The sequence below is a fragment of the Methylocaldum sp. GT1TLB genome (assembly GCF_051027445.1).
GTDB lineage: Bacteria > Pseudomonadota > Gammaproteobacteria > Methylococcales > Methylococcaceae > Methylocaldum.
In genome coordinates this window covers 749,730-806,315 of the sequence record NZ_CP194898.1, presented here as the reverse complement: position 1 = coordinate 806,315, position 56,586 = coordinate 749,730, and the positions used below count along the sequence as shown (strand labels likewise).

The following is a 56,586-nucleotide window of genomic DNA, read 5'->3' as shown; positions in this document are numbered from 1 at the left end:
CGCGCTTCTCGGGCTATGCAGGGGCCTCCGAACGCGCGTCTCCCGTCTCGCTCGCGGAGGTCGAAGCGGAAGAAATTTTCAGAACGCCGACCGGCATCGAAGAATTCGACAGAGTCTTGGGCGGCGGACTGGTCACAGGTTCCGCCATCCTGATCGGCGGCGATCCCGGTATCGGCAAATCGACCCTCTTGCTGCAAACCCTCGCTACCTTGAGCGAACGCCAGCGGGTGCTCTATGTGACCGGCGAAGAATCCATAAGGCAGGTAAGCCTTCGCGCCAAGCGGCTGCAACTGTCTTGCGCCGGCGTGCAGATCATTGCCGAAACCTCGCTGGAGCGGATCTTGGCCGTTGCATCGGAGGCCCGGCCGGACGTTCTGGTCATCGATTCGATCCAAACCACGTTCAGCGAAATTCTGCAATCGGCGGCGGGCTCCGTGGCTCAGGTGAGGGAGTGTGCTGCACAATTGGTTCGATATGCCAAGCAGACGCCGACGACCGTATTCCTCGTCGGTCATGTCACCAAGGAAGGCGCCCTGGCGGGCCCCCGCGTGCTGGAGCACATGGTGGATACCGTGCTTTATTTCGAGGGCGATTCGAGCAGCCGGTTCCGGGTTATTCGGGCGTTCAAGAACCGCTTCGGGGCGGTCAACGAGCTTGGCGTATTCGCCATGACCGAGACCGGGCTCAGAGAGGTGCGCAATCCGTCGGCGCTATTCTTGTCGCGCGGCGAGGAAGACGCTCCCGGCAGCGTCGTGATGGTGATGCGCGAAGGCAGCCGGCCTCTTCTGGTGGAAGTTCAAGCCTTGGTCGATGAGTCCCATTCGCCGTCACCCCGCCGGGTCGCCGTGGGCATGGAACAAAATCGGCTGGCCATGCTGTTGGCGGTGCTCCATAGGCACGGTGGAATCCCTTTGTTCAACCAGGATGTTTTCGTCAATATGGTGGGCGGGCTGCGCCTTACCGAAACCGCGGGCGATCTGGCGGTGGCCTTGGCGGTCGTGTCCAGCTACCGGGACCGTCCCATTCCGAAGGACTGGGTGGTATTCGGGGAATTGGGACTCAATGGCGAGGTCAGGCCGGTTCAAAACGGCGAGGAAAGGCTCAAGGAGGCCGCAAAACACGGGTTCACCCATGCCTTGGCGCCCGCCAAGAATGTCGCGAAAGGGGGCATCAAGAATTTGGAGATCGTGCCGGTAAGAAGTCTGCGCGATGCCCTGGCCGCATTGTGATCGAGAACGATGCGGCTCGTGCCGGACCATCCCTGTCCGCACACTGGGGGGCTGTTCCGCCGTGCAGATCGGCACAAATCCTCCAGGAGAGAATTGGGACGCGACGCGCCCGGTAGGGTGGAAAACAGGGATACTTTTCATCAATCCTGCCGATTTGTCGTTCCTCACTTCGTCCTACCGGCTGACCTCACCAAGATACTATTAACCCGGCCTATAAATATAGGCCGGGTTAATCCGGGGCAGGGATGCCCCGGCGCGGCGACAAGCCGCGTGAGCCCAGGCCGGGCGTGTACCGGCCTGGGCGGCGGCCCGAAATACCAGGAGGGTATTTACGGGCCTGATTAATAACGAACGCTCCTAGAGCCGAGGAGTTCCTTTGCTTTCTCAGGAGAACCGGCTTAAAGCAGATCATGGGTGGAATTCATTAGTTCCCGAAATCTGCGATTCAGCACGTAGCCTGGATGGAGTGAAACGGAATCCAGGAGGAGTGGTCGATGAACGAGACGGCATAAGCCCTGGATGCTACTTCGTTTCATCCAGGCTATGCTTGCTCTCAGCGTTTCCTCGACCGGCGGTTCGCCGCTGTTCTGGTGCTCCGGCAGGATTGGCAATTTCCGAAAAGACCGGACCGTCTCCTGCCGGCTCGCCATAGCGCTAGCCGATTTGGGAAACGATGCGCCCAGGGAGGTAGGCTGTCAATGTCGGACATTGCGAGTGTAAGAGTAAACCAGCCCATATCCGAGGCCGGTATCGACTCGGTCGATCAAGCACTACCGAAGCCGGACGGTCGGACTTTTGCAATTCGCTTCAGATTTCTTTATGCGGCGCGGCTTGGTAAAACGCAAGGAGTCGAAATCAAAATCAAACATAAAAAAACCTGACCTGACCACACTCCTGTAGCCCAGCTCGAAACGGACGATTTTAAAGCCGTCAGTCCGAGAAAAACCGATATCCGGATTATTCAGATTTCCCGATTAAACACTGAATTTGACGCGGCGAAAGACCTCATATATTGTCCGGGTTCAGATTCAATGTCGGTTTTTGGAGGCGATTTCACATCGGGCAACTACTTAGGAGTGACAAAATGGACCTGATTCAGAGTCGAGAAAAAGAGTGCGAAGTAATCGTAGACTACATCAAGGCACAATCGACTTCCGCGAAGCCGCTGGAGATACTGGAAGCGGGTTGTGGCCGGAGATGGCAATTGAATCTTAACGGGGTCGAATATGTATTAACCGGCGTTGACCTCGACGCAGCCGCGCTAAAGATGAGAAAGGACGATATCGGCGATCTCGATATAGCGGTTGAAGGAGACCTACGCTCGGTACAACTTCCCGAGCATCACTACGATGTGATCTACAGCTCGTATGTCCTCGAGCACATTAAGGGCGCAGAGCAGGTACTAAACAACCTCAGCCGATGGGTCAAGCCCGGCGGAATCATCGTTATTCGCATACCAGACCCCCATTCCGTTCATGGGTTTATAACCCGCATGACACCGCATTGGTTTCATGTGCTTTATTACCGCATTTTCCTGGGTTTCCGGAACGCTGGCAAACCGGGCTATGAACCCTATCCGGTTCATTACGATCCGGTGGTTTCACGGCGCGGCATATGGGACTTTTGTAAGAAAAATGACTTTACCGTCCTGGCGGAATACGGCGACGGCTACATGAGACCCGGCAAAGGTGTCTTTCGGCTGCTGATCCACTCCATAAAGGTAGTAGGCAGCATTTTGTCCTTTGGCGCCCTTAGCTCCAGGTACAGCAATCTTCTGTACATTGTGCAGAAACAGCAGGCGGCGCAGCCGATCTGAGTAGGCCGGACTTTCGTTAGTGGCCGCAGATTTGTGGATGTTTACTTAGACGGCCGAAACCCGACGTCAGATAAAAAACTGACCGTACGGCGTGCCCCGGCTTGAAAAGAAGATTTTCATAGTCGCTGACTCACGAAAAATCCATATCCGGCTTATTCTGGTTTTGTCAATCAGCCGCCAAAATGACGCCAAGGAAGGCGTTGATATGGTCCGGTTCCCAATTCGATTTTAGTTTTCCGGGGCCGACTTTTCGTCCGACGTCTAGTACTACAGCCGCAGTTATGGTGGATGACCGCGACAGCGGCGTCGGTAATGGCACTGCCGGCGCTCCACTGATGCCGGTGCCACCAGCTTGACTAGGCCAAGACGTGTCTGGCTGTTCTCGATGCGACCGGCCGTGTCGCTGTATTGCCGCTTCACGCCAACCGAGTGGATGCCATTCTTCAGAGAGCCCGTCTCGTCCACCATCAGCACCGCCTCCGGGTCGGCCAACGGTTTCACCAGGTAAGCCCTCATGGTGGCCTCCTCAGTCGAGTACCATGCCTCGTTAGACCAACAACTGCGGCTGTAGTACAGAGGATTAATGGTCCGAGCTCGACGCCAGCGCCTGTAAATCTCGCTCGAGCAGTTCCTCGTCGCCCAGATTGAGTTCGACCAACCTCTTCAGCGCGGAAATGCTGTCCAGATCCGTACGTTGGCACACGAGGCCGATCTTCGTTCCGCTGCGGTGGGCTAAGGAAACGCCCATCAAGATGCGAACCGTCCCGCTCAGATCGATGCGAAGTTCGTAGATATAGTCTGGATCAAGGGGCCGGTCCGCATCGAGCTCGATCAGACAGCCCTTGAGCGAAAGGTCCAGGATTTTGCAGGGAAAGCTGTCATCTTTATGAAATAGCGTGGCGGGCGCGTCATGAGCTATACGATGAAAATGGCGTTTTTCCGAACGCCTGATGCTGGACATTAAGCAGCTCCGTGCGGTTACTCTTGAAAGAATTGCATTAGGGATTCATTGACCTTGATGAGATCGCCGTCGTTCAAGAGCACGGCCTGATCCTTTACGGGCTTGTCGTTGATGGTCAGCGAGGTGCCGTCCGCCAAAGGCGAAATAAAATACCCGCTCTTGCGCTTGGCGATGATGACCACGCCGGAGCCTTCTTTTCCGAGACGAACCAAAGATTTCTTCAATGGTATCACCAGCCCGATCTGCCGTCCGTTCAACACCTGCAAGCTGCCATTGAAAAATTTGGCATCGGCGTCTGTCCAGACTTCCGGTTCCGACTCGGCGTCCGCTTGCCTCTCCGATCTGAAGATCTCTTCCTTGGTGAAGAAAATCACATGTTTGCCGACGGTAATTCGGTCGCCGTGACCGAGCGCATGTTCGGCGATCTTTTTGTCATTGACGAAAACAGGAAACTCGCTATCGACTTCGCGAATGATATTTTGTTCGGGCGTGGACTCGATAATCGCGTGTTGGGGCGCAACGGCCAGACTATCGATATGCAAGAGATTGGACGGATCGCGACCTATGCTGATCTCGCCCGGCCTAAGCGTGATGGCCTGGAGTGACTTGCCTCTGAATGTGAGCGTTAATTTGGCCATTAAAAAGCTCGCCTTGATACATAAAGTCGATTGTTGTCAAAAGTATACATGCTATTCCCTTGTCTCGTTCGCGTCACGTTAATATTTGTGTCGCTAATCGGCGACTCGGCTTTTTTCAAATAAATAAAAAATAGCTTATATCGCTATTTCCCGCTCGCTGAATTGATGCATTTCGATGTTCGCCTAAAAAACGTTCTGTTGACGACGATATTTTGACGGCTAAACTTTCAAGCCGTTTGTTGTTGCATATTTACCATACCATCCGAACCGGTCGACTCACGTTTCAGGGTCGGGCCATTGGAGAGCAAACTAGATGGGCTTGCGCCGAATTTTATTACTCCAAAGCGATAGCGCCTTGTTGACCGAACTGAGGATTATTCTTAGGTTCCTTGATTGTGAGGTCATCGCATGCGATTTGGATACCCTCAGAGACGAAACTGAACCGGAATTCGACGCAATCTTCGTCGGCGTGGACGACGACATCGAAAAGGTGGTTTTGCGGATCGTGGAGCTTTACAGGCAGGCGCCGCTTGTCCTAGTAATGGATAAGTCGCCGACAAGACCTTTGCCGGCCGGGCTGGAAAACAGAGCTTCCGCCGTATTGGCCTGGCCGACCAATCACGCGACGTTGAGCGCCTGCCTCGAAAAGATCAGCCGGGGAGCGCCGGAAGTGGTCAACGTCCGTCCTTCGGAGTTGTTTCGCAGCTTGACCGGCGCCAGCGCAGCCGTCCAACGCACGCGCAAACTCATTCAGCAAGTCGCTCCGTCCGACGCAACGGTTCTGATCTTAGGCGAGTCGGGCACCGGCAAAGAGGTTATCGCTCGCAACTTACATTATTACTCCGCCCGCCGAAGCAAGCCGTTCGTACCCGTGAATTGCGGCGCCATACCGGGTGAGCTGCTGGAAAGCGAGCTTTTCGGTCACGAGAAGGGCGCTTTCACCGGGGCGCTCAGTTCCCGCCAAGGACGTTTCGAAATGGCCGAAGGCGGCACGCTGTTTTTGGATGAAATCGGGGACATGCCCCTGTCGATGCAGGTAAAGTTGCTGCGAGTCTTGCAGGAGCGCTGCTTCGAGAGGGTAGGCAGCAATAGGACCATTCAGTGCGACGTACGCATCATCGCGGCGACTCACCGCAATCTGGAAGAGGAAATCGGCCGGAACCGATTTAGGGAAGATCTTTATTACCGTCTCAATGTCTTTCCGATCGATGTACCGTCGCTGCGCGAGCGACTGGAAGACGTACCGACTCTGGTCGAGGATCTTACCGCCCGTCTCAAAGCCGAAAAGCGGGGAGACATGCGGCTTACGCCGGCCGCTCTTCGGGTTTTGCAGCGGTACCATTGGCCAGGAAACGTACGTGAACTGGCCAATTTGATCGAGCGTCTGGCGATATTATTTCCAAACGGCGTCGTCGATGCGGCAGATTTGCCGGAAAAATTCCAACAGTATGTCAAACCGGAAGACGCCACGCTCAGGCGCGAGCCGAACGCCGAAAGTGTATCCGCTACCGATGGACTCGTCCTTGCCCGCTTGCCGGGAGAAGGTTTGGACTTGCGCGAGCATTTGAACAATCTGGAATGCGAGTTGATCAAGCAGGCCCTGGACGAGTGTAACGGCGTCGTGGCCCACGCCGCCAATCTTCTCAAAATGCGCCGCACGACTTTGGTCGAGAAGTTGCGCAAATACGGCTTGCGGGGAGAAGAGACGACGGTAATTTGACGTCCCTCCAAAAGGAGGCCGTCCAAGCCATTGTTTTTATGGGGCAACAAAGTGGCACTTTGATTGCTTCTCGCCGGTCAGGTTCAACTTTTACCGGACTCGGCGCTCCCTTGGTCAACCAAATTTTCGACAATGCCCAGCGCTTGCAGGATGCCTTCCAGGTATTCAATGCGCTTTCCGAGAATCTGACCCAGTCCTACCTCGACCTCGAAGCCCAAGTCGCGCGTCTCAGCGAAGAGCTCGCGGCTGCCCGAAGCGAGCGACTGAAAACCTTGGCCGAAAAAGAGTTATTGGCCAACCGCCTACAATTACTCCTGAAGACTCTGCCGGGCGGCGTGGTCGTGATCGACGGTCGCGGTCTGATCGTAGAGTACAACCCGGTTGCCGGGCTGTTTCTCGGCGAACCGCTTTTGGGACGGATGTGGCGCGACGTCCTGAATGCCTTGCCGATCGTCGAAAACCCCCACCAAAGACTCTTGCCCGATGGAAAAACCATAAGCCTTACCCTCAGCCCGCTCGGCGATGAACCGGGGCAAATCGTGCTCCTTACGGACGTAACGGAAATGCGCTCTCTCCAGGAGTGGGCGGATCATCAAAGGCGACTCTCGGCACTGGGGGAAATGGTGGCGAGCCTTGCCCATCAGGTGCGCACGCCTTTGGCAACCGCGCTGCTCTACGCCTCTCATCTCGCAAAATCCGATCTTGACGTTTCCCACCGCTCGAAATTTGCAGCCAAGCTGACCGAGCGGCTCCACCACTTGGAGCGTCAGGTCAACGATATGCTGACCTTCGCCCGGATGGGAACCTTGGCCAAGGAGCGGTTTTCGATCAGCGAGCTCATGACCAAGCTCATGGAAAACTGTGAGCCGTTGATGCAGGGCAAACCGATACGTTTCACGGTTGCCAACCGGTCCGACGAAGACGATCTGCACGGCAACGGCGACGCGCTCCTGGGCATACTGATCAACTTGGTCAGCAACGCCGTGGACGCCGTGGGCGGCGAGGGCAGCGTAACGGTCGTGGCGGATCGGCGCGAGCCTCGATATCTGGACATCAGCGTGTCGGACAACGGTCCTGGGATAGCCGAAAACATCAGAGCACGGATTTTCGAGCCGTTTTTCACAACCCGAGCCAACGGCACCGGACTCGGGTTGGCGATCGCCGAATACGTGGTCAAAGCGCATCTCGGGCGAATCTGGTGCGAATCCTCGGAGGGTTTTGGTACGACCTTTCGTATTCGACTGCCTTTAAGTCCTGGCGGCACGCCTTTGCCGGGCAACTTTTCCGGCCGTGCCGCCTTTATGGGAGGAGATGATGCAGCAAACTGACATTTTGATCGTCGAAGACGACCCCTCCTTGTCGGAGGCCTTGACGGATACTTTGGAAATCGCCGGTTATCGGACCATGGCCGCAGGGGATGGCGCGGAGGCGCTCGCCAAATTGGCAGAGTCGCAGGTAAGACTGGTGATCAGCGACGTGCAGATGCCTAAATTGCACGGACTGAGCTTGCTCGAACGCATCAGAGCGGACTATCCGGATGTTCCGGTCCTCCTCATGACCGCCTACGGCACTATCGAAAATGCGGTTCAAGCGATGCAGGCAGGAGCCTGCGACTATCTGGTCAAGCCCTTTGCGGCGGAAACCTTGGTCGAGCAGGTATCGCGACGTATCCTGCCGAAGCCGGAGAAAACAGACGGACGAGTGGCGGAAAGCCCGGCGATGAAAAAGCTGCTAGGCTTGGCGGCACGGATCGCGAAATCCGACGCAACGGTGCTCATTCAGGGTGAGAGCGGAACCGGCAAGGAAGTTCTGGCTCGCTATATCCATCAGAGTTCCCTGCGGCACAAGGGCCCTTTCGTGGCCATAAACTGTGCCGCGATCCCCGAAAACATGCTCGAGGCGGAGCTTTTCGGCTACGAGAAAGGCGCTTACACCGGAGCGGTCCAAACAGTGCCTGGGAAACTCGAAATGGCTCAAGGCGGCACCGTGCTGCTCGATGAAATATCCGAGATGAACCTGCCCCTGCAGGCGAAGTTGCTCAGGGTTCTCCAGGAACGCGAAGTCGAGCGTCTCGGCGGACGCAAGCCGCTCGCACTGGATATCCGCGTATTGGCGACCACCAACCGGAATCCGAAAGAATGGATCAGCCGCGGGCTTTTCAGGGAAGACCTTTATTACCGCTTAAGCGTCTTTCCGCTGACCATCCCGCCGTTACGGGAACGGAAGGAAGACATTGTTCCGCTGGCGGAAGCCTTTGTCCGGCGTCACTGGCGTAGCGGCAAACCGTTACCTGAACTGAGCAAGGAAGCGGCCGATCGGCTGTCGGCCTACCGATGGCCGGGTAACGTGCGGGAGTTGGACAACTCGATTCAAAGAGCCTTGATACTCCAATCCGGCGGTCGCATCGCGCCCGAAGATCTGGTGTTCGAGGATGATCTCTACGGCAGCGACGGAATTTCGCCGGAGCCCGATTCATCCGCCGCCGACTCGCTGATGGGCGGCCTGCGGACCCACGAGGAAAAAATCATTCTGGATACGCTGAAGGAGCAGAACGGCAGCCGTAAATCGACTGCGGAGCGGCTGGGAATCAGCGAACGGACGCTCCGCTACAAGCTTGCCAAGATGCGCGAAGCCGGCCATCTGGCGGCCGTATAACGTTGGCGCGGATCATGCATTCATGGGCGTAGTGACAAAAAACGGGCATTACCATGAGCGAGCTCGATATCAATAAGGTTCTCACACAAATGCGCATCATGCGGGATCAGGCCCGCAGCACCGCATTGCCTACCGATAACGCGGTCGATTTTGGCACTTTGCTCAAGGATTCGATCGACAAGGTCAACGAAACTCAGCAGCAAGCCAACAAATTGGCGGAAGCGTTCGAGTCCGGCGCGACCGATGCCAATCTGTCGGAAGTGATGATCTCGCTGCAGAAAGCCAGTCTGTCGTTCCAGGCCATGGTACAGGTCAGGAACAAGCTTGTGGAGGCTTACAAGGACGTCATGAACATGCCCATGTAGTCCGGAAACGATAGCGCCAGATGGAACTCAGTCAAAGCGAAAGCAAAAACCTGGTGCCGGGCGGGCAAGCCGCGGTCGTCCAAAGCGAGAAATCGTCGCCGGTCCTCAGGACCTGGATGCGGATGCCGCGCGGCCGACAAATCGGCTTGATCGTCGCTCTCGCGTTCACGGTGGCGACGGCGATCGCCGTGCTGCTGTGGGCTAACAAAACCGAATATGCAACCTTGTTTTCCAACTTGGAGGAAAAGGAGGGCGGAGAAATCGTCGAAGCGCTGCAAAAACTCAACATACAACACCAGATCCAGCCGACGACCGGCGCCATATTGGTTCCGGCCGATCAGGTCCATGCGGTGCGATTGAAACTGGCCGGGATGGGGTTGCCCAAGGAAAGCGGTACCGGCTTCGAACTGTTGGAAAAACAGTCGGGTTTTGGCGCTAGCCAAATGGTTGAGGGCGCGCGGTATCAACGCGCTTTGGAGGGAGAGATTGCCCGTTCGATCACCACCATTCGGAATGTCAAATCGGCCCGCGTTCATCTGGCCTTGCCGAAAGAATCGGTATTCGTGCGGCAAGCTAAAAAACCCAGTGCTTCCGTTATGGTCGAATTGCATTCGGGACGCGGCCTGGAGCCGGGACAAGTGGAGGCTATCGTCCATCTAGTGGCGTCCAGCGTGCCGCAGTTGGAACCCGGACAAGTTACGGTCGTCGATCAGCGGGGGCATCTGCTCAATGCCAAGGACAACGGCAATGACCTATATCCGAACGCCAAGCAATTCGACTACAAAAAGCAGGTCGAGGAGCATCTCATCGAGCGTATCGAAAACATCTTGAGCCCGGTGGTCGGCAGGGATGGGCTTCGCACCCAGGTCACCGCTGATATCGATTTCACCGTCACCGAGCGCACTCAGGAAGTCTACAACCCGGACCTGCCCGCCTTGCGCAGCGAACAGACCAACGAGGAACAAAGCAAAGGCTCGGCAGTGCAGGGCGTGCCAGGAGCCCTGTCGAATCAGCCGCCGCCTGCCGGTATCGCGCCTGAAACAACTGGCGCAGCGCAACCCGGGCAAAACCCTTCGGAGCCTCCTCTCAGCACCGTCAAAAGCGCTACCCGAAATTACGAACTGGACAAGACCATCAGTCACTCCCGTCTAGGGGCGGGTGTCATCCGCCGCATCACCGCCGCGGTGGTAGTCGACTATCAACACGTTCCACAAGGCGATAATGGGGTGACTCTCCAACCCTACAGCGAGGAAGATCTGACTCGTTTCGCCAATCTGGTGAAGGAGGCCGTAGGGTACGATGCCGCGCGCGGAGACCGGGTTACCGTAACCAACGCGGCCTTCCGCAGCGAGATCGAAACTTTGCCGGTTGCGCCGGTTTGGGAGCAGGATTGGTTTTGGTCGATCGTCAAGCAAGCGGGAGCAGCGCTAATCGTGCTCGTGCTGGTCTTCGGCGTCCTTCGTCCGGCGGTGAAAGGCCTAGTGGGACGAGGCGAATCGTCCGGCGCCGATGCGAATGACATAGCGGATTCGGCTACTAAAGATGGCGCGATCGTCGATGCCCGCGAGCCACGCGAAATCTCAAAGGAGAACGAGGACGAAGAGCTGTTGATGCTGGAAGCGCCCGAAAGTCATGAAAAGCGCGTGGTTTTCGCGCAGAGGGCAGTGGATCAGGATCCAAAGCGCGTCGCGCAGGTCATCAAGAACTGGATGAACGTGAATGGCTGAAGCAGAGTCGAGCAGATTGGACGGGCCGCAGAGGGCCGCGCTGTTCTTTCTGACGGTCGGGCAGGATAGGGCGGCGGAAGTGCTCAAGCACATGTCGCCGAAAGAGGTTCAGCAAATCGGTGCGGCCATGGCTGAGCTTCGCAACATCACCATGCCAATGGTGGAAGACGTCCTCGGGAAATTCGTGGACGATATCCGCAACCAGACCGCCCTGGGCGTGAATTCGGAAGAATATATCCGCAATCTCCTTACCCAGGCCTTGGGAGCCGACAAGGCCAGCAGCGTTTGTGACCGTATCCTGTTGGGCCGCAACAGCAAGGGCCTGGAACAGCTCAAATGGATGGACCCACGCGCCATCGCCGATCTGATCCGGCTCGAACACCCGCAAATCATCGCGATCATCTTGTCTCTATTGGACAGCGACCAAGCCGCGGAAACCCTCGGCTATCTCCCTGAACGGGCGCGGCCGGACCTCATCATGCGCGTGGCTACGCTCACCGGCGTACAGCCGGCGGCCCTTCGCGAGCTTGACGACATCATGGAAAGACAGCTGAGCGGGAATGCGAATGTCAAATCGTCGACACTCGGCGGCATCGAAACCGCGGCCAATATTCTCAATTTTATCGAGAGCACCGTCGAAGCCTCGATCATGGAGCAGATCAGCGAAGTCAATCCGGACCTCAGCCAAAAGATCCAGGACAAGATGTTCGTATTCGACGATCTGGTCGATATCGATGATCGGGGCATCCAGACCTTGCTTCGCGAAGTGTCGACGGATTCGTTATTGCTCGCGCTGCGCGGCGCCGATGACGCGCTGAAAGAAAAGATTTTCAGCAACATGTCGCGCCGGGCGGCAGAGATGTTGCGCGACGATTTGGAGGCCGCGCCCCCGGCCCGCTTAAGCGAGGTGGAGGCCGCACAAAAGGATATTCTAGCCATTGCAAGGCGCATGGCGGAGGCCGGCGAACTCTCGTTAGGCGGTAGCGATGAGCTCATTTAAAGGCTTCTCCGCAGAGGAGCTCGCTTCACTCGAACCGTGGAAGCTGCCGGTCATGGGCGAACCCGAAGAGGAATGTCCCGTGGTCGTGGTCGAGGAGGAAACGGACTATCCGGCGATGCCCACGGCGGAAGAAATCGAAGCGATGCAGAAGCAAGCTTACGAGGAAGCCCGCGCCGCTGGATTCAAAGAGGGTTCGGAGCAAGGCTATCGGGACGGCCGCGAAGAAGGTTACCGCCAGGGATACAACGAAGGACGCGTAAACGCGGCGTCTTTGGCCCAGCGCTTACAGGAATTGATCGACTGCTTGAGCGAACCGCTGGCCGAAGTGGGCGATCGCGTCGAGCAGGAACTGGTCGCGTTGGCGATTGCCGTCGCGAAGCAGCTCATTCGGCGAGAGCTGAAAACCGAGCCCGGCGAAATCATTGCCGTGGTGCGCGAAGCCATGGCAATCCTTCCATCCAGTGCGCGGAAAATAGCGCTTCACTTGCATCCGGACGATGCGGAGCTGATTCGGTCTACACTCGCGCTGGACGAATTGGGGCCACGCTGGAAGGTCGTCGAAGATCCGCTCTTGACCCGCGGCGGCTGCCGGGTAACGACCGACACGTCTTACATCGACGCCACAGTCGAAAAACGCCTCGCATCGACAATCGCACGTTTATTCGGCGGCGAACGGGACGAGGATCGGTCATGACCAATCTCGCTCCGGCACCTAGACTCAAGGAATTGTGGGCCGCGAAACTGGCCAGTTACCACGCGCGTCTCAACGAGCCGCCGGAATTGCTGGTGGAAGGCAAGCTGAGCCGTATGGTCGGCCTCACCCTTGAGGCAGTCGGCTGCCGAGCGGCCGTCGGAGCTCGTTGCCTGGTCAAGACAGCGCATGGAAACGGCGTGGAAGCGGAAGTTGTCGGTTTCGCAGGAGAGCGGATTTATTTGATGCCAACCGGCGATATCCAGGGTTTGGAGCCGGACTGCCGGGTCATACCGCTGACCAAAACCTCTTCCGTGCGAGTAGGCTTCGGTTTGCTCGGACGGGTGTTGGACGGGGCCGGCAAGCCATTGGACGGCAAGGGGCCTGTGCAGACAGATTCTTCGATGCCGCTGACCGGGAGCGCGATCAATCCGCTGGCGCGGAAGCCGATCCGCGAGCCCTTGGATGTCGGGGTCCGCGCAATCAACGGCTTGCTCACTGTCGGCCGGGGACAGCGGCTCGGATTGTTTGCGGGAACGGGCGTTGGCAAGAGCAATCTGCTCGGCATGATGACCAAATACACGAATGCCGATGTAGTGGTGGTGGGCCTGATCGGCGAGCGGGGCAGGGAGGTTAACGAGTTCGTGCAGAAAATTCTGGGCGAAGAAGGACGCGCCAAGGCCGTCGTAATCGCAACCCCGGCGGATTACCCGCCTTTGATGCGCATGCACGGCGCTTTGTTGGCCACGAGCATAGCCGAGTTTTTTCGCAATCGAGGTCTCGATGTCCTGCTCTTGATGGATTCGCTGACCCGCTTTGCGCAGGCGCAACGCGAGATCGCTCTGGCGATCGACGAGCCGCCCGCCACCAAGGGCTATCCTCCCTCGGTATTCGCAAAACTGCCGCAACTCGTGGAGCGGGCGGGAAACGGGAACGAAGGGGAAGGGTCGATCACTGCCTTCTATACCGTGCTCGCCGAAGGCGACGATGCCAACGACCCCATCGCCGACGCGGCGCGCGGAATACTGGACGGCCATATCGTGCTGTCGCGTGCCTTGGCTGACTCCGGGCATTATCCTGCCATCGATATCGAAGCCTCGATCAGCCGCGTGATGACGGACATTGCCGATGATCGGCATATGCAACTTGCCAGGCGTCTAAAACGCCTATACTCCCTCTATCAACAAAATCGCGATCTGATCAGCGTGGGGGCCTATCACAAGGGATCCGATCCGCGTATCGATGAAGCCATCGCCATGAATCCAGGCATCATGAGTTTTCTGCAACAGGATCTGCACGAGGCGGTCGGCTTCGAACGAAGCCTCGACGATTTGGAAAAATTATTGGGCGCATCCGCGTAACGACATCCGGCATGCCTCACAACTTCAGAAAACGGGACTAAGGTATGAAACGATCGAAGCGCTTGAGCCCGGTTTTGGAGCTCGCCGAATCACGGGAGAAACAAATGGCTCAAATTTTGGGGGAAAGCCAAAAAAAGGTGGAATCCGCGCGGCGAAATCTCGATAGTCTCATGACGTTCCGCGACAATTATTCAGCCCAGTTTCAACGATCCGGAAACGCGGGCCTCGGAACTCGTCAGTTGATCGAGTACCGGATGTTTCTGGCCAAGATCAATACCGCAATCGCCGACCAAGAAAAGGCCGTTCATGCGGCGCAAGCAGAGCTTCAGAATCGCCAAGCCGAATGGGAAGCGGCGCGCAAGCGAAGTCTGGGCATCAAGAAAGTTTTCGAGCATTCGCTTAGGGAAGAGACGCGCATGGAGGAAAAGAAACAGCAAGCGGAGCAGGATGAGAGAGCGGGCCGCCGCTCAAGCGGCGGCACCTTGACCGTATTCATATGATTTCGATTCAGCATTCTGGCATTCGACTTGCTGACCATGGTCATGCGAACTCGGAATTTATGACATGAACATCAATACTTCTATTACTTCAGTGTCGGCCGCGCCGACTCCCATTCTTGAATTGGTCCAGCTTGTCGGCAATACCTCGCCGGAAAGCAAAGCGGACCCGGCCGCCTTTCTCGCGGCGCTGGTCAGGCAATTTGAAGCGATGAAGGGGAACACGGGATCCAATGGGACCGGAAAACGTCCTGAAATCGCCGCCGCGGAAACGAACGAAACAGGCGCGGATCCGCTGCAGGAGCTTCTCCAGTATGTATCCAATCTCGAAGCATTTTCCGATCGGCAGTTCCAAGACTATTCGGGTGCTGAAGTGCCCGGCGGCAACGGCTTGCCGGCGGAAGGCAGTTCGTTGCCTAAGTCCGTGCCGCTCGATGAGGATCTGGAGTCTGAAAACGAAAACCGTGCGGCCGATTCGCTGTTGGCGGCACTCGCCGCCCATGGGATTCCGTTGACGTCCGCTCAACAGGCGGAATCTTTAGGTTCTGAGAGTGCAGAAGCATTCACCTCGCAGGACGAACTCATTCAAACAAGCCAAGAGCTCCGCACCAGCGAGTTAGCCGATCATGGTGAATCCCGTTCGCACGACAACCTTGGCGTAGGGCTGCGCGGCGAGCAATTCTTCTATCAATCCCAAGGCGAAGAAAAGGGGTTGACGCCTGCAGAAAAGGGCTTATCCGGAATGGCGTCATCTGGAGTGAAAGAGCCGGATGCGCTCCTGGCGCAATTGCTTGCCGCTGAATCGGACGGTCAGGATTCGACCAAGCGTGGAGCCGGTGAAAGTCTCTTTTCGCAGTTCGACAAGTACATGTCACCGCCGACCGCCGTTCCCGCCGAGGGAGTCCAAAACTCGATCGAGACCGGTTTTCCGTTACAAGCGGTTCCTTCGGCATCTCAGCTCACCACGGTTGTTGCCAACGATTCGATACCGGCATTGGATAAGCCTTTGAATCAAGCTGGATGGCAGGAAGGACTGGGAGAACGCATCCTATGGATGACCGATAAAGGTCTGCAGACGGCCGAAATCAGGCTCAATCCTGCACACTTAGGACCTCTGGAAATCCGTATCCAGATCGATCAAGACCAAGCGACGGTCCATTTCGCGACCCATCACGCTTCAGTTCGGGAGGCCATCGAGGCCGCTGTACCCAAGCTACGCGAAATGCTCGGCGCTCAGGAGATTGCGCTGGCCGACATCAATGTAACGGCTCCGTCGGGATTGTCCGATGAAAGAGGGCAGCCCTTCGATTTCAATCAACAGTCAAGTTTTGGCGATCGGAGCCAGCCTTTTTCGGAGCATGTTTCGACTCAAGAGGAAAATGGCCCCACAGACTCAGATCGAGGCACGGCGGTTAACGGCTTACTCAACTTATACGCATGAATCTTATTGTGCCTTTGCCATTACGCAACAAAGAAGGCCGAGTGTCGGTTGTGGGGACGTCGGCTCGGCTCAGAAAAATGTCGAGAATCCGATCCGCGATGCCGATCGATTCAAAGTATATTCACGGCTATCGTTCTCTCTCACAGCAATTCATTGACTTGTAAGCTCACGGCGATCGCATTACAATCGCTGATTCTGGTTGGCAGCTCAAAAGGCCGCCACTCCTTGCCTTACCGTCGTGTGCGGAAGGCTGTTTAACCCATAAGGAGCATACATGCGACATTATGAGATCGTTTTTATGGTTCATCCGGACCAAAGCGCGCAAGTCCCCGCCATGCTGGATCGTTATCGCACCATGATCGAGTCCAGTGATGGAAAAATCCATCGCCTGGAAGACTGGGGGCGTCGCCAATTGGCCTATCCCATCAATAAGGTTCATAAAGCACACTATGTGTTGATGAACATCGAATGCGACCAGCAGACCCTTGATGAACTGGAGAGCGGGTTCCGCTTTAATGATGCCGTTTTGCGCAGCTTGACGGTTCGTCGTGACGAGCCGGTAACCGAACCCTCGCCGATGGCAAAAGCCGGCCAGTCCGAACCCGAAGCGGAACGAGGCGAAGAAGTCGCCGCGAACGCCGACGAAGAGGGTGGCGACGAAGCCGAGGCTTCATCGGATACCTGAGGCTGCAAGCCAGTTTCAGGTCGCGTACGACAACCTTAATCAAGAAATAGGTCTTCTATGGTTCGCCAATTCAAGCGTAAGAAATATTGCAGATTTACCGCCGAGGGCGTTAAAGAGATCGATTACAAAGATCTCGACGTACTGAGGGAATATATCTCGGAGACAGGCAAAATCGTCCCGAGTCGGATTACGGGAACAAAGGGAAAATACCAAAGGCAACTCGCCACTGCTATCAAGCGGGCTCGTTTTTTGGCGCTGTTGCCGTATACCGACGCCCACAAATAAGTGAGTTTAGTTCCGGCGGAAGCGCGGCCTGATTATGCGCACGTTGGCCGCTTTTATCATGAGAGGAAGGGTGCAAGCGGTATTTGCGGCCTGCACCCTGGCTCTCGTATCTTGGGTCGTTCCGTTTCTTAGCCTATTAGCTGCGGCAGCCGTAGGCCTCCCCACACTGCGAAAAGGCGTATACGAGGGTGGCCTTATAATGGCGGCATCCATCGTGGTTTTGGGTGCTCTAGGCGGGGCTCTTATCGGCAGCATGGCCGATGCGGTTGGTTACGGGCTTCTCCTTTGGGTTCCGATGTGGCTAACAGCAGCGATTCTCCGAGAATCGGGCAAGCTATCGACCGCTTTGGGATTTGTGTCGATCATGGGCATTCTCATGGTGACCGCGGTCTATTGGCTTCATCCGGATCCTTCGTCCATTTGGATGGAAGGTTTGGAACGGTTTTTCAAACCGTTGATGGATGGCGCTTCTCCGGACTTGGATGCGGATCAGCTCTGGAACGACTTCTCGGCGGTGGCCGCACGTTACATGACCGGGATCGTGTCCGCTAGCCTGGTGATTAGCCTGATGCTGGGTTTATTGATCGCCCGATGGTGGCAATCAGCGCTTTTTAATCCGGGCGGATTCCGTTCAGAATTCATAGAACTCCGTATGCACGCGGCATTTCCCTATTCCGGGATAGGGGCGCTGATAGTCGCTGTTACGGCGAATGGAGGAATGGCGGAGCTCGCTTTGAATTTGAGCCTTCCGCTTTTCGCGCTATTTCTGTTGGTTGGCTTTTCGGTGCTTCACGCATTGGTATCCCGCAGCAAATCGTGGAAAGCTTGGCTAGTCGGAACTTATGTAGCGCTGTTATTCATTCCTTATATTATCGTGCCAATCGCATTAGTCGGGTTGAGCGACCTTTGGTTTGATTGGCGAGAAAGGCTATCGCCAAGCTGAGCTGAACTATTGCTGTCATTATTAGAACGCTAAAAACTATCGAGGCATTCGACGATGGAAATTATTCTTTTAGAAAAGATTGCGGGTCTAGGGAATCTCGGCGACAAAGTTGCCGTCAGACCCGGTTATGGCCGGAATTATTTGATTCCACAGGGCAAGGCGGTCGCGGCTACTGCCGAAAAATTGGCTGAGTTCGAGAAAAGACGTGCCGAGCTCGAGAAGAAAGCCGCTGCGGACTTGGCTGCGGCTCAAGCTCGAGCCGAGGCTATTGGTAAACTAGCCGTAAAGATCGCTCAGAAAGCGGGCGAAGAAGGACGGCTATATGGCTCCGTCGGCACAAAAGATATCGCCGAAGCAGTGACGGCCGCCGGCGTGAGCATTCAGAAACACGAAGTACGCTTACCGTCGGGCCCTATCCGCCAAGCGGGCGATTACGAGATCACCGTGCAGCTGCACGGCGATGTCGTAGCCAGTGTGGCGCTCTCGATTGTCCCTGAATAAAGCCGAAGCGCGTCCACATGGCCTGTAAAGCCATGTGGACCCTCGCCCCCTGCTAGCCTAGTGAGGCTAATCTACTCAGCGCTGTTCTATTTCCTTGCGCCAGCCATCCTTGCGCGCCTCTTCTGGCGGGCCCGTAAGGAGTCAACTTACTCCCAGCGCTGGCTCGAAAGGCTGGCCGTCTATGATTTCGAGCCGGAATCCGGCGTGATTTGGTTCCACGCCGTTTCCGTCGGCGAGGCCGAAGCCGCGTTTCCTCTGATTCGTGCGGTTAAAGATCGTTTTCCGGCAAGTACCATACTCGTTACGGCGACAACACCGACGGGTTCCGCGCGAATAAAAGATGTTTTAGGCGAAACAGCAAAGCATGTTTATTTGCCTTATGACTTACCCGATTGCGTAAATCGGTTTATCCGGCATTACAGTCCGATACTCGCGGTCGTGTTGGAGACGGAAATCTGGCCGAATCTATATCGCGTCTGCGGACTGCGAGACATACCCCTCGCCATTGTTAACGGTCGCCTATCCGAAAAGTCGGCGCGCGGTTACCTCAGGCTTCGTTCCCTAACGCGCGAAAGTTTATCTCACGTCCGGTTGATCGCCGCTCAGACACCGGAGGACGCCAGACGATACGTGGCGATCGGTGCCGATCCGAATTCCGTTGCCGTAACCGGCAACATCAAATTCGACACGGAACTCCCGACCGAAGCGCAAGATCGAGCCAAAGCTCTGCGAGACACGCTTTTCGGTAAACGCCCGATTTTTATCGCGGGTAGTACACACCCCGGCGAAGAAAGCCAAATTCTAAGCGCTTTCGACAGGCTTCGTAGCCAATTCCCTGAACTGTTACTGGTGCTCGCGCCACGACATCCCCACCGCATCGCCGATGTCGTTGCGGAGTGTGAAAAGATGGGCCTGGGGATCCGGCTCAGGAGTGAGAGTGAGCCTTGTGACGAATCCATCGACGTCTTCTTGCTCGACACACTGGGGGAATTGCGCGTTTTTTACGCCGCTTCCGATGTTGCCTTCGTCGGTGGCAGCTTGGCGCCCATCGGTGGCCACAATGTGCTCGAACCGGCCATTGCAGGGGTGCCGGTCTTGTTCGGCCCACACATGTTTAATTTCGCCGATATCGCTTGCAAGCTCAAAGAGAGCGGCGGAGGAATCGAAGTGAAGAACGTTGAAGAGTTAGCCCTTTGGACAGGGCGCCTGCTAACTGACGAATGTCTTCGTAGCGAGGTCGGCGAAAATGGGAAACGCTTCGTTTCGTCGAATCAGGGAGCTGTGGATCGAATAGTCGAACAACTCGGTTTGTTGATCAGCAATCCTTAGTTCAATCGCCCGCCAGCGGTGCCGGGCGCCCGATAAAATAGCCCTGTGCCATATCGACGCCCAACTCGCCGAGCGCAACAAGAGTAGCTTCGTTCTCCACGCCTTCGGCGATCACCTCGATATCGTTCCCATGGGCAAGTGTCGTGATAGCCGAGACGAAGGCTCGATCCTGCGGGTTATCGATTAGGTTGGTCACATAACTCTTGTCGATCTTCACGAATTTCACCGGTAGATGTCTCAAATAAGAGAAAGAAGCGAACCCCGCGCCGAAGTCGTCTATCGCGAAACGGAAGCCCAGAGTGGCGAGATCTTCCATGATTTCTTTTGCTGTACCGAAGTCGGCGATGGCGGCCGTCTCGGTGATCTCGAAGATTAATTGCTCGGGCTTTAACACGTTGTTTTTTAGGGCCGATTTTAAAGCCACCGTCCAATCGCGATTGGTCAACGCGGAGCCTGAAAGATTCACATGGACAGCTCCCGCGGGAGCCCGTTCAGCAAATTCGGTTAGCAATCGTATGTTTGCTTCAACGGCATAGCGGTCGATTTCGTTGATTAGACCCGTAAGCTGAGCGAATTCGAGAAACTCTGCTGGCGCGACCAATGAGCCGTCAATCCGTTTCAGACGTATTAATGATTCGAAAAAGCGGATTTCACGCCCCTTGATGACGGCAATCGGTTGATAATGAAATACGAGCCGGCGCGCCGTAAGCGCTTCCTGGATGGCCTGTTTCCACAACGTCCGTTCGCTGATACGCTGCTTGGATTGATCGTCATAAGAAAATAAATGGACCCGGCCGCGACCGCGATCTTTCGCTTGATACATCGCGAGATCGGCATTCGCCATGACCTCGTCCATCACGGTTCCATGCTCGGGAATCATGGCGATACCGATGCTTGCCGAAATCCGGAAGATTTTTTGCTGGATTTTGAGCGGTTGTTCGGTGAGTCTTTGATTCAGAAGATTGGCGAATGCCAATGCACCTTCCGCGGTCTGACTAGGCATGAGAATGGCGAACTCATCGCCTCCCAGTCTCGCTGCGATATCAGTCTTGCGCACGCGATTTTTCAGTTCCTGCGCGATTTTTCGAAGTAGGGCGTCACCGGCGAGATGCCCGCTGGTGTCATTGATGTCCTTGAAGTGGTCAAGATCAAAAAGAAGGATGGCGGCGCGCGTGCTGTTTCTATCCGCTTCGATAAATTGACGCTCCAATTCCTGTTGGAAACGGTGACGATTATATAGGCCGGTCAACGGGTCATGGTTCGCGAGCCAAATCATACGGTTTTCCGCTTCGACTCTATCCGTAACGTCGAGACCGACCGACAGAATCGCAATGCCCTCCGGGTTATTTTCATGAAGCCGGGTGTGCACCCAGACCACGAAGCGGCGCGTCCCGTCTTTACACAGTAATTCCGCCTCGTGCTGCAGACGTTTCCGTTGCCCATTCCATAACCCGAGCAGTGCCTGCTCCAAATCGTCCCCGATTTTGCTTTCCAAAATTAAGGAAAGAAAATCCTTGCCGCTAAGGTCGCTTTGGCTATAACCGGTAATTTGTATGACAAAGTCGTTAGCCGTAAGAATTCGCCCTTGACTTGTTTGGGTCAGGATAATGACCTGCGCAGTGTCCAATAGCCCTTGAACGAAATCGCGCTCGGCGGCCAGTTCGGTGGTCTTGTGCGTTATTGCCTGTGCTTGCTCCTCAAGTTGGTGGGACAGAGTCAATGCTGTTGCACTCAGAATCGTGATTTCATCGTTGAGTCCGGATGCCCGATGGGCAAGCCGCTGTCGAGCTTCCTTATAGGCGCCTTGTGCCAACATCGGTAGGGTGTCGGCCAGCCGGCGAAGCTGACGGATCGGCAGGCGCATTAGTAGAAGCAACAGCAGCTCAGCCGTTAAGAGGCTCAAACCGCTCAGCAAAATACCGTCACGGGCAGCTCGCCTAATGTGACTCACCTGAGCGGTGACGTCGCTTATCATCAGAACCGATCCTTCCGCTTGAAGCAGATTCTTCAACGGCATGACATCGATCGCATAGTAGCGTCCTTTCCAAGTATGAATGTCCTCACTCGCCATAACCGGATTAGGTAAACGCTCGGACAGCTGCTTCAGAAATGGAGCGAGGAGGTCCAAGTGGGTGAGGGCGGCTATCCTCATAGACCACTTAGGGATAGAGTAGGCATTGTCTTCCGTGCCATTCGCGATCAAGATCCCCAGGTCTGAACCGGTCAATGAGCGGTGTTCGACTACGAGCTGCGCGATAGATTGGGTAAGACTGAACACGCCAACGACCTGTCCCTGGGACAAAACCGGTTGGTATGCGTTTAGAGTGCAATGTTGGGCGCACGACAACAACGACAAGGGCTTTTCTTCCTTGAATACCTGTAAAACCGTAGCTTGCTCTTCTGGACGCGGCGCCTGCGCCGGCGCAGGAGTACCCCCCCATTGCCAGAATCGCTGTGCATTCGGCTTAAACAATGCAAGACGCTCGATGTCCAGATCGTACTGAAAATCGTTGAAAACGTTAGCGGCTTGCCGTAATCCCGCATAGTCCTCTCCGGTCAAAGCAGAAGCAAAGCCGCCGACCGAGGCTAGCAAAGAGCCGATTTGCTGCAAACGGGAAGTCGAACGGTCCAGCAAGTCTTGAACTTGTCTGCTTAGCAAACGTCTATCGAGTTGGCGCTGCTCCTGAAATTGGTACTCGAGATAGAAATAATTCAGAATGGCGAAGGCGCTGCCAATTCCGACGATCATGATGCTGAGAAACAAAAAACCTTTCCAAAAGAGGCTCAGGAAGGGTGATCGTGGTTTGGAACTAGCCCGAGCCTGCCCAGCCGAAAGACGCGCCGGATATGATTTCGGTCTGGCAGTACTACCGAATTCGGGTCCGTTGAAAATTTTTCGAAGTGCCAAGATTTTGAACTGAATTGAGAGAACGGGCTTAGGCGTTTATCCGGATAACCTTTTTTCAGTATAACCCATGTAATGATAATCAATCGTTTGCCGCCTCGCTCTTTCGTGACGAATGGAAGTACAAGTCACCTGTGAGCAACTGGGATGGCTAGGATTCAGCCGCCTCGTTTATACTCTTGTACTGATCAGACGATTTTTACGGAAAGCTCATGAAGATATCTGTTCAGGCTGTAGTTTTATCTGGAGGGGCCGGTACTCGATTATGGCCATTTTCACGGGAAGCTTACCCAAAACAATTTCTCCCGCTTGTCGGAGATAAAAGTCTCTTTCAGGAAACGATTTATCGGGTCATTAGCATGGGCGCTCAGGAGGGCCAGTTAGAGTTACTGTCGCCCTTGGTCGTCTGCAACGAAATGCACCGGTTTATCGTGGCAGAGCAGCTTAGACAGATGGGCTTGGACCGAAGCGCTATTCTTCTTGAGCCTATCGGAAAAAATACCGCGCCGGCAGTGACTCTTGCAGCTTTGTACGCTTTAGAGGATGAGTGCGATCCCGTTTTGGTGGTATTACCCTCCGATCATCACGTAGAAAATGTCGCAGAATTTCAGGCGCGAATGTCGAAAGCCGTGGAACTGGCTGCCAAAGGTGACATCGTCACGTTCGGCATAGTGGCTCAAAAGCCGGAAACAGGCTTTGGTTATATTCGGCGCGGGGCTGACATTGAGCAGGGCGTATTCGTTCTAGATGGGTTTACGGAAAAACCGGATGCCAAAACGGCTGCCGATTATCTCGCGTCCGGCCGCTATTTCTGGAACAGTGGGATATTTATCATGCGGGCCGGAATCTGGCTTGACCAAATTAGTCGTTGCCAGCCTGCAATCTTTGACGCTTGCAAGGCGGCATTGTCGGCCAGCAAACGTGACGGTGATTTCATACGTGTCGACAAGGACGCATTTGCACAATGTCCTAGTGACTCGATCGATTACGCTGTCATGGAAAAGCTGAACACCGCGGCGGAGGAGGTGCCTAGAGGCGTCGTATTGGCGCTGGACGCGGGTTGGTCGGATCTTGGATCGTGGCCGGCGCTCAGCGAAGTGAAGCCTGCGGATGATTCCGGCAACGTCGCGATCGGCGATGTCTTTCTCAAAGATACGAGAAACTCGTTGCTGTATTCGCAGAACCGTTTTTTGGCCACGGTCGGTATAGAAGACGTTGTAGTGATCGAAACCACGGATGCTGTTTTAGTGGCCCACAAAGATAGAGCTCAGGATGTTAAGTCGATCACGGAGTATCTCAAGAAAGCCAATAGATCGGAGCACGTGTTCCACGCGAAAGTTCACAGGCCCTGGGGTGATTATGAGTCGATCGATAACGGCTCTCGTTATCAGGTAAAACGCCTTACGATTAAGCCTGGCGCGACTCTCTCGCTACAGATGCATCACCATCGCGCGGAACATTGGATCGTCGTCAAAGGCACGGCGCAAGTGACGCGCGGTGAAGATACCTTTCTTCTCACCGAAAACGAGTCCACTTATATCCCGCTCGGCATTAGGCATCGCCTTGAAAATCCGGGCACAATTCCTTTGGAAATCATTGAAGTACAATCCGGAAGTTATCTCGGCGAGGACGATATCGTTCGGTTCGAAGACCGATACCATCGCCTCGAATCTTAAATAATCTACAGACTCTATATAAATTATTCACGTATGACGCTTCACTGCGGAATCGTGGGTTTGCCGAACGTCGGCAAATCCACCTTGTTTAATGCACTGACAAAAGCAGCCATTGCGGCGGAAAATTATCCTTTTTGTACCATCGACCCAAACGTCGGCGTGGTTCCCGTACCGGATCCCCGATTGGACGCACTGGCCGAAATTGTAAAGCCGGAGCGCGTTGTACCGACGACCATCGAATTTGTCGATATTGCAGGCCTGGTAGCCGGCGCGTCTAAAGGGGAGGGGTTGGGAAACCAATTCCTCGCGCACATTCGAGAGACCGATGCCATTGCCCATGTCGTCCGCTGCTTCGAAGACGAAGATGTTGTGCATGTGGCAGGAAAAGTCGACCCCATTTCGGATATCGAAATCATCAACACAGAGCTGACTTTGGCTGATCTAGCTACGGCCGATAAAGCTTTGCAGCGTGTATCGAAATCGGCGAAATCCGGAAGCAAGGAAGATTTAGCAAAGAAGCAGCTGATTGAGAAATTGCTGGAACATCTCGATTCCGGTCAACCGGCACGAACTCTGCCGATGGAGGAAGAGGCCAGAGCGTTTGTTCGCGACCTGCATCTTCTTACGATGAAGCCGACGATGTACATCGCCAATGTACGCGAGGATGGATTCGAAAATAATCCCTACTTAGACCAAGTACGCGCCTTCGCAGAAAAGGAGGGGGCTGTGGTCGTGCCGGTTTGTGCAGCTTTCGAAGCTGAAATAGCGCAACTGGAAGATGATGAGAAAGGAGACTTTTTAAAGGAAATGGGATTGGAAGAACCGGGCTTGAACCGTGTCATTAGAGCCGCGTATCGACTGCTCAACCTGGCGACTTACTTTACGGCCGGAGTTAAGGAGGTACGGGCTTGGACCATCCCGATCGGAGCGACGGCTCCCCAAGCTGCGGGTGTAATTCACACGGATTTCGAACGCGGCTTCATTCGCGCCGAAGTCATTGCATACGATGACTTCATCGGCCATCGAGGCGAACAAGGCGCCAAAGATGCTGGAAAGTGGCGCCTCGAGGGAAAGGACTACGTCATGCACGATGGTGATGTAGTTCATTTCCGCTTCAACGTTTGAGTCTTAATTTAGTAAACGGCATTAGTCATCGAGGCACGCGATAGCAGTGTCGATCGATCTGTTTGTTGGAAGCGGTTCAGAAATGGGAGCCGCTTTCAACACTATGTATTTAGCCCGTGGCTTCTGATTTAACATAATATACATTATGCGTAATTAGCTTAATGGTAATCCGTCACTTACACCGGCGGTTCCGCTGGTTACGGTCATTCGTCCTTCAAACAATAACAACGAGAGGACAACATGAACGAGTTTTATTGTGTGCGCGCTAAGACGGGTTTCCAGTGCCCCAAGAAGGCCGCCGCGTTCCTGGGGGTGTCGGTCTGGACCGTGAAGAACTGGGAACGATCCGGCGCACCCGTCGCGATCATCAAACTGTTTCGGCTGATAGCCCAGGATCTCGGCTGAATCGGTAAGGATTGGGAAGGCTGTTACATCGCGGAGGACCGCATCATCGGCCCAGGACGGGCCTTCATCACGCCCGGCATGACCGGGCCTATCCGTACCTCGAAAGCGAACTGGAAGGACGCCGAGCCACCGATTTAGATCGTTGGAACCGTCGCCAGCGCTGGCGGCGTTGGCTCAACGAAGGCCGGGAACTAGTTTCCAACACCGAAACGCCCAATTTAGGCCAAGAGTGCCACCCATAGCACTAAGTCCGGGTTATTACTACTGACCCGAACTTCCCAAACTCGGACCAAAGCAGCTGAGGCTTACATCCTCAAGTTACCGAACAAACGCCGTGTTAGGTTTGCTTCTTATGTTTTGCGGAACCATGGCCTATATGTTCAGATAATGGTTGCTCAACAGCTAGAACAACCTCGCCCGTATCGGTATTAATTACCAGCTCTTTGTAATAATCATTCTTGCGGTCAATAATTCGTTCCTTTTCCATTAGATGTCCTGCTTCGCTAAATTCCTGGCCACGAAGTGCCTCGTGATCATATTTGCCTCGCCCTCTCTTCCCAATGCGCGAAACCCCTTTTGCGGCGACACGACCAACCTCAGCCTTGGCGGAGACGCCCACGAGTTGAACCGTTACATCTGATGAGTCTGTGTCTGTGTTGACTGCTAGATCCTTATCGATATGTTTGTCTATGAAATCCATAACCATTTCCAGTAGGCCTTTCATTCCAATCGCGAGATGGTGAACATTTTTGGCCAAGTCGTAAATTTCGTCATACTTGAAGGTCTTGGTCTCCAGCCCAAATGGAGAACCGTCGAATGAGTGACGGACAAACTTAATTGTTTGATCGTCATTGGCCTCCGTTAAATGACCGTGAATGAACCAATTACGAAATTTCGCGGCAGATTCTAACTGCTCTAGGACAGGGAGATACGGGGAGGCCCACTGCATAGTTTCTAGTCGCGTGAAACTCGCGCGCAGGTATGCTGCTTTCCGTCCAAATGCGCGAGGCCTGTACTTTTCTATGATCTTTCCATGAAAAAAGGTGTGGAAATAAGCAACTAACGCGTCAATAAGAAATTCGAGGTGGGCCCACTGCAACGTCACCTGACCAATGCATTCAGCAATGGCTTTTTTTCTTCTTACTTGCAGGCTTTCGCTCGTCATGTCATTCCTGATAATTCGATTATTCAACGTCTTCAACGAGACTGTAGAAAAACTCTGCTTTCGCGAATTTTAGGGTCTGTAGCTCATTGATTGTTCATTTTGAGTTTAGCGTTTTCCTACACCTTCAATGTGCGCCCTTAAAGGGCCGAGGAAAGTGCGCAGCGCTTTCCTCGGCCCCTATCTCGAAGGCATCGCTAGGGCCGTTGGGGGCAAATCTCTTCCAACTAAAACCCCGATAAAAAAATATGATTTACCACCAGATTCATACGGAATAAACTGAGCCGACAGAGGAAACTGACCAAGCGCGCCAATCGATCCCGTCATGGAGTAAATTCTTGGTCGCCAACGGAAGTTCGTCATAACCAACGATCGGCCGTTAATTTTCAGTTACGTAACGATTCGACTTCAGGTTGGAAATCTCAAGTCGCGCATCATTCAACAGCTTAATTACATCCGCCAACTCGCTTTGAACCTGGATCAGTTCCCGCTGCACCGATTCAAGCTCGGCGTTCATCCGCTCAACTTCATACCCATCAGCCCCCTTCCCTTTTTCGTCACGTAACGCCTGTAATTCGGCCTGCCTCTTGGCTCGCCATTCCGCCTGTCGCTGCGCATTGGTTTTTGCTTGACCAGTTGCAGGACGCCCCCGTCGACGTTGCAAGGGGGCACTTTTAACGGGCTGCTTATCAGTCTGGTCTTTCATTTCTCGTTACTAACGGTATTTAGCGAAGGCAGTTCTATTATAGTTACGTAACGACTAATTTCAAATATTTTTCATTACGTAACACCTATCGTTTACCGCAGTTGCGACATCGGACAGGAAGAGACGAAATGCGCCGATATCCAGCCCGAGCAGTAGAACTCGGAGCGTGAAGCCTTGTTGTGACAGCAAGAAAATCGGAGAAACTCCAATGCCAGGAAAAATCCGATCGGGAGCGGAGGAGGCGCCGGTTAAAACGTTTTTTAGTGAGAGGGACAGCTTGGATGCTCGAAGCGCGGAACTCCCCCGCAAATCGAGTGGGCGTTCGTTATCGGCAAATCCCGATGACGCCACGCTCCGCAAGCGATCGCAGGATCTCAGCGCCATGGCAGGCTAAAGCTTGAGGATCTGGATGCCCGATTTCCGCTGCCAACTTGAAGAGGCAATCGATCCCCCGCATCTCTTCTTCTTGTTGAAGAATCTGCAGGAGCCGGCACGTTACGGGGCTAATTTCCAAGAATTTCACCTTATCGGCACGGTCGCGATACACGGCAAGACAAGTGGGCTGGTCCGGTGGTTCGCTCGGCTGCTGCCCCGGGCCGATTTTGTGTACGGGAAATTGGTAAACCAAGGGCCAGGCAAGTTCCGACAGGTAAAACGTTTGCTCCAGCGGGTCATCAGCCGAGTCGATATTTCCTTGTGGCACCTCGCCTTCAGCGATGACTAAAGCCAACTCGGTCCACTCGTAATGCGCGAGTTCCAACAAATATGGCGGATCGCTAGGGCGGCTTATGTATTCATTCTGGAGATAATCCAGAAATTCTTCGGCTATTTTGGCAAAGTACGGCGTTTTACTTCGATGCCTTGCATAGAACGCCTGAACTAAAGCAAGCCAATCAGTCTTGCTCAAGATACTCTTAAGCACCGGAAAACCGGTTGCTAGAAAGTTCTCGATGTTGTTGAAGAACAGTTCTCGGTAAACCTTCATCCGTTCCGGCGCGGGTCCGCACGGAGGTGGATTTTGATGTGGTTCACGAATATATGCGGCAAACGCATATTGTATCTGTTGGAATGGAGCGATCCCTTTAGCCATAACGCCGAACAGGTTGCGACGATGCAGCCGTCTGAAGCGCTCGAATCCGTTGAACTTCAGAAAGAAGTTCGGATAAAGGAGGAATGTTGAAATCCCGCTCTAAAAGAGTCGGAAACACGCCGAATTTCTCATAAGCCATGCTCAGCAATCGCCAAACCGGATCTATAACCGTCGCGCCATGGGTGTCGACCAGAAAATCAACCGCCTCGACGTAGTGCCCCGCTACATGGGCATAGGCGATACGATGCGCCGGTATCGCGCTCAAAAACGCTTCCGCATCGTAGCCGTGGTTAACGCTGTTGACATAAATATTATTGATGTCGAGCAGCAGGTCGCAGTCAGCTTCTTCAAGCACCGCGTTGAGGAAATCGATTTCTTCGAGTTCTTTGCCCGGTGCGGCGTAATAGGAAATGTTTTCGATCGCTATCCGCCGCTCGAGAATCTCTTGAGTTCTGATGATGCGCTCAGCTGTGTATTTGACCGCTTCTTCCGTAAATGGAATCGGCATGAGGTCGTACAGATGGCCGTCATCTCCACAGTAACTCAGATGTTCGCTGTACAGGCGAATATGATGCCGGTCGAGGAAAGTCTTGAGCTCGGTGAGAAATTCTTCGTCAAGCGGCGCAGGACCACCCAGCGACAGGGATAATCCGTGACAGACGAAGGGAAACCGCTCGGTTAAGGTTCGTAGCTGTTTTCCGAGCTTCCCCCCTATTCTCATCCAATTTTCCGGTGCGATTTCGTAAAAATCGACCGATTCCGGCGGATGCTCGGTAAGCGGGCCAATGAAGGCCCGCCTAAGACCGAGCCCGGCGCCTTGGATGGCGAAATTCTTCATGTTCCCCGGAGGGTGGCAACACGAAGTCGCTTATTGTGGTTTCGTTTCCGTGCTGGGAGGCTGCGCTTGATCCGTTTTCATACCTGCACATTTGCCTTCCATTGCTTTTTTCTCCTGCTCCTGGCTTTGTTTTTTCATGGCGCCGCAATTCATTTCCTGGGATTTCATCATTTGCCCGCCGCATTTCCCCTCGCCGCATACCATTTCTTTTTGCTCCTTGCCGGCCTCTGCCACCTGCAGATAGCCACTATCCAAGTCTTTAATTCCAAATGGGTTTTCGGACGCATTAGCGACAGCGGACAAGGATGTTACGACAGCGGCTCCCATTACGGTTTTTAATACTCTTTTGCTCATTGCCTCTTATTCCTCTCAATCGATTTCGAATTGTCGAGCGCCACGCGCGCCAAACTGTTAGACATCAGGATTCAACAAAGCGGCAGGTCATTCTCCAGGACGGCACGTGCCGGGACGATATCTCCGTGTCAGACTTTGTTAAGTCCGTTATTCTCACACAATAAGCGAAAATTGTGCACTCTATCAGCCCTGAACCGCCGCCTTTTTCCTAAGCTGACGGTGCCAATTGGCCATCACGTTTCTCAGTTGCTGATGAAAATCTCGAAGTAATAAAGGGAACTGTGGCCGGAATGATATGGTCAGCAACTGAGCATTGAGCTATTCTCTCGATTCCATAATTCTCGATAAAGCAGACGCCTTAAAGAAGTTAAAGGCGCTTTTTGACAGGTAGACATAAAGACAAGTTCTGGGGCATGTATGTATTGTCAACATTGCGGAAAAGAGATTAAAGACAAAGCAGTGGTTTGTACGGGGTGTGGCCATCCGGTCGACAGCGTCGGAGACGTCGAAGGCAAAACCGTGGCAGGCGAGCCTTGGAATCTCTTGATGATGAGCGGTTTGATTGTTGCCACCTTGTTTGTGCCTCCGGTTGGCCTCGTCTTTGGGATAATGGGCCTGATGGATGAGGCGAAGAAGGTTCAAGGGGCGATTCTCACGACTATAGGCGTTTTCATGACCCTCCTTATGGTCGCGATCATTCTCGGTTTGTAGGTGTTCGGTAAGCCGCGAAAATAATTTCGCCAGATTATCTCGGCGCTTTTAATTCAATACATCGATTTTCGATCCGTCTGCCAGAACTCATTCGACCGGCTAACTTATTCTTGAACCCTGCTTTGATTATCCTGTCATAAATCTACGCGAAGGGCCTTGGGGTGTTCCGCCAAAAGAACTTCCTGGTTGTCGATGATAATGAGATCAACCGCATTCTCCTGACAACGCAGCTTTCCGATTTGGGCGCGCATGTCATCGAAGCAGGCAGCGGCATCAAGGCAGTCGAGAAAATCCGGACACACTATTTCGACTTGATTTTTCTCGATCTGCGCATGCCGGGAGTAAGTGGCTTCGACGTAATACAAGCCATTCGGATGGACGCTGAGTTTTTTAATCGAAATACGCCGATAATCGCAGTTACCGCCCATGCGCTTCCTCAACAGCGAAAGGAGATTCTCGAAGCTGGATTTTGCGACTGTCTGATCAAACCCATCTTGGAAGACCAGCTTTTGAGAGTCATCGACACCTGGCTGGGCGTCAGTGCAGGCCCATCACCTCGCACCACCCTACCCTCTGCCGATTCGTATGATCTTTATCTCGATGCGATCATCGAAAAAACCGGTGGTAACCGGGCACTAGCCGAAAAGCTCATGCTTAGACTGGCTCAAGAACTGCCTGAACAGCTAGCCGACGTGGAAAAAGCACTCTGTGATGATAATTACCGCCAAGCCAGAGAAATTACCCACAAGATCAACGGATCAGCGAGCTTCTGTGGTTTGTTTGGCATCAGAAAGGCAGCTAGCGAATTAGAAACCGCTCTGGTGGCATCACCGTCGCGTGACACCCTTCGCGAGTATCTCCGGGCAATGGAATGCGAGATCGGAGCGTTTCTCTCAAAGAAAATGGGTCTCGTAGGTGCATTGAATAATTCGTGAAGAGATTTTTCTCGGCACAAGCATTTGTAAATCCAACGGCGGGGAATATGCCTCAAAGCTTAAAGAGGTATTTCCGGTAGTATTGGAGTTCTGCAATCGATTCCAAAATATCGTCGAGAGCCCGATGCGAATTCTTTTTTCTAAATCCTTCTTTGAGATGTGGTGCCCAGCGCCCCGCCAACTCCTTCAGAGTCGATACATCGAGATTACGATAATGGAAATAAGCTTCCAATTCCGGCATCCATCGTGCGAGGAACCGCCGGTCCTGACAGATACTGTTGCCGCACATCGGCGATGCTCCGGCGGGTACCCACTGTTGCAGAAATGAGAGCGTAAGCTTTTCGGCATCCGATTCGGCCGTGCGGCTCTCCCGGACCCGATCGATTAATCCGGATTCCCCATGGTGTTTCTTGTTCCAATCGTCCATGCGAGCAAGCGCTTCATCGCTTTGAAAAATCGCCAATACCGGCCCCTCAGCCAAAACATTCAAATCTTTGTCGGTCACCACCGTCGCAATCTCGATAATATGGTCAGTTTGAGTGTCGAGGCCGGTCATCTCCAAGTCTACCCAGATGAGGTTTTGTGAATCTTGTGCCATGAACGTTCCTTTATTATGGAGGGAATGATGGTGATGGGACTCATCGCAGTTATGCTCTAAGCTCCGCGTGAAAACGGCGAGCTAAGGGAGTCATTAACCGAGAAATCTTGTCAGGGATTTTACCAAAGGCTAAGCTGTAAAGCCGATATAGAGAAACCAAGCCCCTAATCCGATGAACATGTTCACTGTCCTATTTCTCGTGACGCTCGCCCTTGCCTTTGCTATCGAGTGGTGGCTGTCGCATCGGCAGTTGGCTTACGTCCGCACTCATAGGGATGCGGTTCCCGACGCGTTCAAAGACACCATTTCGCTAGAGGCGCATCGGAAAGCGGCAGATTACACGATAGATAAAGCGCGCTTGGCAAACGTCGATCGAATAGTCGGCTTGGTGATCTTGTTGCTGTTTACAGTCGGTGGCGGCATCGACGTCGTGAATCGATTTTGGGCAGGCTTCGAGTTGTCCCCCCTCGTTACGGGGATCGCCGTGATTCTCTCAACGATGCTTTTGATCAACCTGTTCGAGCTGCCCATAAGCCTCTATCAAACTTTCGTGATCGAGGAGCGCTACGGCTTTAACCGCAATACGCCCAAACAGTTCATCACCGATCTATTGCTCCAAACCGGGTTAAGTTTGGCTATCGGCGGACCTTTGCTCGCTTTGATACTGTGGATCATGCAGAGCGTGGGAAATTATTGGTGGCTCTTGGCGTGGTCGATCGTGATGGGGTTTTCCATTCTGATGAGTTGGGCCTTTCCTACTTTCATCGCACCTTTGTTTAACAAGTTCACGCCGCTCGAAGATGAGACGCTGAAAAAGCGCATCGAAACTTTGCTGGACCGGTGCGGCTTTCAAAGCAAGGGTATCTTTGTAATGGACGGCTCACGTCGGTCCGGGCATGGAAACGCCTATTTCACTGGAATTGGAGACAGCAAGCGTATCGTTTTCTTCGACACCCTGATCAATTCTCTAAATCATGATGAGTTGGAGGCGGTATTGGCTCACGAGTTAGGCCATTTTCGGCGTAAGCACGTATTGAAAATGCTTGTTGCGAGCGCGCTGATTACACTTACCGGCTTCGCCCTGCTGGGGTGGCTAAGTGGACAGGACTGGTTTTACAGTGGCCTTGGGGTAAGCAGCCAATCGAATGCTCTTGCGCTTCTTCTATTTATGCTGATCGCACCGGTATTCGCCACGTTTTTGCAACCGATCATCGCTTATTTTCAACGACGCCATGAGTTCGAAGCAGACGACTTCGCGGCTTATTACACCAGGCCGATCTATCTCATCAATGCCCTCGTCAAGCTCTATCGCGACAACGCCAGTACCTTGACGCCGGACCCCTTGTATTCTGCCTTCCATTACAGCCATCCCCCCGCGTCGATTCGTATCGCTAACTTGTCGGCCAAGTCTTCATAAGACTGCAGATGAATAGAGGGCGGAATAGCAGAACCGTTACGTCAAAATCTGCTGCTCCGGGCTCTCCGTTCCGTGAGGGGCTCGTGATCGCTCACCTAGGCCAAGGCTTGGCCGTCGAAGGATCACCGGGTGACATAATCCTTTGCCACACCCGGAGGCGCTTGGGCTTCGCCACAGTGGGAGATCGTGTGTTGTGGGAGCCGAGCGAAGGGAATCTAGGGCGGGTTGTGGAAATTCTACCCCGCCGAAACGTACTGACCCGCCCTGGCCATAACGAAACCATACGTCCGGTGGCCGCCAATCTCGATCGGGTTTTCGTGGTCGTTGCCGCCGAACCGGAACCCGATTGGTTATTGGTCGATCAATATCTGGCCGCTTGCGAGCGCCGAGATCTCCGCGCAGCATTTATCTTCAATAAAGTCGACCTACTCCCGAGCCAGGCGGTGGGGGAAGGCTTATTGGCTGATTATCACGGAATCGGCTATGACTCCTTTCTAGTCAGCGTCAGGACCGGCGAAAGGCTCTCCGAGTTGCGAAAAGAGCTTATCGGACAATGCAGCATGCTGGTCGGACAATCGGGCGTAGGCAAATCATCGCTCACGAATGCGCTATTACCGGATAAGCAACTCCAGACACGAACGCTTTCGGAAAAGACGAGTTTGGGTCGGCACACGACGACCACGGCAACCCTTTACCATCTTCCAGATGGGGGAGACCTCATCGATAGTCCGGGAGTCTCGGTCTTCGGTCTGGCTGAAATGAGCATTCGTGACCTGGCATCGGGCTTTCGGGAGTTTCGTCCGTGGATACCCCGTTGCCGGTTCAACGATTGCAGGCATATCAATGATAAAGGCTGCGCCGTGCGGGAAGCAGCGGAGACCGGCGCCCTGCCCTATGCTCGCTATGAGCGCTATCTAAAGCTCATTGAAAAGCTTCCGCCATCGCAAAGACCATAGCGGAAGTCGAAAACTGCCTGTAACTTGGGGCTCTTACGCGTTCGGATGTTCAGGCATTTTTTGAGGGGTATCGTCGATCGATTAGCCGCAAGGCCTTTACTGTGCCGCGTGGAAGCGTGACCGAGTCCAAAACGACAATTATCCTTGCTGGAGGAGACTGCGCAAGTCGATAGTCGCGGCGTTGGCTCTAGCAATGTAGTTAGCCAAAGTGAGTGAATAATTGGCGAATAAGCCAAAACCGCCACCGTTTAGAATGACCGGGCTCAAATATGTGGCTTGGCCATCCTCGAGTTCATGAGTAATTTGCTGCAGCGTCACCGAAGCGGTTTTATTGCCGAGAATGTCCCTGAAATCGAACTCGATGGCTTTGAGAATATGCATCGCCGCCCAAGTATAGCCGCGTGCTTCGAAGAAAACGTCGTCGATAATCAGCCAAGGCGTCCTGGTGACGACGGTACGACGCTCATCGGCACTGACTTGCCTGGTGTCGCCCGCACTGGCACTTAAACGATTGGAAAGGCTACCCAACCGTTTTTCCAACACCTCTAAATATTGGCGCAGATTGTCGGCACGGGAATAAAAGTTCGCGTCACGTTTCATCAAACGCAAGCGGTAACTTTCAAGCGCCTCGATTCCTTTTTCGTATTCCGACTCGGATGAAGGCAGCTGCCACGATTTGTGATCGAAATAGAAAAAAGGCTCGGCTCTTGCCAGATCCGGATCTTCTCGTGACTGGGTTTGAGCCCGTGCGATATGGTTACGGAGTGCCGTGGTCGCGTCGCGCAACGCCGTAAGAGCGCCGTACTCCCAGGAAGGAATGTTGTCCAACAAAACCCCGGGTGGAAAGACGTCGTTAACCAAAAGACCGCCCGGTTTCCTTAGCAACGTGTCCCCGATTTGCACAAGAGCGGAGGCATACGTGTATCCGAGAGGCAATTCTTTTGGATTCTTGACATTCCCGTGCCTTGCGGCTATTTCGAGTACGTCGAACTTACTGGGTTCTTTACTCCAGTACCATGAAACGGCGACGAAAATCAGCACGACCACAACCGCTAACGCACCGATTACCCAAATGAGCCCTTTTTCGGTCGTCGTTTTGGGGGTGAATACTCCCTTAATTCGCGAACCGAGTGATTCCGGCCGACTTTCGGTTTGTTCTGGCACTGACATGAATAAAGCCCTTTAGCGGTTCCCCGAATCAAACCATTATAGCGTAAAGGTTCTGCTTAAGTCACAGAAGAACCCGGACGCCGCCTTTTCGCACGAGGATGTGACTGATCGTATACGGCCGCCAAATGCTGAAAATCGAGATGGGTGTATATCTGCGTGGTACTGAGATTGGCATGTCCAAGTAATTCCTGCACGGCCCGCAAGTCTCCGCTGGACTCCAGTATGTGGCTCGCGAACGAATGTCTGAGCATGTGCGGATGCACGTGTTCAGGCAAGCCCAGCTTGCGTTGCCAGCGTTCAAGGCGCAACTGAACCGTTCGACCGGCGATTCGGTTCCCTCTCTTGCTGACGAACAACGCCTTCTCTCCGGCGTGCGCGTAGCGAGATCGCAAGACCAGCCAGCGCTCGATGGCTTGGCAAGCGCATTGACCGACCGGTAGGATGCGAGACTTCTGTCCCTTACCGTGCCTAACCAGCATGGATCCAGCGTTCAAATCCAGATCTTGAATTTCGAGCGAAACCAGTTCGCTCAATCGTAGGCCCGAGGAGTAGAAAAGCTCCCACATGGCCACATCGCGAATCTCCAGTTCGTCATCTTGCTCACCTTCCAAGAGCCCCGTCATTTGATCGGCATCCAATAGCGCCGGCAGTTTCCGCGGCGATTTGGGAGGACGTATTCCGCGTGCGACGTTGTCCGGAACTTGGCGTCGTTTCACCAAAAAATTGAGGAAGCTGCGGATCGCCGACAGTTCTCGTTGAAGGCTCCGGCTGCTCAGCCCCTCGATATGACGGGAAGCGATATGGTCCCGAACATGCCGAGGGATTAAAGCGTCCCAGCACGGTATGCCATGAACGTCGCAGTATCGCTTTAGCTGCCCTAGGTCGCGTGAATAATTGGCCAAAGTATGTGGGGATACCCGCTGCTGAAATCGCAGAACATCGAGAAAATCGGTAACCTGCTGTTCCGCGTCTTTTTGCATCAAGATTACGTCGCTTCGCTAAGCAAAGATGCCAGTCGGGCGGAAACGACCTCCCCCAACTGCCCGAGAAAATGTAGTCCCATACCGGTTTGGAATCGGCTTGCGTCACGGCTGCCGATAGCGAGCAATCCCTTAAGTCCTGCATGTTGCAGGGGTATCAGTGCGTATGAGAGCACGCCGGAGGCGTTGTTGCCGAACATGTATTTGGCATGAACCGGGTCCGGCTTTCCGCAGTAGGGTTTTCCAGTCTCCAAGACCGATGCGAAAAGAACTAGCCCAACGTCGTCGGAGGGCACGTAAAGGCCGGCGATTGGGCTTTCGATGGATGGCTGCACAATTTTTACCGTGACGAAGTCGGCTTGAAAATACTCGTGCAGGCACCACGTCAGACTGCCTAAAGTGTCGTCTAGAGTCGCAGCATCGAGTAACGTCAGCGTCAATTGATGAATCCGCTGATGCAAGGCATCGTTATCGCGGGCGATTTGCAAGATATCGTTCAACTGTGATTGAAGTTGCCGATTGCTGTCCCGCAATAGCGAAATTTGGCGCGCCACCAGGGAAACTGCCTCCCCGCAGGGATGCGGCACCTTCAGCATTTCCAGCAAATCCAATTGATCGTAAAAAAAATCGGGATGTTGGCGCAAATAGGCCTCCACTTCGTCAGCGGAGATAGTCGTTTCTTTATGACGCTTTGGCGCCTTTGGAGTAATCAAGCTCATAATTCGATTTCGCCCTCGAACACGCGAACGGCCGGTCCAGTCATGAACACCGGCCTCCCCCGTCCTTCCCAAGTTATATTAAGGGACCCGCCAGGGAGATCAACTTGCACCGGACTGCTCAAATCTCCCTGCTCTATGCCAACAACTGTTGCGGCGCAAGCTCCACTGCCGCAAGCCAAGGTTTCTCCGGAACCGCGCTCAAAAACTCGGAGCCTAATGTGATGTCGGTTGATGATCTGGACAAAGCCGATGTTTGCGCGTTGCGGAAAAATCGGATGGTTTTCCAATAGCGGTCCTACGGTTTCGACCGGCGCACGATCTACATCACCGACCTTGAGCACGGCGTGCGGATTGCCCATCGATACAGCGCCGAACGGCCGCGGGTTCCCACCCACCACCACCTCATAAAGAACGGCCTCATCCGGAATGTCCAGCGGGATTTCGGCAGGAGCATGCCTGGGAACTCCCATGTTAACGGTCACGAGTCCATTATCTCGAAGGAGCAAGCACAATTGACCGGCGTCCGTATCGACTACGATTTCGCTTTTGTCGCACATGCCGTGATCGTGAACGAATTGTGCAAAGCAGCGGGCACCGTTTCCGCATTGCGCTACTTCGGAGCCATCCGCATTGAAGATTCGATAGCGAAAATCGGCGTTTGAATTGATCGGGGCTTCAACGACCAACACCTGATCGCAGCCGATTCCAAAGTGTCGGTCTGCAATATGACGGACCTTTTCCGGCGTCAATGAAACGCTCTGCCGCACGCCATCGATAACAACGAAGTCGTTGCCTAGCCCATGCATTTTGGTGAATTTCAGTGCCATCAGTCTACTACGTGCTCGCCCTGAAAAAGTTGCGCGGTGGTCTCCCGCTCTCGGATCAGGTGAGTCCGGCCTCCATCCACCATGACTTCGGCGGGCCGGGGGCGGGAATTGTAATTTGAACTCATGCTGAATCCGTACGCGCCTGCGGAACGGACTGCCAGCAGATCGCCCTCGGCGATCGAAAGCTCGCGCTCTTTGCCGAGAAAATCGCCGGTTTCGCAAACGGGTCCGACGATATCGTAGCGTTTTTTGTCCACGCTGCTTGCCGTTCGGACCGGCACGACTTCCTGCCACGAATCGTAGAGCGCTGGTCTAATGAGGTCATTCATAGCGGCATCGACGATGGCGAAGTTTTTCTCCTGATTGGATTTCAGGTATTCCACGCGGGTCAGCAAAACGCCGGCATTGCCGATAATCGCGCGGCCGGGTTCGATGAGAATCTCGTAATCCGTTTGCGCGAGCCGTCCCAACAGCGCAGACGCGTATTCGCGAGGCTCGGGCGGCTGCTCATCGCGGTAGCGTATGCCTAGACCTCCCCCTAAATCCAAGTGATGGAGGTTGATCCCCTGCTCTTTCAAGGTATCGACAAGCGCCAGAACTCGATCGAGAGCATCGAGGAAGGGCCTGACAGACGTCAGCTGAGAACCAATGTGGCAGTCGATGCCGGTAATTTCGAGATGCGGCATATCGGCTGCACGCCGATATTGATGCAGTGCTTCGCTGACGTCGATGCCGAATTTGTTTTCCCGAAGCCCGGTAGAAATGTACGGATGCGTAAGAGCGTCCACGTCCGGATTCACGCGCAGCGAGATCGGAGCTTTTACACCGAGTTCTCCGGCGATTCGATTTAACCGATCCAGTTCGCCCGGAACTTCAACGTTGAAGCAACGGATACCGACTTCCAGAGCGCGGCGTAGTTCATCTTCGCGCTTGCCCACTCCGGAAAAAACGATCTTCGCCGGCTCGCCGCCCGCCGCCAGTACCCGCTCCAATTCGCCGACGGATACGATATCGAAACCCGAGCCCAGGCGCGCTAAGACGTTCAGCACCGCCAGATTGGAATTGGCTTTCACCGCATAGCAGACCAAATGTGGCTCACCGGCGAAAGCGTCGTCGAAAGCCCGCCAGTGGCGTTCGATCGTGGCACGCGAATAGACGTAGCAGGGGGTCCCGTAACGCTCTGCGATGGCAGGCAGGGACACATCCTCGGCGTACAACGTACCGTCGTGATAATTGAAATAATCCATCAGCGCTGTTCTTCTTTCGAAGCAGGATCTTCGCTGGGTAGGTAAAGTGGTCCTTTCTGGCCGCAAGCGGAGAGGACGAGACTGAAAAAAATCAGCGGGAGGAGTGTTCGAAACGAAAGAGACATGATTTTTCGGTTTGCTGCGTCTTGTCGACAATAATCTTGCTTATTCTAATGGAAAAATGGGGGCGGCCCAATGCACGGACCGCCTTATATCGTTTATGCAAAGGAAGACTGACCGAAGCTTCAAGCGTCCGTTCCGGAAAAATCTGCGGACGCCTGAAATTTGAAACCAGCCGTTCAATCACTCGTCTTACACGCGTATGCAAAATGAACTATTCCGGGCGACCGTACTTGCCTGGTTCGATCGATACGGGCGCAAGCAACTGCCCTGGCAAGTCGACCGAACACCTTATCGGGTTTGGATCTCGGAAATCATGCTCCAACAGACCCAAGTCGTAACGGTCATCCCGTACTTCGAGCGTTTTGTAGGCCATTTTCCTGTTGTCGACGCGCTCGCCCAGGCATCCTTGGACGAGGTTATCGCACTTTGGGCCGGGCTCGGCTACTATGCGCGCGCTCGTAACCTACACCGGGCGGCGCGGATAATCGTGGAACAGCACGACGCACAGTTGCCCGTCACTCTCGAGGAATTGAGCGCTCTGCCCGGCATCGGACGCTCTACGGCTGGAGCGATCCTGAGTCTCGGATCGGGTATTCGTGCACCCATCCTGGATGGCAACGTCAAACGGGTTTTATGCCGATATCAGGGTATCGAAGGCTGGCCTGGAGACACCCGGATTCTCGCGAGATTATGGCAACTCAGCGAAGAATTGACGCCTTCGCTCCGTATCGCCGACTACAACCAAGCCATGATGGATCTGGGAGCAACCGTATGCACCAAGCGGAAACCGGTTTGTTCCGCCTGTCCGATCAGCGCGAACTGCGTGGCACTTCAGTCGGGGCGAGTCGACGCCATCCCAGCGCCGAAACCAAAACAGACCCTACCTGTCCGACAATGTTTTATGTTGGTGTTAAGAAACGCCTGTGGCGAGCTTTACCTGGAAAAGCGCCCGAATACCGGCATTTGGGGAGGTCTTTGGAGCTTGCCGGAGTTCGATAGCGAAGAGGATGTATATGCTTGGTGCACGAAACAGCATATCGATTGTTTTGAGCTTGAGCGCCTCCCGCAGCGCCGGCATACTTTTTCCCATTATCACCTTGATTTTGTTCCGCTGGTGGCTCGCACACATTCCGAGTACTACGGAATCAGCGAACCATCGCTCTATCGATGGCTTACACCGGATAAAACGATCGGGCTCCCGGCGCCGGTACTGAAACTGGTAAACGAGATTGCCGGCCAGGATCGATAGCTGCGAATTCAAGCGAATTCAATGGGCGCGGATGGTGCGGAACGAGTCGAATTGGGTTTCTATAGTGCTGATCATTACGAGGTAACTGATGACGCGACGAGTTAAATGTGCACGTTTGGGAGTCGAGGCCGAAGGCTTGGAGAAACCGCCCTTCCCTGGAGTAGAAGGGCAGCGGATTTTCGACCATATCTCCGCTCAGGCATGGCAGGATTGGCTCAAACTCCAGACCATGCTGATCAATGAGCACCGGCTCACACCATTCGAGCCCGAAGCACGACGATTCCTGGCGAAGGAGCGCGAGAAATTTCTATTCGGCGGCGGAGCTCAGATGCCTGAAGGCTACGTGCCGCCCAAAGTCTGAATCGGCTCCGGAATCGGCTCAGACGGTTTGGAGATAGCGACCGGAATACCAGTTGGCTGCTGCAGCGCTTGCTTTAGCGCTGCGCCATCGAGAATGATCTCGCGGCCCTTCGTTTTCTTCTCAATCAAATCCATAGCCGAGTCGAGCAACTGTTCGTAAGTCATGCGGTCTTCGTCCAACGGCTGATGGACTTCCATATATAAAATCCCTGCCGACCAGCCCAGCTTGACCGGCTGGTTGACCAGATGGACCGGGGTACCGACATTGACGAGCGGAAAAAGCCGCTCGATATCTTCTGGATACATTCGAATGCATCCGTGAGTGACTCGCATTCCGATGCCGTAGGCCTTGTCAGTGCCGGTGCCGTGGATAAGGTAGCCCGGAACGCCAAGCCGCATGGCGAAGCGGCCGAGCGGATTCAGAGGTCCCGCTGGGACCACGTCCGGTAAAATATCCCCGTCCCGGGCGTGTTCTTGCTTGATGGTTTCCGGAGGTACCCAAACCGGGTCCTTTACTTTCTGCGCAATTTTGGTGGCGCCCAAGGGAGTGCGCCAATCCATTCGGCCGATGCTCACCGGATAGCTAACGACTTGTGTCGCTTTCGCTTTCCGCTGAGCCGGATAGTAGTAAAGGCGCATTTCCGGAATATTGATGACAACGCCGGAACGTGGCGCATCGGGAAGGATAAATTGGCGTGGGATCAATACATCCTTACCGTCACCAGGCAACCAGCGGTCGACGGTCGGATTGGCCATGACGATTTCGTCCTGACCGACGCTGAACTCCCGCGCAATATCGATGAGCGTATCTTCATGCTTCGCCTTCGTATATCGAATCTCGCCGATTAGATCGCTACCGTCCGTCGGAAGTGCGAACACCTCCGCTGTAGAATTGAGCGGGGCAGCAAGCATGAGCGCGATCGCTAGCCAGGCCGCCCCCCGTCTCTTGATGCGCGCCAATTCGATTGTTTTCAGCAACATTGCGTTTTTCCTACACCACAGGTTGTTTCGTTTGAAGGTTTTCGCCGCCAAAGAGCTCGATGAAGCGTGGCAAGAATGTCGCTAACTCGAGGCTCATGATTGCAAAATCCGCGTCGAAGCGTTCTACCGGATCGGACGTTTCGATATCCGCCGCCTCTTCCTGTACCAGGTCCAGAAAACGGAGTTTCTTGATGCCAAACGCCTCGTCGAGAACAAAGCTTAGACGGTCATTCCAAGTGATAGCCAATTTGATGACCTCTTTACCGGCCTCAATGTGATTTTGAATCTCCGGTGCGCTCAGATCGTGGCGGCGGCAGCGCACGATACCGCCGTCTTCTTCCGGAGATCGCAACTCGCATTCGCTTTCCAGAGTGATATCCGACGGCAAGTCGGCATCCATAACCCAGTGGGTCATGATAGCACTGGGCCGCTCACGGGTCGCAGGAGGAACCACTGGCAAAGAACCAAGACACTGACGCAGCAGCGAAGCAATTTCCTCGGTTTTCTTAGCGCTGGCGCTATCTGCAACAAGCCAGCCGCCCTTCGGGTCAATGTAGGCATAGGTGCGCCGGCTGTGGCTAAAGGCGCGAGGCAGTAAATCCTGCATTACCTCATCGCGTAGCGCGTCCCGCTCTTTCCGTCGCATCGGCCGGCCTTGCCGGTCTTCGACTTCGGCTACCCGCTCCGAGAGGATTTCGTTAACTACCGAGGCAGGAACGATTTTTTCCTCCTTTTGAACACACACCATCGCAAATCCGTTGGTGACGTGGACCAGGGGAAAAGTATCCTTGCCGAGCGGTGCGCACCAGCCGTAACTGACGGGCTCTAGACTCCCGCAAGGACGAAAGCGGCGTTGATCGAGCTTTTGCTCGAACTCTGCGACGTCAAGATCGAAAGGTTCTGTAAAACGTAATAAAGATAAGTTCTTAAACCACATAATTCGGAAGCGGCAACCAAAAGGGGCGAATTATGGCGATTGGCGCGTTTTTTGTCATCAATACCGTTTAATCGCCATTTAAATCAGTCTGAAAACTCGACCTAAAGTATATTCGCTACATGTAGAGCGGAAGATCAGGCCTGTCATTGGATGTCAGAATCTTCATTATCATTCGTCGCACTACATTATGATTGATGAAAATGCCCTCGGAATCGGCTTGTCAAATTCGGGAATTAATTGACGCCATCCAGTCCTAACTATTTTGTGAGTTCCATGCTGATCTTTGTTCGAGAATTCTAGCTTTCCGGAATCAGTTGGAAAAATCGGCATTTAAATCATCTCGGATTCATGCTGAGCCATGAGTGATTGCCGGCCTTATTGAAATATCCGACTATTTTTTCGACCATCCTTTTGAAGAGTTGAGTAATTCTATGGGCTACTACCGACAGTCTCTTCCAGCGAGCGTTCTCTACAAAGCGTGCGATCCACAGGAATTCGACTTCTCCACCACCGACGAGTTGGCCGATATCGGTGTCGTGATAGGCCAAGAGCGAGCGCTGGATGCAATTCAGTTCGGCATTTCCATCGTCCAGAAGGGCTACAACATTTTCGCTCTAGGTCCGAGCGGATCCGGGAAGCTGGCGGCGGTTAAGGAAATCGTCGGCCGCGAAGCTGAAAACCGGCCGGTACCCGACGACTGGTGCTACGTCAACAACTTCGGCGAAGCTTCGAAGCCCAAGGCCTTGAGATTGCCGGCCGGTCAGGGGCGCCGCTTCGCCCGGGACATGGAGCAAGTCATCGAGGAACTCAGTACCGTCATTCCGGCGACGTTCGAGGGTGAAGAATACCGCGGTCGCGCAGAAGAAATCGAGGAGGAAGCAAAGGAGCGCGAGATCAATGCTCTAAATGAGTTACGCCGAAAATCTTTGCAGCACGGCATCGCTTTAATCGAAACGCCTACCGGATTTGCGTTTGCTCCGGTGGACGAAAAAGGCGAAGTGCTCGGACCCGAGCAATTTCAAAAGCTTTCGGAGCATCAGCAGGAACAGATTCAGGAGGCGGTAACGGATTTGCGTCAGCAGTTGCAAAAGCTGTTGAAGCAATTTCCGGTGTGGCGCAAGGAAGCAAAGGAAAAGCTGAAAACGTTGAATCGAGAAATTGCCGAGTTTGCCGTCAACCATTTGATGGACGATTTGAAAGCCCGTTACGAAGCCATTCCCGGAGTCGTTCAGTATCTGAATGAAGCTCAACGGGAAATCATCGATCACGCGGAAGATTTTTTCCCGAAGCAGGAAGGTGGCATAGCGACGTTGATCGGGCATGCGCCGCGGCCAAGTCCTTTTCTGCGCTATAAGGTGAACCTATTGGTCGACAATAGCGAGTGCAAATATGCCCCAGTCGTCTTCGAGAGCTTGCCGAGTCACAACAATCTGGTGGGACGGGTTGAATACCAAGCCTACATGGGCGCTCTGGTCACCGATTTCACAATGATCAAACCAGGCGCCTTGCATATCGCCAACGGCGGCTATTTGATCCTGGACGCTCGCAAAGTGCTGATGCAGCCGTTCGCTTGGGACAGCCTGAAACGCATTCTTCAGTCGCGCGAAATCCGTATCGAATCTTTGGAGCGTGCGCTAAGCGTAATCAGTACCTCGAGCCTGGAGCCGGAACCGATTCCGCTGGATATCAAGATCATTTTGATCGGGGATCGCGTTCTTTATTATTTGCTCAATGTTTACGATCCTGAATTTCGCGAGCTTTTCAAAGTTTCGGCGGATTTCGAAGAAACGATCGATCGAGATGCCGACGGCAATGCACTATACGCTCGGCTTATCGCCAGCCTGGCGCGGAGAAACCAGTTGCGCCCGCTGGACAAGGAAGCGGTAATCCGGGTAGTGGAACATGCGGCTCGCTTGGTGGAAGATTCGGAGAAATTATCCACCCATTTGCGCAGCCTGGACGATCTTCTCAAGGAAGCCGACCACTGGGCGGCACAGGTACAGCGCGCGATCATCACTCGGGACGACGTGCAGGCCGCCATCGATCACCAGATCCGTAGGGCTGACCGGCTCCGCGAGCGAGTTTATGAAAACATTCGACGCGGAACGATTTTCATCGACACTGAAGGCGCGGTGGTTGGCCAGGTCAACGGCTTGTCCGTAATCAGCTTGGGTGATTTTTCATTCGGCCAGCCGTCCCGCATTACCGCCACCACTCGGTTGGGCAGCGGCAAAATTCTTGACATCGAGCGGGAAAGCGAACTGGGCGGCGCCATTCACAGCAAAGGTGTGATGATTTTGTCCGGTTTCCTAGCACATCGTTACGCTAAGACCCGGCCGTTTTCAGTGACCGCCAGCCTCGTCTTCGAACAATCCTACGGCCAGGTCGAGGGCGACAGTGCGTCCTTGGCGGAACTCAGTGCGATTTTATCGTCACTGGCCGATTTACCGATTCGCCAGTCGCTGGCGGTAACCGGTTCGGTCAATCAAAATGGACAAGTTCAACCTATTGGCGGGGTCAACGAAAAGATCGAAGGCTTTTTTGACATTTGCGCCTCGATTGGCCTAAGCGGAAAACAGGGAGTGATCATTCCCCGTGCCAACGTCAAACACCTCATGCTGCGGCAGGATGTAGTCAAAGCCGCGGAATCGGGCAAATTTCACGTCTACGCGGTGGACACGGTAGATCAGGCTTTAGAGCTGCTCATGGATAAGCCGGCCGGCGAACGTGACGTGACAGGCGCATTCCCGCCAGATAGCATTAACGGGCGTATCGAACAACGCCTCAGGGAGTGGATCGATATCCAGAAGGAGTTCAGGAGTCAGGAAAGAGCCGGAGAGAATCAAAGCTATGGCTGAAGACGCTCCCATCTCCGAACGAGTCGTGGTTGCTTTGAACGTGCTGCGCCATGATATCGGTATTCTCGAATTGGCGGCGCATCTCGCCGCACGAAAGCAGGCGCAGTTGATTGCAGTTTATGTGGAAGAGACGAACTTAATCAATTTGGCCGAGCTTCCGTTCGCGATAGAGATTGATCGCATCTGCGCGGCCGAGCGTAAAGTCGATTTGCCACGCCTGATGCGCACCCTGCGCTCCAGCACCGAACAAATTCAGCAAACGTTGTACCGGCTGAATCAAAGCCTGCGAATTGACGTAAGTTTCCGGACAGTGCGCGGACATCTCGTTTCCGCCGTCATGTCACAGATCGAGCAGGTTGACGTCGTTTTCCTTCCCAAGAGAACCGAGCCGTATAAAAGCGGCGTTAAGAAGAAGATCTCTACATTCCCTATCTGGGTTGTATTCGACGGATCTATGGAAGCTAAGCGCGCCTTACGGATGTCTGTCGAGTTGGCCGAGCTCGAATCAAGCCGACTTAATGTTGCCCTTCCGGCAGAGACTGAGGCCGAATCCGAGGCATTAAAAAGGTTGGCGTTGGAAAGCTGTGTTCAAAGCGCAGCCGCGCAGTTTGTTTCCGTCCGCCCGTTCGATGCCCCAAATTTACTGCGCTCGATGCAGCGCACTGGCTGCCGCTTGTTGGTAGTCAAACGTCAAAATGTTGATTTCAGCAAAGCCATTTCGGAGACCGTCGCTTGCCCCGTCGTCCTGGTTTGAATCGCGGCTATGCCGATAGTATAAAGGCGCAAATTTCGAGCGGTCGCGATTCCATTTCGCGACCGCTCGTTCAGTGATTGCCCGTTACGATTCACTATCCAAGCTTCACGTATGCCAAGCATGTACCCGTGCTGCACCGGCAAATCCAAAATACGCGGCTACCGCTGCGCTCAATAGGTGCAACCAGGCGTCGATACCGTATATTGGAGCCAACCCGAACAGTGTGTTCGTTGCCGGAATAATCCCCAACAGGAATAACACACCGAAGAGGATCGCATTGGCTCGCGCGAAGGTCACGGCCCTAGGAATACTCCGGGCGGCAAGAATACCCCAGACTCCAACGCCGATATGTACCAAGTTGTGAATCAGATTAACCGGAAAGAGGCCAAACAATCTGCCGTAGCCAGCTTCTATAGCCAATGGAGGACCTCCTACTATCGGCTGTACAAGGCCCGGGATAAAGCCAAGAATACCGATTATCAGGTACACAATGCCAAACACTTTCGCGAAAGTCTGAACCATGACACATCTCCTTCAATATCAGGATAAAACACTCGCTACCTTACTTATCCTCGGACATAAAATATTGCCTCTCTGAAAGGCGGCAGCGCGGTATTTTTCATTTCGCACTGCTAGTCCGAGAAAAGCTTATGTTGTCAATTAGAGCCTTCGAAAAATCGCTAGTTCAGGCTTTAATGCGTGTCTTTTGACCATTTGAAGACCGAGACGGCAGCTTGCGTACTCTTACCTATTCAAAAGTGAATCTCATGGCAGCATCCTATTTTGAACTACACCGTTAACTCGAAGTTTGAGAGGTGCCGATATGCTGACTCAAGAAGCATCTTCAACTGGCTCCATGCAAGCATGTATCGAGCAGTGTCTGGATTGCCATTCTATATGCCTGGAAACGGTAACCCACTGTCTGGAAAAAGGAGGGCCGCATGCGGAAGCCGATCATATTCGACTCCTCCTGGATTGTGCCGAAATTTGCCAAACCAGTGCGAACTTCATGCTCCGCGGTTCAGAGCTTCACACGTTAACCTGCGAAGTCTGCGCAGAAACATGCGAACAGTGCGGGGACAGTTGTGAGCAATTCGAGAATGACCCCCAAATGCAGGCATGCGCGCAAACTTGCCGAAGCTGTGCTGACGCCTGTCAGGCTATGGCCGAAGAAGCAGGTGTTGAATGATGGGTTTTGGGTTTTAGATAGTCCGACTGAAATTACACCATCGGAGCCCGCATTTCCGGAGCATGCCGCTCGTCAAGCGCAATTTGTCATCATCACCGTACGAGAGCGGTAGCTAAGCGTGTGCGTAAATTGGAGAGCTTAGGCTCCTCAGCTTATGGCTCGGAGCGATTACTCTCATGCCGCCGCTCTCGACCGACCACTGAGAAAATTCACGACCACTCACCGGTTCCTGGACGCCTATTCATGGAGGCTGACGCGTAGCGATCGTGTGTCAAGGGAGCGTCGAAAAGGAATGGACTACAACACCCGACCGATTATGAAAAAAGCCGCGCCAGGAAACAGCAACGCGGCTCCCCACCAGGTACCGGCCATCATCGCAAGAATGCTGACTGCGACCAGAATGGTGCCGATCGCCTGCAATTTTCCGCTCAAGCTGCGTATTGGAGCTGCTCTTAAAGACCGCCCGCAATGTGGACAAGCATTGGCTTGATCGGGAATCTCCGAGTCGCACGCGGGACATTTCATGAGGGCCATAGCTATAAACTCCGTTACCTTAACAGCGTGAGATTAGCGGAGATTCAGCATGCCTACAACAGTTCGTACTATCGAAATTCGAATGTGACTCTCGGCAATTTCGAACAATGCATGGATTGGGATAGATCAGGAAAACCTTGCTCCTAAAGCTGGAGATGCTCCAAATTACCGGTAGGACACGGCGGAGAGGTTTCAAAAATGAGGCCCGGTTAAATTCCGACAAGAGATGAGTTTTGGGAATTTTTTGAAAACCCAAAAACAAAAAGGCCTGCATTTCTGCAAGCCTTTGTTTTAATTGGTGGGCCATGTAGGGATCGAACCTACGACAAACGGATTAAGAGTCCGCTGCTCTACCAGCTGAGCTAATGGCCCGATATGGAGTGCTTGACAAGCTAGAAGTGGGGTGACCGATGGGGCTCGAACCCACGACAACCGGAATCACAATCCGGGGCTCTACCAACTGAGCTACGGCCACCGTCGGAAAATTACAAATAGATGGCGCGCTTGGCAGGACTCGAACCTGCGACCCTCGGCTTAGAAGGCCGATGCTCTATCCGGCTGAGCTACAAGCGCTTGGTCGGGGTAGAGGGATTCGAACCCCCGACATTCTGCTCCCAAAGCAGACGCGCTACCAGACTGCGCTATACCCCGGACGACCTTCTTTAACGAGAAGCCGTTCGGCTAACCATCAAGACTCACAATAATACCCATGTCGTTACAGATCGTCAATCGGTATGCTGCATACATCTGTCGTCAATGATAACAAGCGCTTGCTTTACAGCTTGCTCTTGACGGTCTGGAAAATTTCCTCATTCAGGAGATCCATTCCGGTCAAAATCCCGTTCAATTCCGCTAAGCGGGAAGATACGAATTTTTCATCCTTTATAGCACCGGCGTTCACATAAACATTTAGCGCGGCGCTTTTCAGCGCAGCGTAACCTGCCACGACGGCAACGCCGGCATCACTGACTACGTTTCGATTCCCTTTTTCCGCTACGATTTTGCTCAACCTGATCACTTCGGCACAGGCTTTCGCGCACGCGATCGGCACATCGGTCGCCTCCTGCAAAGCCGATTGTATCTGCTGGCTTCTGGCGGTCTTCTGTTCTTGCGTTTCTTTTGGTAAACCGTAGGCGCCCATGACCTTATCAAATACTTCGACATCGGCTCTAACCATGTCCATCAGCTGCGCACGCAAGCTTTCCGCTTTCGTCAGCAGCTCTTTCATCTCTGGTTCGACGGCGTCATAATTTTTTTTTCCTATGGTGAGATTACAAACCATGCTCACCAAAGCGGCGCCCATAGCTCCCATAATGGCCGCTGCGCTGCCGCCACCGGGAGTTGCCGACTTGCTGGCCAAGTCGTCCAAAAATTGATGGATTGTTTTGTCTTTGATCATGCCATTCGCTCCATCAGGTTCATAGTATGAAAAATGGCCGGAAAGTATAAAACACAAGGCGTTACGGGTTAAAATTTTCCGTTTTTTCGGATTGGCGATATCTCGCCAGTTCGATGACGAATCGGAAAAATCCGCCAAACCCGCTCAAGGTTAAGTGCCATTCCAAGGAAAAAGAATGAAGAAGCTTTTGTTCCAATTCGATACCGATTTTTACCCATCTGTGTTCGACACCGTTGTCGCCTATGATGGCGGCGCGGATCATGTAATCGGCCACGGTAGCCTGACGCCGGAGAACGTTGGGGCATTGGTGGACGGCACAATTTTTACAAGAGCGCCCAAGGATAAAAAAAATACGGCAATCTTCATCGGGGGCAGCGATTTGATGGCCGGACAAGAGCTATTGAAGGCGGTGAAGAAAAAGTTTTTCGGAGGTTTCCGAGTCTCCGTAATGCTGGATAGCAACGGCAGCAATACCACGGCCGCAGCGGGCGTCGCCAAACTCGCAGCGAGCGGAGCAATTGCCGGAAAACGGGCTGTCGTTCTTGCAGGTACCGGACCTGTGGGCCAGCGGGCGGCGGTAATGCTGGCCAAAGAAGGCGCTCGGGTCTCGATCACATCACGCCAGATGGCTCGCGCCGAGAAAGCTTGCCAAGACATGAAACAGCGGTTCGGCGTCGAACTGACCCCTATTGAGGCTCATGATAACGACGCACGCGGGAAATCCATAGAGCAAGCGCATATCGTGTTTGCGGCCGGCGCAGCCGGTGTAGAACTGTTGGAAGAACGTCATTGGCAGGATAATCCGTCGATCGAGCTGGTGGCGGATGCCAACGCGACTCCTCCAATCGGTATCGGCGGGACCGATATGATGGACCGTGGAACAGACCGAAACGGAAAAATCGTTTGGGGAGCCATTGGCGTCGGTACGCTGAAACTGGCACTGCACCGTGCCTGTATCGCTAAGCTTTTCGAGAGTAACGATCAAATTCTGGATGCCGAAGAAATTTTCGAAATCGCGAAGACAATGGCCTGAAGGACGCAGGCGCGATTCGAACAGGGCGGCCGCTGACATTTTCGCTTGACCTCGGAGAGCGCCTAAATTTCCAAGATTTTTTTTAGGTCGAATTCGCTTACGAGCTGATTTGGGAAATAGCCTCGGGGATTGCAGAGAATTCGCGTGCCTGAGCAGCGATAGTCGGAGACGGCATGGGTATGGCCATGGAACCAGGCTGCGATTTCGAAACTGTGCAGAACTTCTCTCAGGTCATTGCAGTAGGCATGGCGTTTGATCTGGCTGGGGCTGTCCCGCCAGCTCCAAGGCGTCGGAGCGTGGTGGGTGACCACCACGGTTTTCCCGGGAAACGGTTTTGCGAGTTCGGCAAAGAGCCATTCGCGGGATTCCCGATGCAATTGGCGATAGCTCTTCGCATTTAAAGCATCTGTGCGGTATCGAATCTTTCGGAAATCATTGACGATAGAAACCAGTTCCTCCAGCTGATCGTTATCGTCGCCCCCGAGATCGCTCCACAGGGAACAACCCAAAAATCTCACTCCGTCATACACCCACGCGCGTTGTTCCAGGAACTGCACATTGGTTCCGCTAGCGGCACTAGTTAGGTTTGCCAGGGTGGAGAGATATTCTTGGCCGTAAAACTCGTGGTTACCCGCTACATATATGACAGGCTTTCCAAATGATTTAAGCCAGTCCAAAGCTTGCAGGCCAACACCGATATCTCCGGCTGCGACGACAACGTCCGCATCGGCCGCCGTCGTCTCCAAAGATCCGAATTCGAGATGTATGTCCGAAAAATACTGAATACGCACGGTGTAATGTGATCCTTGGCCGGAGCGTCCTTCGAGGGCTTACTATTCCGGCACACGCTGTAAGTTCCATAATTATAACTTGACACCCAAGTAAAGAACTCGGAAATTACCGCAAGCCTACGATAGGCTTGAGCTGTGTCATTGATAAAATAGCGGACTCGCGAAGTATCCCAGTAGGTTTTTAAGCATGATGAATAGAAGAGATTCGGTCGGTGTAAAAGTCGGTGAGATCCAGATCGGCGGCAATGCGCCGATGGTCGTCCAATCCATGACCAATACCGACACCGCGGATGTAAAAAGCACCGTCAGACAGGTGATGGATCTGGCCAAGGCCGGTTCCGAATTGGTCCGCATTACCGTAAACAATGAAGAATCAGCACAGGCCGTATCTCAGATACGCGAAGAATTGGACAGGAATGGCTGCTTCGTTCCTCTGATCGGCGACTTCCATTTCAACGGTCATAAGCTGCTGGACAAGTTTCCCGGTTGTGCCGAAGCACTGGCGAAATACCGTATCAACCCCGGCAACGTGGGCCGAGGATCCAAGCGCGATCCCCAATTCGCCCAGATGATCGAATTTGCCTGCCGCTACGAAAAACCCGTGCGGATCGGGGTCAACTGGGGAAGCCTCGATCAATCCGTGCTGGCACGCCTGCTTGATGAGAACGCGCAGCTTAGTGACCCAAGACCACTCGCCGAAGTGATGCGCGAGGCGGTCATCACCTCGGCTTTGGAAAGCGCCGAGCGTGCCGTGTCATTAGGATTGCCCAAAAACCGCATCGTGCTGTCATGCAAGATGAGCGGCGTTCAGGAGCTGATTGCCGTTTATCAAGCGCTCGCCGAACGCTGCGATTACGCTCTGCACTTGGGGCTTACCGAAGCCGGCATGGGATCCAAGGGCATCGTGGCGTCTACGGCTGCATTGGCGGTACTGCTGCAGCAAGGCATCGGCGATACGATCCGTATTTCCTTGACTCCCGAACCGGGCGCCGATCGCACCCACGAAGTCATCGTCGCCCAGGAGATTCTCCAAACCATGGGGATCCGCTCGTTCACGCCGATGGTGATCTCCTGCCCCGGTTGCGGCCGTACGACCAGCGACTATTTTCAAAAGCTGGCTCAGCAGATTCAGAGCCATCTCCGTCACAAGATGCCGGAATGGCGCAAGAAATATTCGGGTGTCGAGGACATGCACGTGGCCGTGATGGGCTGTGTGGTCAACGGCCCCGGCGAGAGCAAGAACGCCAATATCGGAATCAGCTTGCCCGGCACGGGTGAGCAACCGGTCGCCCCGGTCTTCGAGGATGGCGTAAAGACCGTAACGCTGAAGGGTGATCGTATCGCCGAAGACTTTCAGGAATTGGTCGAGCGTTATGTCGTGTCCCACTACGGCCCGAATCAGGAACATCAAGCCATCGCCGAGTAAGGAATCGAAAGCTCCCCGGCCCGCGGCCGCTCAGTCCGGGCGGGCCGGACTTTCGCTCGCCATCCCCTTCAAACGCTGCAACTCCAGATCGCTAAATCCCGCCGCTCGGCGCAATTCGGTATTGAACGGACCGCGGACAGCCCCCCGAAGATAGCGTTCGACAAGATCGAAATATTCCGTTACGGGATCGATTCCCTGTTCGTTGCACACGTATTGAAACCAACGAGTACCTCGCGCCACATGGCCAACCTCATCCCTCAGGATAATCCTGAGGATATTCGCGGTTGCGTCATCGCCTAAGGCATCGAGCTTATCAATCATTGCCGGGGTGACATCCAATCCCCTCGCTTCCATCACGCGCGGAACCAACGCCAGGCGGGCTTTCACGTCATGCGCCGTCTCCTCGGCTAACTCCCATAATCCTCTATGTGCGGGAAACTGGCCGTAGTCGGCATCAAAGTCTTTTAGCCTTCCTCGAACCAGAGAAAAGTGATAGGCCTCCTCGATGGCTACTTCCAGCCAATCGTTATAGAAGGCCCGTGGCATTCCGCGGAACCGGTAAACCATATCCCAGGCGAGCTGAATCGCGGTGAGTTCGATGTGGGCAACCGCATGCAGAAACGCGATCTTCCCGGCACGGGTCGTGAGTTTCCGCCGCGGCAAATGCCTCGGGTCCACCAACTCCGGACGCTCCGGGAAGCGGACTTCCGATGCCGGCTTGGGCGGCAAGCGATCATCCAGGGAAAAGCCTTCTCCCCGGAAGGCCAGCGCAGCCCGCTCGGTCGCTTCCAGTTTGGCTTCCACGGATGGCGTGTATAGGCACGATTCCGCAATCTCGAATAGATTGGTCGACATGAGTTTCGTAATCGTTTCGGAATAAGAACAACAGGCCGCCACTTGCCGATGCCTCGTCGGTTGCGGCAAGCGGCGCTGTCGCACTTGGCATTTCAAGCCGTGGCGTCTAAAGCGACTTGTTCCGCCTTTCTGACGTAGTCGGGAATCTGATCGAAATTCAGATATCGATAGGTATCCGTTGCGTCCTTTTCCAGGGACTGAACGAAAGCCATGTATTCTTCGTACGACGGGATGCGCCCTAAACTCGAACATACGGCCGCGAGTTCTGCCGAGGCCAGAAACACATTGGCACCCGCTCCCATCCGATTGGGAAAGTTTCGCGTCGAGGTCGATACCACGGTGGCATGGTCCGCCACCCGTGCCTGATTGCCCATGCACAATGAACATCCGGGCATTTCGGTCCGAGCGCCCACTTTGCCGTAGATGCCGTAATACCCTTCCTCGGTCAATTCCAACTGATCCATCCGGGTCGGCGGAGCGATCCATAAACGCCCTGGAACTTGCGTCCCGAAGTGCTCCAGGATTTTTCCGGCCGCACGGAAATGGCCGATGTTCGTCATGCAGGAACCGAGAAAGACCTCGTCGATCTGGGTGCCGGCAAGGGCAGACAAGGGTTTTACGTCGTCAGGATCGTTCGGGCAACACAAGAGCGGCTCTTTAATCTCGCTCAGGTCGATCTCGATCACTTCGTGATATTCGGCATCGGCATCGGGCTCCAGGAGCATGGGATCAGCCAGCCAATCCTCCATGGCCGCGATTCGCCGGATTAAGGTTCGTACGTCGCCATAACCTTGCTCGATCATCCATTTGAGCAAAACGATATTGGACCGCAAATATTCCTCAATCGGCTCTTTGTTCAGGCGTACGGTACAGGCGGCGGCGGACCGCTCGGCGGAAGCATCCGCCAGCTCGAATGCCTGCTCTACCTTTAGAGTCGGCAGTCCTTCGATTTCCAAGATGCGTCCTGAAAAAACGTTCTTCTTGCCCTTTTTCTCGAGAGTCAAAAGCCCGCGCTGCATCGCCGCATAAGGAATGGCATGCACCAGGTCCCTGAGCGTGATGCCCGGCTGCATTTCGCCCTTGAACCTGACCAGTACCGATTCCGGCATGTCCAAAGGCATCACACCGGTGGCGGCAGCGAAAGCGACCAGGCCGGAACCCGCGGGAAACGATATCCCGATAGGGAAGCGGGTATGCGAATCGCCGCCGGTTCCGACGGTATCCGGAATCAGCATGCGGTTGAGCCATGAATGGATGATGCCGTCGCCGGGACGAAGCGACACGCCGCCGCGATTCATGATGAAATCGGGCAAAGTGTGGTGGACATCGATGTCTACGGGCTTGGGATAGGCCGCCGTGTGACAGAAGGACTGCATCACCAAATCTGCAGAAAACCCCAAGCAAGCTAAATCCTTGAGCTCGTCGCGCGTCATCGGGCCCGTAGTGTCTTGAGATCCTACCGTCGTCATATGAGGCTCGCAGTAGGTGCCGGGACGTACACCCTTTACCCCGCAGGCTTTTCCGACCATCTTTTGGGCGAGGGTATATCCCTTGCCGCTGTCCAGTTTAGATTCCGGACGTCGGAATACCGGCGAGATGTCGAGACCCAGTGCCTTGCGGGCACGATCGGTAAGGCCGCGTCCGATGATGAGCGAGATCCTCCCCCCGGCCTGCACCTCGTCCAGCAGAATATCGTTCTTCAAGGCGAAAGTGCAAAGCAGCTCGCCGGTATCGTGGCGCTTGATCTCGCCTTTGTAAGGGTAGACGTCGATAACGTCGCCGGTATGCAAGTTCGAGACATCGCACTCGATAGGCAGGGCACCGGAATCTTCCATGGTGTTGAAGAAGATGGGAGCGATCTTTCCTCCGATGCACATGCCTCCCGCCCGTTTGTTCGGAACACATGGAATATTCTCGCCGATATACCACAGCACCGAGTTGGTCGCGGATTTCCGAGAAGAACCCGTACCTACGACGTCGCCCACGAATGCGACCGGCCAGCCTTTTGTCTTGAGTTCCGCTATCTGTGCCTCGGCATCGGTGACGCCTTCGCGCGGCATTTTCAGCATGGCTTTGGCGTGCAGCGGAATATCGGGCCGCGACCAAGCATCCTGGGCGGGCGACAAATCGTCGGTGTTGATCTCACCCGGCACCTTGAATACGGTCACCGTAATGACGTCAGGCACCTTCGGCCGGCTCGTGAACCATTCGGCTTCGGCCCAAGCCCGCATGACCGCCTGTGCGTTCGCATTGCCGGCTTGGGCCTTCTCGCAAACATCGTGGAACGCATCGAACATCAGCAAGGTATGCGACAAGCCCTTTGCGGCCAGCGTTCCCAACGCCGGATGGTCGAGCAGTTCGATCAGCGGGGCTACGTTGTAGCCGCCCAGCATAGTGCCGAGAAGCTCGGTCGCAAGGCGCGGATCCAATAT

Annotated in this window: 55 protein-coding genes and 4 tRNA genes (2 of these 59 running past the window's edge); 31 read left to right on the top strand and 28 right to left on the bottom strand. The window is 54.2% G+C overall.

Translation table 11 applies throughout. The features are described from left to right. Nucleotides 1-1,229: the 3' portion of a DNA repair protein RadA gene (radA, locus tag ACR2R1_RS03480; RefSeq protein ID WP_434112670.1), read on the top strand. It extends 151 nt beyond the left edge of the window; 1,229 of the gene's 1,380 nt are visible here — the last part of the coding sequence; its start codon lies beyond the left edge, outside the window; it ends in the stop codon at nt 1,227-1,229. A 1,084-nt stretch (nt 1,230-2,313) separates the two neighbouring features. Then, the gene (locus ACR2R1_RS03475; RefSeq protein WP_086134750.1) at nt 2,314-3,045 is read left to right on the top strand and encodes a class I SAM-dependent methyltransferase; all 732 of its coding nucleotides are present in this window, start codon (nt 2,314-2,316) and stop codon (nt 3,043-3,045) included. A 279-nt stretch (nt 3,046-3,324) separates the two neighbouring features. On the opposite strand, the gene ACR2R1_RS03470 is transcribed toward ACR2R1_RS03475, so the two are convergent. The 3 genes from ACR2R1_RS03470 to ACR2R1_RS03460 are packed head-to-tail and all read right to left on the bottom strand — an operon-like array spanning nt 3,325 to nt 4,644. Next, nucleotides 3,325-3,621, bottom strand: a complete 297-nt coding sequence (locus tag ACR2R1_RS03470; protein ID WP_276205424.1) for a transposase — start codon at nt 3,619-3,621, stop codon at nt 3,325-3,327. A 4-nt stretch (nt 3,622-3,625) separates the two neighbouring features. Then, the gene (locus ACR2R1_RS03465; RefSeq protein WP_077732537.1) at nt 3,626-4,006 is read right to left on the bottom strand and encodes a PilZ domain-containing protein; all 381 of its coding nucleotides are present in this window, start codon (nt 4,004-4,006) and stop codon (nt 3,626-3,628) included. A gap of 17 nt (nt 4,007-4,023) precedes the next feature. Then, a complete protein-coding gene (locus tag ACR2R1_RS03460; RefSeq protein WP_077732538.1) occupies nt 4,024-4,644 on the bottom strand; it encodes an FHA domain-containing protein in 621 nt (206 codons plus the stop codon). Nucleotides 4,645-4,957: 313 nt separating this feature from the next. Here ACR2R1_RS03460 and ACR2R1_RS03455 point away from each other — a divergent pair, with 313 nt between their 5' ends. The 15 genes from ACR2R1_RS03455 to waaA all read left to right on the top strand — a co-directional run bounded on the left by ACR2R1_RS03455 (nt 4,958) and on the right by waaA (nt 19,844). Beyond that, nucleotides 4,958-6,364 carry a sigma 54-interacting transcriptional regulator gene (locus tag ACR2R1_RS03455; RefSeq protein ID WP_086134751.1) on the top strand — a complete coding sequence of 469 codons (1,407 nt, stop codon included), beginning with the start codon at nt 4,958-4,960 and terminating at the stop codon, nt 6,362-6,364. Between the two features lie 110 nt (nt 6,365-6,474). Beyond that, a complete protein-coding gene (locus ACR2R1_RS03450) occupies nt 6,475-7,692 on the top strand; it encodes a sensor histidine kinase (protein ID WP_245245566.1) in 1,218 nt (405 codons plus the stop codon). Then, nucleotides 7,676-9,019 (top strand): sigma-54-dependent transcriptional regulator, encoded by a 1,344-nt coding sequence (locus ACR2R1_RS03445; protein ID WP_434112666.1) that lies wholly within the window; start codon nt 7,676-7,678, stop codon nt 9,017-9,019. Before ACR2R1_RS03450 ends, ACR2R1_RS03445 begins: the two co-directional genes overlap by 17 nt. 53 nt (nt 9,020-9,072) lie before the next feature. Further along, a complete protein-coding gene (gene fliE / locus ACR2R1_RS03440) occupies nt 9,073-9,384 on the top strand; it encodes a flagellar hook-basal body complex protein FliE (protein WP_077732541.1) in 312 nt (103 codons plus the stop codon). 20 nt (nt 9,385-9,404) lie between these two features. After that, nucleotides 9,405-11,111, top strand: coding sequence for a flagellar basal-body MS-ring/collar protein FliF (gene fliF, locus ACR2R1_RS03435; RefSeq protein ID WP_434112664.1), 1,707 nt, complete (start codon nt 9,405-9,407; stop codon nt 11,109-11,111). Further along, the gene (gene fliG, locus ACR2R1_RS03430) at nt 11,104-12,111 is read left to right on the top strand and encodes a flagellar motor switch protein FliG (RefSeq protein WP_077732543.1); all 1,008 of its coding nucleotides are present in this window, start codon (nt 11,104-11,106) and stop codon (nt 12,109-12,111) included. Before fliF ends, fliG begins: the two co-directional genes overlap by 8 nt. Further along, complete coding sequence (gene fliH / locus ACR2R1_RS03425; protein ID WP_086134754.1) at nt 12,098-12,805, top strand: flagellar assembly protein FliH; 708 nt, start codon at nt 12,098-12,100, stop codon at nt 12,803-12,805. Before fliG ends, fliH begins: the two co-directional genes overlap by 14 nt. Then, entirely contained in the window at nt 12,802-14,163 is a 1,362-nt protein-coding gene (gene fliI / locus ACR2R1_RS03420) for a flagellar protein export ATPase FliI (RefSeq protein WP_434112662.1), read from the top strand. Before fliH ends, fliI begins: the two co-directional genes overlap by 4 nt. A gap of 44 nt (nt 14,164-14,207) precedes the next feature. Next, on the top strand, nt 14,208-14,663 hold the full coding sequence (fliJ, locus tag ACR2R1_RS03415) for a flagellar export protein FliJ (protein ID WP_086134755.1): 456 nt from the start codon (nt 14,208-14,210) through the stop codon (nt 14,661-14,663). Between the two features lie 64 nt (nt 14,664-14,727). Next, nucleotides 14,728-16,101 carry a flagellar hook-length control protein FliK gene (locus ACR2R1_RS03410; RefSeq protein ID WP_434112660.1) on the top strand — a complete coding sequence of 458 codons (1,374 nt, stop codon included), beginning with the start codon at nt 14,728-14,730 and terminating at the stop codon, nt 16,099-16,101. 274 nt (nt 16,102-16,375) lie between these two features. After that, nucleotides 16,376-16,786 carry a 30S ribosomal protein S6 gene (gene rpsF / locus ACR2R1_RS03405; RefSeq protein WP_077732548.1) on the top strand — a complete coding sequence of 137 codons (411 nt, stop codon included), beginning with the start codon at nt 16,376-16,378 and terminating at the stop codon, nt 16,784-16,786. A 57-nt stretch (nt 16,787-16,843) separates the two neighbouring features. Then, nucleotides 16,844-17,071 carry a 30S ribosomal protein S18 gene (gene rpsR, locus ACR2R1_RS03400; RefSeq protein WP_077732549.1) on the top strand — a complete coding sequence of 76 codons (228 nt, stop codon included), beginning with the start codon at nt 16,844-16,846 and terminating at the stop codon, nt 17,069-17,071. A 199-nt stretch (nt 17,072-17,270) separates the two neighbouring features. After that, nucleotides 17,271-18,014, top strand: coding sequence for a hypothetical protein (locus ACR2R1_RS03395; protein WP_077732550.1), 744 nt, complete (start codon nt 17,271-17,273; stop codon nt 18,012-18,014). Between the two features lie 54 nt (nt 18,015-18,068). Further along, on the top strand, nt 18,069-18,515 hold the full coding sequence (gene rplI, locus ACR2R1_RS03390; protein WP_077732551.1) for a 50S ribosomal protein L9: 447 nt from the start codon (nt 18,069-18,071) through the stop codon (nt 18,513-18,515). Between the two features lie 60 nt (nt 18,516-18,575). Continuing rightward, nucleotides 18,576-19,844 (top strand): lipid IV(A) 3-deoxy-D-manno-octulosonic acid transferase, encoded by a 1,269-nt coding sequence (gene waaA, locus ACR2R1_RS03385; protein ID WP_434112657.1) that lies wholly within the window; start codon nt 18,576-18,578, stop codon nt 19,842-19,844. Between the two features lies 1 nt (nt 19,845). Here waaA and ACR2R1_RS03380 read toward each other — a convergent pair whose 3' ends face one another. Beyond that, complete coding sequence (locus tag ACR2R1_RS03380) at nt 19,846-22,593, bottom strand: EAL domain-containing protein (RefSeq protein ID WP_434101857.1); 2,748 nt, start codon at nt 22,591-22,593, stop codon at nt 19,846-19,848. A gap of 368 nt (nt 22,594-22,961) precedes the next feature. Between ACR2R1_RS03380 and ACR2R1_RS03375 the strand changes: the two genes are divergently transcribed. The 3 genes from ACR2R1_RS03375 to ACR2R1_RS03365 all read left to right on the top strand — a co-directional run bounded on the left by ACR2R1_RS03375 (nt 22,962) and on the right by ACR2R1_RS03365 (nt 25,955). Then, entirely contained in the window at nt 22,962-24,425 is a 1,464-nt protein-coding gene (locus ACR2R1_RS03375; RefSeq protein WP_086134758.1) for a mannose-1-phosphate guanylyltransferase/mannose-6-phosphate isomerase, read from the top strand. 33 nt (nt 24,426-24,458) lie between these two features. Then, nucleotides 24,459-25,550: a redox-regulated ATPase YchF gene (ychF, locus tag ACR2R1_RS03370; protein WP_077732554.1), complete on the top strand. Its 1,092-nt coding sequence runs from the start codon at nt 24,459-24,461 to the stop codon at nt 25,548-25,550. Between the two features lie 240 nt (nt 25,551-25,790). After that, entirely contained in the window at nt 25,791-25,955 is a 165-nt protein-coding gene (locus ACR2R1_RS03365) for a hypothetical protein (protein WP_156881191.1), read from the top strand. A 337-nt stretch (nt 25,956-26,292) separates the two neighbouring features. Here the strand turns inward: ACR2R1_RS03365 and ACR2R1_RS03360 are convergent, their stop codons facing one another. The 5 genes from ACR2R1_RS03360 to ACR2R1_RS03340 form a co-directional block, all read right to left on the bottom strand. Beyond that, nucleotides 26,293-27,120, bottom strand: coding sequence for a hypothetical protein (locus ACR2R1_RS03360; protein WP_139841114.1), 828 nt, complete (start codon nt 27,118-27,120; stop codon nt 26,293-26,295). 376 nt (nt 27,121-27,496) lie between these two features. Then, nucleotides 27,497-27,823 carry a hypothetical protein gene (locus tag ACR2R1_RS03355; protein ID WP_347257475.1) on the bottom strand — a complete coding sequence of 109 codons (327 nt, stop codon included), beginning with the start codon at nt 27,821-27,823 and terminating at the stop codon, nt 27,497-27,499. A gap of 325 nt (nt 27,824-28,148) precedes the next feature. Then, nucleotides 28,149-28,913: an HvfC family RiPP maturation protein gene (locus tag ACR2R1_RS03350; protein ID WP_434112654.1), complete on the bottom strand. Its 765-nt coding sequence runs from the start codon at nt 28,911-28,913 to the stop codon at nt 28,149-28,151. Beyond that, a complete protein-coding gene (locus tag ACR2R1_RS03345) occupies nt 28,906-29,751 on the bottom strand; it encodes an HvfB family MNIO-type RiPP peptide maturase (RefSeq protein WP_077732559.1) in 846 nt (281 codons plus the stop codon). The genes ACR2R1_RS03350 and ACR2R1_RS03345 overlap by 8 nt, the downstream gene beginning before the upstream one ends. 30 nt (nt 29,752-29,781) lie before the next feature. Further along, nucleotides 29,782-30,105: an HvfA family oxazolone/thioamide-modified RiPP metallophore gene (locus ACR2R1_RS03340; RefSeq protein WP_077732560.1), complete on the bottom strand. Its 324-nt coding sequence runs from the start codon at nt 30,103-30,105 to the stop codon at nt 29,782-29,784. A gap of 417 nt (nt 30,106-30,522) precedes the next feature. On the opposite strand from ACR2R1_RS03340, the gene ACR2R1_RS03335 reads away from it, so the two are divergent. Both ACR2R1_RS03335 and ACR2R1_RS03330 read left to right on the top strand, forming a co-directional pair. Further along, nucleotides 30,523-30,816, top strand: a complete 294-nt coding sequence (locus ACR2R1_RS03335) for a zinc ribbon domain-containing protein (protein ID WP_077732561.1) — start codon at nt 30,523-30,525, stop codon at nt 30,814-30,816. Nucleotides 30,817-30,977: 161 nt separating this feature from the next. After that, entirely contained in the window at nt 30,978-31,751 is a 774-nt protein-coding gene (locus ACR2R1_RS03330) for a response regulator (RefSeq protein ID WP_077732562.1), read from the top strand. A 52-nt stretch (nt 31,752-31,803) separates the two neighbouring features. On the opposite strand, the gene orn is transcribed toward ACR2R1_RS03330, so the two are convergent. Continuing rightward, entirely contained in the window at nt 31,804-32,349 is a 546-nt protein-coding gene (orn, locus tag ACR2R1_RS03325) for an oligoribonuclease (protein WP_077732563.1), read from the bottom strand. Nucleotides 32,350-32,599: 250 nt separating this feature from the next. Between orn and ACR2R1_RS03320 the strand changes: the two genes are divergently transcribed. Beyond that, nucleotides 32,600-33,766 (top strand): M48 family metallopeptidase, encoded by a 1,167-nt coding sequence (locus tag ACR2R1_RS03320; protein WP_434112651.1) that lies wholly within the window; start codon nt 32,600-32,602, stop codon nt 33,764-33,766. An 8-nt stretch (nt 33,767-33,774) separates the two neighbouring features. Next, nucleotides 33,775-34,722 carry a ribosome small subunit-dependent GTPase A gene (gene rsgA / locus ACR2R1_RS03315; RefSeq protein ID WP_434112649.1) on the top strand — a complete coding sequence of 316 codons (948 nt, stop codon included), beginning with the start codon at nt 33,775-33,777 and terminating at the stop codon, nt 34,720-34,722. Between the two features lie 138 nt (nt 34,723-34,860). Here rsgA and ACR2R1_RS03310 read toward each other — a convergent pair whose 3' ends face one another. The 6 genes from ACR2R1_RS03310 to lptM all read right to left on the bottom strand — a co-directional run bounded on the left by ACR2R1_RS03310 (nt 34,861) and on the right by lptM (nt 39,790). Next, complete coding sequence (locus ACR2R1_RS03310; RefSeq protein ID WP_434112647.1) at nt 34,861-35,886, bottom strand: DUF2333 family protein; 1,026 nt, start codon at nt 35,884-35,886, stop codon at nt 34,861-34,863. 62 nt (nt 35,887-35,948) lie between these two features. Further along, on the bottom strand, nt 35,949-36,872 hold the full coding sequence (gene xerC, locus ACR2R1_RS03305; protein ID WP_077732567.1) for a tyrosine recombinase XerC: 924 nt from the start codon (nt 36,870-36,872) through the stop codon (nt 35,949-35,951). Between the two features lie 5 nt (nt 36,873-36,877). Beyond that, the gene (locus tag ACR2R1_RS03300) at nt 36,878-37,591 is read right to left on the bottom strand and encodes a DUF484 family protein (RefSeq protein WP_077732568.1); all 714 of its coding nucleotides are present in this window, start codon (nt 37,589-37,591) and stop codon (nt 36,878-36,880) included. Then, the gene (dapF, locus tag ACR2R1_RS03295; protein ID WP_077732569.1) at nt 37,588-38,418 is read right to left on the bottom strand and encodes a diaminopimelate epimerase; all 831 of its coding nucleotides are present in this window, start codon (nt 38,416-38,418) and stop codon (nt 37,588-37,590) included. The genes ACR2R1_RS03300 and dapF overlap by 4 nt, the downstream gene beginning before the upstream one ends. Further along, a complete protein-coding gene (gene lysA, locus ACR2R1_RS03290) occupies nt 38,418-39,665 on the bottom strand; it encodes a diaminopimelate decarboxylase (RefSeq protein WP_077732570.1) in 1,248 nt (415 codons plus the stop codon). Before lysA ends, dapF begins: the two co-directional genes overlap by 1 nt. Next, complete coding sequence (lptM, locus tag ACR2R1_RS03285) at nt 39,665-39,790, bottom strand: LPS translocon maturation chaperone LptM (protein WP_086134769.1); 126 nt, start codon at nt 39,788-39,790, stop codon at nt 39,665-39,667. Before lptM ends, lysA begins: the two co-directional genes overlap by 1 nt. Nucleotides 39,791-39,987: 197 nt before the next feature. Here lptM and mutY point away from each other — a divergent pair, with 197 nt between their 5' ends. Both mutY and ACR2R1_RS03275 read left to right on the top strand, forming a co-directional pair. Next, a complete protein-coding gene (gene mutY, locus ACR2R1_RS03280; RefSeq protein WP_077732572.1) occupies nt 39,988-41,037 on the top strand; it encodes an A/G-specific adenine glycosylase in 1,050 nt (349 codons plus the stop codon). A gap of 88 nt (nt 41,038-41,125) precedes the next feature. Next, complete coding sequence (locus ACR2R1_RS03275; RefSeq protein WP_077732573.1) at nt 41,126-41,398, top strand: oxidative damage protection protein; 273 nt, start codon at nt 41,126-41,128, stop codon at nt 41,396-41,398. Here ACR2R1_RS03275 and ACR2R1_RS03270 read toward each other — a convergent pair. Both ACR2R1_RS03270 and rdgC read right to left on the bottom strand, forming a co-directional pair. Beyond that, nucleotides 41,377-42,429, bottom strand: a complete 1,053-nt coding sequence (locus ACR2R1_RS03270; protein ID WP_434112643.1) for a L,D-transpeptidase family protein — start codon at nt 42,427-42,429, stop codon at nt 41,377-41,379. The genes ACR2R1_RS03275 and ACR2R1_RS03270 overlap by 22 nt on opposite strands. Further along, complete coding sequence (gene rdgC, locus ACR2R1_RS03265; protein ID WP_086134771.1) at nt 42,389-43,315, bottom strand: recombination-associated protein RdgC; 927 nt, start codon at nt 43,313-43,315, stop codon at nt 42,389-42,391. Before rdgC ends, ACR2R1_RS03270 begins: the two co-directional genes overlap by 41 nt. Nucleotides 43,316-43,746: 431 nt before the next feature. Between rdgC and ACR2R1_RS03260 the strand changes: the two genes are divergently transcribed. Both ACR2R1_RS03260 and ACR2R1_RS03255 read left to right on the top strand, forming a co-directional pair. After that, nucleotides 43,747-46,173, top strand: coding sequence for a Lon protease family protein (locus tag ACR2R1_RS03260; protein WP_077732575.1), 2,427 nt, complete (start codon nt 43,747-43,749; stop codon nt 46,171-46,173). Next, on the top strand, nt 46,166-46,927 hold the full coding sequence (locus ACR2R1_RS03255; RefSeq protein WP_434112640.1) for a hypothetical protein: 762 nt from the start codon (nt 46,166-46,168) through the stop codon (nt 46,925-46,927). Before ACR2R1_RS03260 ends, ACR2R1_RS03255 begins: the two co-directional genes overlap by 8 nt. A gap of 105 nt (nt 46,928-47,032) precedes the next feature. Here ACR2R1_RS03255 and ACR2R1_RS03250 read toward each other — a convergent pair whose 3' ends face one another. Next, entirely contained in the window at nt 47,033-47,449 is a 417-nt protein-coding gene (locus ACR2R1_RS03250; protein ID WP_077729495.1) for a DUF4383 domain-containing protein, read from the bottom strand. A 301-nt stretch (nt 47,450-47,750) separates the two neighbouring features. Here ACR2R1_RS03250 and ACR2R1_RS03245 point away from each other — a divergent pair, with 301 nt between their 5' ends. Then, nucleotides 47,751-48,116 (top strand): four-helix bundle copper-binding protein, encoded by a 366-nt coding sequence (locus tag ACR2R1_RS03245; protein WP_077729496.1) that lies wholly within the window; start codon nt 47,751-47,753, stop codon nt 48,114-48,116. 297 nt (nt 48,117-48,413) lie between these two features. Here the strand turns inward: ACR2R1_RS03245 and ACR2R1_RS03240 are convergent, their stop codons facing one another. From ACR2R1_RS03240 to fchA, 6 genes are all read right to left on the bottom strand, one after another. Continuing rightward, the gene (locus tag ACR2R1_RS03240) at nt 48,414-48,641 is read right to left on the bottom strand and encodes a zinc-ribbon domain-containing protein (RefSeq protein ID WP_434114184.1); all 228 of its coding nucleotides are present in this window, start codon (nt 48,639-48,641) and stop codon (nt 48,414-48,416) included. Between the two features lie 305 nt (nt 48,642-48,946). Further along, nucleotides 48,947-49,022 (bottom strand) — tRNA-Lys (locus ACR2R1_RS03235). Nucleotides 49,023-49,049: 27 nt separating this feature from the next. Next, nucleotides 49,050-49,125, bottom strand: a tRNA-His gene (locus ACR2R1_RS03230). A 21-nt stretch (nt 49,126-49,146) separates the two neighbouring features. After that, nucleotides 49,147-49,223: transfer RNA gene (locus tag ACR2R1_RS03225), tRNA-Arg, on the bottom strand. A 1-nt stretch (nt 49,224) separates the two neighbouring features. Beyond that, nucleotides 49,225-49,301: transfer RNA gene (locus tag ACR2R1_RS03220), tRNA-Pro, on the bottom strand. Between the two features lie 124 nt (nt 49,302-49,425). Further along, a complete protein-coding gene (fchA, locus tag ACR2R1_RS03215; RefSeq protein ID WP_434114181.1) occupies nt 49,426-50,049 on the bottom strand; it encodes a methenyltetrahydrofolate cyclohydrolase in 624 nt (207 codons plus the stop codon). Nucleotides 50,050-50,224: 175 nt separating this feature from the next. Here fchA and ACR2R1_RS03210 point away from each other — a divergent pair, with 175 nt between their 5' ends. Next, on the top strand, nt 50,225-51,082 hold the full coding sequence (locus tag ACR2R1_RS03210; RefSeq protein ID WP_434112638.1) for an NADP-dependent methylenetetrahydromethanopterin/methylenetetrahydrofolate dehydrogenase: 858 nt from the start codon (nt 50,225-50,227) through the stop codon (nt 51,080-51,082). Between the two features lie 62 nt (nt 51,083-51,144). Here ACR2R1_RS03210 and ACR2R1_RS03205 read toward each other — a convergent pair whose 3' ends face one another. Continuing rightward, on the bottom strand, nt 51,145-51,873 hold the full coding sequence (locus ACR2R1_RS03205; RefSeq protein WP_133715990.1) for a metallophosphoesterase: 729 nt from the start codon (nt 51,871-51,873) through the stop codon (nt 51,145-51,147). A 187-nt stretch (nt 51,874-52,060) separates the two neighbouring features. Here ACR2R1_RS03205 and ispG point away from each other — a divergent pair, with 187 nt between their 5' ends. Continuing rightward, nucleotides 52,061-53,299: a flavodoxin-dependent (E)-4-hydroxy-3-methylbut-2-enyl-diphosphate synthase gene (gene ispG, locus ACR2R1_RS03200; RefSeq protein WP_434112636.1), complete on the top strand. Its 1,239-nt coding sequence runs from the start codon at nt 52,061-52,063 to the stop codon at nt 53,297-53,299. A 30-nt stretch (nt 53,300-53,329) separates the two neighbouring features. Here ispG and ACR2R1_RS03195 read toward each other — a convergent pair whose 3' ends face one another. Then, a complete protein-coding gene (locus tag ACR2R1_RS03195) occupies nt 53,330-54,154 on the bottom strand; it encodes a ferritin-like domain-containing protein (RefSeq protein ID WP_434112634.1) in 825 nt (274 codons plus the stop codon). 92 nt (nt 54,155-54,246) lie between these two features. After that, a protein-coding gene (acnB, locus tag ACR2R1_RS03190; protein WP_434112632.1) for a bifunctional aconitate hydratase 2/2-methylisocitrate dehydratase crosses the window boundary here: on the bottom strand, nt 54,247-56,586 show its 3' portion. Its footprint extends 237 nt past the window's final position; only the last 2,340 of its 2,577 coding nucleotides appear in the window; the start codon falls outside the window, past its right edge; the stop codon is at nt 54,247-54,249.

Bases quoted from the DNA above. Each gene is read 5' to 3' on its own strand.
- ACR2R1_RS03475 (WP_086134750.1), top strand. From the start codon at position 2,314: ATGGACCTGATTCAGAGTCGAGAAAAAGAGTGCGAAGTAATCGTAGAC.
- ACR2R1_RS03465 (WP_077732537.1), bottom strand. From the start codon at position 4,006: ATGTCCAGCATCAGGCGTTCGGAAAAACGCCATTTTCATCGTATAGCT.
- ACR2R1_RS03460 (WP_077732538.1), bottom strand. From the start codon at position 4,644: ATGGCCAAATTAACGCTCACATTCAGAGGCAAGTCACTCCAGGCCATC.
- ACR2R1_RS03455 (WP_086134751.1), top strand. From the start codon at position 4,958: ATGGGCTTGCGCCGAATTTTATTACTCCAAAGCGATAGCGCCTTGTTG.
- ACR2R1_RS03445 (WP_434112666.1), top strand. From the start codon at position 7,676: ATGATGCAGCAAACTGACATTTTGATCGTCGAAGACGACCCCTCCTTG.
- fliE (WP_077732541.1), top strand. From the start codon at position 9,073: ATGAGCGAGCTCGATATCAATAAGGTTCTCACACAAATGCGCATCATG.
- fliF (WP_434112664.1), top strand. From the start codon at position 9,405: ATGGAACTCAGTCAAAGCGAAAGCAAAAACCTGGTGCCGGGCGGGCAA.
- fliG (WP_077732543.1), top strand. From the start codon at position 11,104: ATGGCTGAAGCAGAGTCGAGCAGATTGGACGGGCCGCAGAGGGCCGCG.
- fliH (WP_086134754.1), top strand. From the start codon at position 12,098: ATGAGCTCATTTAAAGGCTTCTCCGCAGAGGAGCTCGCTTCACTCGAA.
- fliI (WP_434112662.1), top strand. From the start codon at position 12,802: ATGACCAATCTCGCTCCGGCACCTAGACTCAAGGAATTGTGGGCCGCG.
- fliJ (WP_086134755.1), top strand. From the start codon at position 14,208: ATGAAACGATCGAAGCGCTTGAGCCCGGTTTTGGAGCTCGCCGAATCA.
- ACR2R1_RS03410 (WP_434112660.1), top strand. From the start codon at position 14,728: ATGAACATCAATACTTCTATTACTTCAGTGTCGGCCGCGCCGACTCCC.
- rpsF (WP_077732548.1), top strand. From the start codon at position 16,376: ATGCGACATTATGAGATCGTTTTTATGGTTCATCCGGACCAAAGCGCG.
- rpsR (WP_077732549.1), top strand. From the start codon at position 16,844: ATGGTTCGCCAATTCAAGCGTAAGAAATATTGCAGATTTACCGCCGAG.
- ACR2R1_RS03395 (WP_077732550.1), top strand. From the start codon at position 17,271: ATGGCGGCATCCATCGTGGTTTTGGGTGCTCTAGGCGGGGCTCTTATC.
- rplI (WP_077732551.1), top strand. From the start codon at position 18,069: ATGGAAATTATTCTTTTAGAAAAGATTGCGGGTCTAGGGAATCTCGGC.
- ACR2R1_RS03380 (WP_434101857.1), bottom strand. From the start codon at position 22,593: ATGATCGTCGGAATTGGCAGCGCCTTCGCCATTCTGAATTATTTCTAT.
- ACR2R1_RS03375 (WP_086134758.1), top strand. From the start codon at position 22,962: ATGAAGATATCTGTTCAGGCTGTAGTTTTATCTGGAGGGGCCGGTACT.
- ychF (WP_077732554.1), top strand. From the start codon at position 24,459: ATGACGCTTCACTGCGGAATCGTGGGTTTGCCGAACGTCGGCAAATCC.
- ACR2R1_RS03365 (WP_156881191.1), top strand. From the start codon at position 25,791: ATGAACGAGTTTTATTGTGTGCGCGCTAAGACGGGTTTCCAGTGCCCC.
- ACR2R1_RS03360 (WP_139841114.1), bottom strand. From the start codon at position 27,120: ATGACGAGCGAAAGCCTGCAAGTAAGAAGAAAAAAAGCCATTGCTGAA.
- ACR2R1_RS03355 (WP_347257475.1), bottom strand. From the start codon at position 27,823: ATGAAAGACCAGACTGATAAGCAGCCCGTTAAAAGTGCCCCCTTGCAA.
- ACR2R1_RS03350 (WP_434112654.1), bottom strand. From the start codon at position 28,913: ATGGCTAAAGGGATCGCTCCATTCCAACAGATACAATATGCGTTTGCC.
- ACR2R1_RS03345 (WP_077732559.1), bottom strand. From the start codon at position 29,751: ATGAAGAATTTCGCCATCCAAGGCGCCGGGCTCGGTCTTAGGCGGGCC.
- ACR2R1_RS03340 (WP_077732560.1), bottom strand. From the start codon at position 30,105: ATGAGCAAAAGAGTATTAAAAACCGTAATGGGAGCCGCTGTCGTAACA.
- ACR2R1_RS03335 (WP_077732561.1), top strand. From the start codon at position 30,523: ATGTATTGTCAACATTGCGGAAAAGAGATTAAAGACAAAGCAGTGGTT.
- orn (WP_077732563.1), bottom strand. From the start codon at position 32,349: ATGGCACAAGATTCACAAAACCTCATCTGGGTAGACTTGGAGATGACC.
- rsgA (WP_434112649.1), top strand. From the start codon at position 33,775: ATGAATAGAGGGCGGAATAGCAGAACCGTTACGTCAAAATCTGCTGCT.
- xerC (WP_077732567.1), bottom strand. From the start codon at position 36,872: ATGCAAAAAGACGCGGAACAGCAGGTTACCGATTTTCTCGATGTTCTG.
- ACR2R1_RS03300 (WP_077732568.1), bottom strand. From the start codon at position 37,591: ATGAGCTTGATTACTCCAAAGGCGCCAAAGCGTCATAAAGAAACGACT.
- dapF (WP_077732569.1), bottom strand. From the start codon at position 38,418: ATGGCACTGAAATTCACCAAAATGCATGGGCTAGGCAACGACTTCGTT.
- lysA (WP_077732570.1), bottom strand. From the start codon at position 39,665: ATGGATTATTTCAATTATCACGACGGTACGTTGTACGCCGAGGATGTG.
- lptM (WP_086134769.1), bottom strand. From the start codon at position 39,790: ATGTCTCTTTCGTTTCGAACACTCCTCCCGCTGATTTTTTTCAGTCTC.
- mutY (WP_077732572.1), top strand. From the start codon at position 39,988: ATGCAAAATGAACTATTCCGGGCGACCGTACTTGCCTGGTTCGATCGA.
- ACR2R1_RS03275 (WP_077732573.1), top strand. From the start codon at position 41,126: ATGACGCGACGAGTTAAATGTGCACGTTTGGGAGTCGAGGCCGAAGGC.
- rdgC (WP_086134771.1), bottom strand. From the start codon at position 43,315: ATGTGGTTTAAGAACTTATCTTTATTACGTTTTACAGAACCTTTCGAT.
- ACR2R1_RS03260 (WP_077732575.1), top strand. From the start codon at position 43,747: ATGGGCTACTACCGACAGTCTCTTCCAGCGAGCGTTCTCTACAAAGCG.
- ACR2R1_RS03255 (WP_434112640.1), top strand. From the start codon at position 46,166: ATGGCTGAAGACGCTCCCATCTCCGAACGAGTCGTGGTTGCTTTGAAC.
- ACR2R1_RS03250 (WP_077729495.1), bottom strand. From the start codon at position 47,449: ATGGTTCAGACTTTCGCGAAAGTGTTTGGCATTGTGTACCTGATAATC.
- ACR2R1_RS03245 (WP_077729496.1), top strand. From the start codon at position 47,751: ATGCTGACTCAAGAAGCATCTTCAACTGGCTCCATGCAAGCATGTATC.
- ACR2R1_RS03240 (WP_434114184.1), bottom strand. From the start codon at position 48,641: ATGAAATGTCCCGCGTGCGACTCGGAGATTCCCGATCAAGCCAATGCT.
- fchA (WP_434114181.1), bottom strand. From the start codon at position 50,049: ATGATCAAAGACAAAACAATCCATCAATTTTTGGACGACTTGGCCAGC.
- ACR2R1_RS03210 (WP_434112638.1), top strand. From the start codon at position 50,225: ATGAAGAAGCTTTTGTTCCAATTCGATACCGATTTTTACCCATCTGTG.
- ispG (WP_434112636.1), top strand. From the start codon at position 52,061: ATGATGAATAGAAGAGATTCGGTCGGTGTAAAAGTCGGTGAGATCCAG.
- ACR2R1_RS03195 (WP_434112634.1), bottom strand. From the start codon at position 54,154: ATGTCGACCAATCTATTCGAGATTGCGGAATCGTGCCTATACACGCCA.